The 48,165-nt window shown below is 38.5% G+C and carries 38 protein-coding genes and 2 pseudogenes (1 of these 40 cut by a window edge); 25 read left to right on the top strand and 15 right to left on the bottom strand.

What is annotated here, in order from left to right; genetic code table 11:
• From FTU29_RS12580 to FTU29_RS12565, 4 genes and pseudogenes are all read right to left on the bottom strand, one after another.
• Window positions 1-3,789: calcium-binding protein (locus FTU29_RS12580; protein ID WP_306423178.1), on the bottom strand; the 3,789-nt coding region annotated here is incomplete at its 3' end.
• A 48-nt stretch (window positions 3,790-3,837) separates the two neighbouring features.
• Complete coding sequence (locus FTU29_RS12575) at window positions 3,838-4,221, bottom strand: hypothetical protein (RefSeq protein WP_180122180.1); 384 nt, start codon at window positions 4,219-4,221, stop codon at window positions 3,838-3,840.
• A 34-nt stretch (window positions 4,222-4,255) separates the two neighbouring features.
• Entirely contained in the window at window positions 4,256-5,029 is a 774-nt protein-coding gene (locus FTU29_RS12570) for a hypothetical protein (RefSeq protein ID WP_180122186.1), read from the bottom strand.
• Between the two features lie 592 nt (window positions 5,030-5,621).
• A pseudogene (locus FTU29_RS12565) lies at window positions 5,622-5,886 on the bottom strand (hypothetical protein).
• A 195-nt stretch (window positions 5,887-6,081) separates the two neighbouring features.
• Here FTU29_RS12565 and FTU29_RS12560 point away from each other — a divergent pair.
• From FTU29_RS12560 to FTU29_RS12550, 3 genes are read left to right on the top strand one after another with little or no spacing between them, the layout of a single operon-like run.
• A complete protein-coding gene (locus tag FTU29_RS12560; protein ID WP_180122178.1) occupies window positions 6,082-6,753 on the top strand; it encodes a hypothetical protein in 672 nt (223 codons plus the stop codon).
• Window positions 6,753-9,080: a hypothetical protein gene (locus FTU29_RS12555; protein WP_180122176.1), complete on the top strand. Its 2,328-nt coding sequence runs from the start codon at window positions 6,753-6,755 to the stop codon at window positions 9,078-9,080. The genes FTU29_RS12560 and FTU29_RS12555 overlap by 1 nt, the downstream gene beginning before the upstream one ends.
• Window positions 9,064-12,252, top strand: coding sequence for a tyrosine-type recombinase/integrase (locus FTU29_RS12550; RefSeq protein WP_180122174.1), 3,189 nt, complete (start codon window positions 9,064-9,066; stop codon window positions 12,250-12,252). The genes FTU29_RS12555 and FTU29_RS12550 overlap by 17 nt, the downstream gene beginning before the upstream one ends.
• Window positions 12,253-12,680: 428 nt before the next feature.
• On the opposite strand, the gene FTU29_RS12545 is transcribed toward FTU29_RS12550, so the two are convergent.
• On the bottom strand, window positions 12,681-13,199 hold the full coding sequence (locus tag FTU29_RS12545; RefSeq protein WP_180122172.1) for a hypothetical protein: 519 nt from the start codon (window positions 13,197-13,199) through the stop codon (window positions 12,681-12,683).
• Between the two features lie 86 nt (window positions 13,200-13,285).
• Window positions 13,286-13,933: a hypothetical protein gene (locus tag FTU29_RS12540; protein WP_180122170.1), complete on the bottom strand. Its 648-nt coding sequence runs from the start codon at window positions 13,931-13,933 to the stop codon at window positions 13,286-13,288.
• A 143-nt stretch (window positions 13,934-14,076) separates the two neighbouring features.
• On the opposite strand from FTU29_RS12540, the gene FTU29_RS12535 reads away from it, so the two are divergent.
• Both FTU29_RS12535 and FTU29_RS12530 read left to right on the top strand, forming a co-directional pair.
• The gene (locus FTU29_RS12535) at window positions 14,077-14,334 is read left to right on the top strand and encodes a helix-turn-helix domain-containing protein (protein ID WP_180122168.1); all 258 of its coding nucleotides are present in this window, start codon (window positions 14,077-14,079) and stop codon (window positions 14,332-14,334) included.
• A 224-nt stretch (window positions 14,335-14,558) separates the two neighbouring features.
• On the top strand, window positions 14,559-14,897 hold the full coding sequence (locus FTU29_RS12530; RefSeq protein ID WP_180122166.1) for an antitoxin Xre-like helix-turn-helix domain-containing protein: 339 nt from the start codon (window positions 14,559-14,561) through the stop codon (window positions 14,895-14,897).
• Window positions 14,898-15,108: 211 nt separating this feature from the next.
• On the opposite strand, the gene FTU29_RS12525 is transcribed toward FTU29_RS12530, so the two are convergent.
• From FTU29_RS12525 to FTU29_RS12515, 3 genes are read right to left on the bottom strand one after another with little or no spacing between them, the layout of a single operon-like run.
• Entirely contained in the window at window positions 15,109-16,002 is an 894-nt protein-coding gene (locus FTU29_RS12525) for a hypothetical protein (RefSeq protein ID WP_180122164.1), read from the bottom strand.
• Between the two features lie 2 nt (window positions 16,003-16,004).
• Window positions 16,005-17,138 carry a DUF3696 domain-containing protein gene (locus FTU29_RS12520; protein WP_180122162.1) on the bottom strand — a complete coding sequence of 378 codons (1,134 nt, stop codon included), beginning with the start codon at window positions 17,136-17,138 and terminating at the stop codon, window positions 16,005-16,007.
• A complete protein-coding gene (locus FTU29_RS12515) occupies window positions 17,135-18,310 on the bottom strand; it encodes a DUF262 domain-containing protein (RefSeq protein WP_180122160.1) in 1,176 nt (391 codons plus the stop codon). The genes FTU29_RS12520 and FTU29_RS12515 overlap by 4 nt, the downstream gene beginning before the upstream one ends.
• Window positions 18,311-18,505: 195 nt before the next feature.
• Between FTU29_RS12515 and FTU29_RS12510 the strand changes: the two are divergent.
• The 8 genes and pseudogenes from FTU29_RS12510 to FTU29_RS12475 all read left to right on the top strand — a co-directional run bounded on the left by FTU29_RS12510 (window position 18,506) and on the right by FTU29_RS12475 (window position 27,419).
• Window positions 18,506-19,374, top strand: a pseudogene (locus FTU29_RS12510) (IS982 family transposase).
• 475 nt (window positions 19,375-19,849) lie between these two features.
• Window positions 19,850-20,110 (top strand): helix-turn-helix domain-containing protein, encoded by a 261-nt coding sequence (locus FTU29_RS12505; RefSeq protein WP_180122158.1) that lies wholly within the window; start codon window positions 19,850-19,852, stop codon window positions 20,108-20,110.
• A gap of 795 nt (window positions 20,111-20,905) precedes the next feature.
• The gene (locus tag FTU29_RS12500; protein ID WP_180122156.1) at window positions 20,906-22,132 is read left to right on the top strand and encodes an SfnB family sulfur acquisition oxidoreductase; all 1,227 of its coding nucleotides are present in this window, start codon (window positions 20,906-20,908) and stop codon (window positions 22,130-22,132) included.
• Window positions 22,133-22,143: 11 nt separating this feature from the next.
• Window positions 22,144-23,367: an SfnB family sulfur acquisition oxidoreductase gene (locus FTU29_RS12495; RefSeq protein ID WP_180122154.1), complete on the top strand. Its 1,224-nt coding sequence runs from the start codon at window positions 22,144-22,146 to the stop codon at window positions 23,365-23,367.
• Window positions 23,367-24,803 carry an LLM class flavin-dependent oxidoreductase gene (locus FTU29_RS12490; protein ID WP_180122152.1) on the top strand — a complete coding sequence of 479 codons (1,437 nt, stop codon included), beginning with the start codon at window positions 23,367-23,369 and terminating at the stop codon, window positions 24,801-24,803. The genes FTU29_RS12495 and FTU29_RS12490 overlap by 1 nt, the downstream gene beginning before the upstream one ends.
• A gap of 64 nt (window positions 24,804-24,867) precedes the next feature.
• Window positions 24,868-25,698 (top strand): MetQ/NlpA family ABC transporter substrate-binding protein, encoded by an 831-nt coding sequence (locus tag FTU29_RS12485; RefSeq protein ID WP_180122150.1) that lies wholly within the window; start codon window positions 24,868-24,870, stop codon window positions 25,696-25,698.
• 10 nt (window positions 25,699-25,708) lie between these two features.
• On the top strand, window positions 25,709-26,779 hold the full coding sequence (locus FTU29_RS12480; protein WP_180122148.1) for a methionine ABC transporter ATP-binding protein: 1,071 nt from the start codon (window positions 25,709-25,711) through the stop codon (window positions 26,777-26,779).
• The gene (locus tag FTU29_RS12475) at window positions 26,760-27,419 is read left to right on the top strand and encodes a methionine ABC transporter permease (protein ID WP_078191524.1); all 660 of its coding nucleotides are present in this window, start codon (window positions 26,760-26,762) and stop codon (window positions 27,417-27,419) included. Before FTU29_RS12480 ends, FTU29_RS12475 begins: the two co-directional genes overlap by 20 nt.
• Before the next feature lie 139 nt (window positions 27,420-27,558).
• Here the strand turns inward: FTU29_RS12475 and FTU29_RS12470 are convergent, their stop codons facing one another.
• Window positions 27,559-29,259 (bottom strand): NAD-dependent malic enzyme, encoded by a 1,701-nt coding sequence (locus FTU29_RS12470; protein ID WP_180122146.1) that lies wholly within the window; start codon window positions 29,257-29,259, stop codon window positions 27,559-27,561.
• Window positions 29,260-29,659: 400 nt separating this feature from the next.
• Between FTU29_RS12470 and FTU29_RS12465 the strand changes: the two genes are divergently transcribed.
• Together FTU29_RS12465 and FTU29_RS12460 are read left to right on the top strand one after the other, a co-directional pair.
• Entirely contained in the window at window positions 29,660-30,871 is a 1,212-nt protein-coding gene (locus FTU29_RS12465; protein WP_180122144.1) for an iron-containing alcohol dehydrogenase, read from the top strand.
• 245 nt (window positions 30,872-31,116) lie between these two features.
• Window positions 31,117-32,079: an alpha/beta hydrolase gene (locus FTU29_RS12460; RefSeq protein WP_180122136.1), complete on the top strand. Its 963-nt coding sequence runs from the start codon at window positions 31,117-31,119 to the stop codon at window positions 32,077-32,079.
• A gap of 21 nt (window positions 32,080-32,100) precedes the next feature.
• Here the strand turns inward: FTU29_RS12460 and FTU29_RS12455 are convergent, their stop codons facing one another.
• Complete coding sequence (locus FTU29_RS12455; RefSeq protein WP_078194070.1) at window positions 32,101-33,282, bottom strand: transcriptional regulator; 1,182 nt, start codon at window positions 33,280-33,282, stop codon at window positions 32,101-32,103.
• A 221-nt stretch (window positions 33,283-33,503) separates the two neighbouring features.
• Here FTU29_RS12455 and FTU29_RS12450 point away from each other — a divergent pair, with 221 nt between their 5' ends.
• Together FTU29_RS12450 and FTU29_RS12445 are read left to right on the top strand one after the other, a co-directional pair.
• The gene (locus tag FTU29_RS12450; protein ID WP_180122134.1) at window positions 33,504-35,015 is read left to right on the top strand and encodes an aldehyde dehydrogenase family protein; all 1,512 of its coding nucleotides are present in this window, start codon (window positions 33,504-33,506) and stop codon (window positions 35,013-35,015) included.
• A 242-nt stretch (window positions 35,016-35,257) separates the two neighbouring features.
• Window positions 35,258-35,749, top strand: a complete 492-nt coding sequence (locus FTU29_RS12445) for a hypothetical protein (protein WP_180024783.1) — start codon at window positions 35,258-35,260, stop codon at window positions 35,747-35,749.
• Window positions 35,750-35,940: 191 nt separating this feature from the next.
• On the opposite strand, the gene FTU29_RS12440 is transcribed toward FTU29_RS12445, so the two are convergent.
• Window positions 35,941-36,546 (bottom strand): 2-hydroxychromene-2-carboxylate isomerase, encoded by a 606-nt coding sequence (locus FTU29_RS12440; RefSeq protein WP_180122132.1) that lies wholly within the window; start codon window positions 36,544-36,546, stop codon window positions 35,941-35,943.
• Window positions 36,547-36,594: 48 nt separating this feature from the next.
• Entirely contained in the window at window positions 36,595-37,338 is a 744-nt protein-coding gene (locus FTU29_RS12435) for an SDR family oxidoreductase (protein ID WP_180122130.1), read from the bottom strand.
• Window positions 37,339-37,491: 153 nt separating this feature from the next.
• Here FTU29_RS12435 and FTU29_RS12430 point away from each other — a divergent pair, with 153 nt between their 5' ends.
• From FTU29_RS12430 to glmS, 8 genes are all read left to right on the top strand, one after another.
• Window positions 37,492-38,064 (top strand): TetR/AcrR family transcriptional regulator, encoded by a 573-nt coding sequence (locus FTU29_RS12430; RefSeq protein WP_180122129.1) that lies wholly within the window; start codon window positions 37,492-37,494, stop codon window positions 38,062-38,064.
• Between the two features lie 314 nt (window positions 38,065-38,378).
• Window positions 38,379-39,500, top strand: coding sequence for a bifunctional 3,4-dihydroxy-2-butanone-4-phosphate synthase/GTP cyclohydrolase II (gene ribBA, locus FTU29_RS12425; RefSeq protein WP_078191533.1), 1,122 nt, complete (start codon window positions 38,379-38,381; stop codon window positions 39,498-39,500).
• A gap of 11 nt (window positions 39,501-39,511) precedes the next feature.
• Entirely contained in the window at window positions 39,512-39,982 is a 471-nt protein-coding gene (gene ribE / locus FTU29_RS12420) for a 6,7-dimethyl-8-ribityllumazine synthase (protein ID WP_111885509.1), read from the top strand.
• A 4-nt stretch (window positions 39,983-39,986) separates the two neighbouring features.
• A complete protein-coding gene (nusB, locus tag FTU29_RS12415) occupies window positions 39,987-40,436 on the top strand; it encodes a transcription antitermination factor NusB (protein ID WP_180024787.1) in 450 nt (149 codons plus the stop codon).
• A gap of 20 nt (window positions 40,437-40,456) precedes the next feature.
• A complete protein-coding gene (gene thiL / locus FTU29_RS12410) occupies window positions 40,457-41,374 on the top strand; it encodes a thiamine-phosphate kinase (RefSeq protein ID WP_180122127.1) in 918 nt (305 codons plus the stop codon).
• 22 nt (window positions 41,375-41,396) lie between these two features.
• Complete coding sequence (locus FTU29_RS12405; protein ID WP_078194116.1) at window positions 41,397-41,873, top strand: phosphatidylglycerophosphatase A; 477 nt, start codon at window positions 41,397-41,399, stop codon at window positions 41,871-41,873.
• A gap of 21 nt (window positions 41,874-41,894) precedes the next feature.
• Entirely contained in the window at window positions 41,895-43,259 is a 1,365-nt protein-coding gene (gene glmU / locus FTU29_RS12400) for a bifunctional UDP-N-acetylglucosamine diphosphorylase/glucosamine-1-phosphate N-acetyltransferase GlmU (protein WP_180122125.1), read from the top strand.
• 12 nt (window positions 43,260-43,271) lie between these two features.
• Window positions 43,272-45,110: a glutamine--fructose-6-phosphate transaminase (isomerizing) gene (gene glmS, locus FTU29_RS12395; RefSeq protein ID WP_180122123.1), complete on the top strand. Its 1,839-nt coding sequence runs from the start codon at window positions 43,272-43,274 to the stop codon at window positions 45,108-45,110.
• A 69-nt stretch (window positions 45,111-45,179) separates the two neighbouring features.
• Here glmS and FTU29_RS12390 read toward each other — a convergent pair whose 3' ends face one another.
• Both FTU29_RS12390 and FTU29_RS12385 read right to left on the bottom strand, forming a co-directional pair.
• Entirely contained in the window at window positions 45,180-47,054 is a 1,875-nt protein-coding gene (locus FTU29_RS12390) for a nucleoside-diphosphate sugar epimerase/dehydratase (RefSeq protein ID WP_180122121.1), read from the bottom strand.
• Between the two features lie 127 nt (window positions 47,055-47,181).
• Window positions 47,182-48,165, bottom strand: the 3' portion of a protein-coding gene (locus FTU29_RS12385; RefSeq protein WP_180122119.1) for a DegT/DnrJ/EryC1/StrS aminotransferase family protein. Its footprint extends 186 nt past the window's final position; 984 of the gene's 1,170 nt are visible here — the last part of the coding sequence; its start codon lies beyond the right edge, outside the window; the stop codon is at window positions 47,182-47,184.

Raw genomic sequence — 48,165 nt, 5'->3', positions numbered from 1 at the left:
GAAGCTTTGTACTGTGACTTGGTCTTCTGCAGAGTATTTAATAATTAAATCATTGCCTGAACGCTTTAAGCTCACTTCTGCTGGCGCAATCCCATCAGCAAAGACAATCTGATCCAATTTATTTGCCACGCTGTCATAGCTGCTGATGATGTCATTACCATCTCCTAAACTGAAACGGTAAATATCATTACCAACTCCACCGTCTAAGGTATCATCACCAGTACCGCCTATTAACGTATCACTCCCATCACCACCATAAATTTTATCTTTCCCCCCATCTCCATAAATTACATCGTGGCCTTGTTCACCATATAAAGTGTCATGATCTGCACCTCCATAAACAATATCATCACCTAGACCTGCTTTAACAGTATCATTACCCGCCCAAGACCGAATAACATCATCTCCTTCTGTTCCAGAAAGGTTATCATCAAGCGAATAAATAGATTTAAATAATGCATCTTGTAATTGCGGGTCACTAATCTCTTTAGCTACTTCTTTTAACTGTGTAAAAAATTCATTATATAAAATATCATGATTTGGATCTAAACCACGTACGATAAGCATGAATTGTTCTATATCTGCTTGACCTAGTCCTTGATTTTTCAAGAATAAATCTATAAGGCTATTTATAGCCAAGTTGAAGTCTGCATGCCAAATGGTATCAATATGCTCCCAAGGCTTATTCCCTCCTACCTCAGATGGAGAAACTGCCGGAGGTTTACTATCGAAGGTTCTATATTGAATTGGAGATTTAGATAAACCATTTAGAACTTCCGCAGTTTCATAAATACGTTCTTCTTCAAAGATAACTAGATCTATTAAAGATTTTTTAGTTGTTTGAATTAATAACTGGCTATACGTATTTTCTAAAACTTTTTTATAAAAACCTTCTAGCTCTCGCGCCGCACTATCATGAGGAGGCCACCCGCTCCATTCGGACTCTTTACCCCAAATAGTTTTTAAAATTTCAAACTGTTGTTTACTCATCCCATTTGAAGAATAAGTTGATTCAGATGCAGAAATATCTTGATTATTCGTCCAATACAATAAAATTTGATGGGTTAATTCAAGTTGATCTTCAGAAGGAGTTGTCGCAAATTTTTCTACTAATTCTTTTAATTTACCAGTTGAGTCATTCGTCATCACCGTATGCAAAGATGCGACCGAACCATACCCGACCAAGTTAGGTAGTTCTAGGATATCAATATCAATATCCACTTCGTCTCCCAACCAAATCGTATTTGACGTGCTAATTTGGAATAATAAAGTTTCAGCAAGTCCAGTTTTTGTGATACTAACCCCATCTTGTATCACTTCTTGAGTAAATGAAGCTTGATTAGTATGAATCACATTATTTTCATCTGTGACATTAATAAGCTGCTGCTTAAGAGAAATAGATTTAATACCTAAATCTGAGAAGCCAAACAATTCATTTTGTTGAGATATACCATCTCCATTTGCATCTTTCCAAATTTTTAGACTTTGATAAATATCATCATTTTCATCAATAATTTTATCTTTATTATTATCGTACTGTGCTAATGCTTCAAACCCATCAACGGCCTTTTCACCATTTGCCAATAAAGTATCGGTTCCGAATAGCTCACCTCCATTATCTATCTCACCATTTTCATTTAAATCCAATACAACGAAACCATCTTGAGAAGCAACCCATGATGTTTTTTCAGCAAATCCATTACCATCTAAATCAAAATTTACACCTTGATTTAAATTTTTAGTATTAATTATTCCATCATGGTTTAAATCTAAAATTAATGGATCTGAACGCGTTGGTGGATTATTAGGTGGAATATTGATCGGTGGCTCTGGCTCACCATCTTTAGTTACAGTAACAATGAACCTGACACCTAAATCAGTATCTTTAAAATCTCGCGTGCTCAATCCTTCAGTGGTCAATTCTTTATATGTAAAATCAATTTTTCCTGTAAGAATGTAGCTGACTGATTTTTCTTTTCTTGTATTCGGAATTTCCACTAATTCTACAAAGTTTAAATCATTGAGCGTATAACCTTTTTCACTAAAATTTAAACTTGAAATAGGAGGGGGAGACAAATCATCAGATTCATGAGTAATACGTGTACCTGTTAACTCCTTATCATGGTAATAAATTTTACCTTTCCCATCCCCATCTCTATCATCAATTAAAGTTTCGCCAAAAGCGCGATATATATCGAATCCTTCGCCACCGACAAGAACATCATAACCAGCACCACCATAAATTGTATCGTCCCCATCTCCGCCATACAAAAAATTATTACCAGAATCTAAGGGATCGTATTTTGTTCTTCCAGCATATAAATCATCATTTCCCTCTCCACCATACAATCTATCATTGTCCTTACCTCCATATAACTTATCATCGCCTTTCTCTCCATGAAGGTAATCCGTCCCATCCCCTCCATATAAATAATCAACCCCATCACCACCTTTTAAAATATCTCGCCCATTATAACCCCAAGCAGAGTTTTCAGTATTTGCATCTATTTCAGCATTGCCATCTTCTGCTGTAAAAATAATATCATCACCATCACTGCCGTGTATGACATCATTTCCCGCACCGCCTTCGGCAAAGTTATTCCCTGTGTCAAGAGCTAGCTTACTTGTTGTACTATCATGCGCCAAATAAATTTGGTCGTCGCCATCTCCACCATATATTCGGTCTTCACCTGCTCCCCCATAAAGCGTGTCAATACCGGCCCCACCATATATATGATCATTTCCTCCTAAACCATATATTGTATTTTGTGTCCCCGCATCATTTTGGTCATTCTCTTCATCCCCTGCGTAGAGATCATCAGCGCCATTACCTCCAAATATTATGTCACTTCCCTTACCTCCATATGCCTTATTGCTATTATTATCAAGGTTATTGGCATTTACTTCTGTTGATTTACCGAATTCAAATTTACTTACGATAAGTACATCATCACCTTCACCACCATATAGCTCATCCTCTCCATGCCCCCCAACTAATACATCTTTTCCAGTTCCACCATACAAAAAGTCATTATCTGATCCTCCATCAATGTAATCATTAAATTTTCCACCTTTTAAAGTATCATTACCTATATGTCCCCATATATTATATTTCCTACCATCATCACCGATTATAGTATCATCAATATTCGAACCAGTTAGATCAATAGTAACTCCTGACCATGGATTCATATCATCCGGAAGATAACTTAATACAGTTGCACTTATTGGCGCTACAATATCTGTCCATTTGGAAGCAGCATCTAATACACTTCGACCAATATAATTTAAGATATCATCTCTATGAATAGTTTCATTGGATCCCACGGTATTAATTTGATTGCTGAGAGATGTAAGTACCATTGAGATTACATTTAAAACTACGCCTACAGGACTCACTTTAAGAAGACTAGCTGCAATTCCAAAAATAGCATTGAAGTCTGAAACTAGATCAATAACTAATGATTTCTGAATCAAACCTGTTGGGTTACTATTTACATCTAATTGATCTAATAAAGTTTCAGAATTTCTAAAAAATCTTCCAGCTAATTGACCTATTTGCCCTATTCCATTTACATTTTGTAATATCTTGCTTTTCGCTATTAAATCAACACCATCTTGAATAGCCAACAGAATTGAAGTTGTAGTTTCTAGATTATTACCGGATTGATTATTGTTTATTGAAGACCAAATATTGTTTAATGCACTCACTGTTGCACCTAAATCACCTAGCTCAGCTCTTTTATCTATCTCTAGATTATTATCAACAAAACTTCCAATTTTACTCATTTTTAACCACCCCATTATTGTATAAATATTAAAATATAATTAACTTAACTAATATTCTAAATCATAAATAAAACTCCGTTTAAAAAATAAAATATGAACTTTTACATAAGAAATCCTATAACAAGATTTATTATTACTAATTTCTTTTTTAAAATTATAATATTTTTTTGAAAATGGAAAATCCTTAACAACAACATCACTCAGCAAATATTGATCACCATCAATATTTATCTGAAACTTATCAATACCGTGTTTAGTTTGATATCTTTTCTCCAGAAATAAACATCCTACCTTTACTTTATTTTCTATTTTATATTTTCTTGCTTTTTCAATAAGAAAATAATCCTTAGCATAAAAAACAACAAGTACAACAAGAATTAAAATCAAACAAGAAATAATATAAAAATTAGAATGCTCTTCATTAGATTTCATAAAACACCACTATATAATTCCAACTTAGAATAAATTAATTATTTTCTTTATTTAAAATTAACAATTTTTGAGGTCTTGCCTTTTCCAATTCACTAAATAAAGAAAAAGTCTGATTCACATAATTCACCACACCAGAAATCTGTTCCATATACTGTAAAAGATCCGGTGTCTTTTCAGCTTGAACTAACTTCACTGTTCGTGATGGATCAAAACCATCAAACTGACAATAAAACAAAGGCTCTCCACGTTTTAAAATCAAGTCTTTCGAAGTATCATGCCATTCAAAAGCCCACATCAAAGGACGTGGCCAAATATGAATCGGAAAACGACCACCAAAAATCGTTCCAGGTAAAGGATGTTTTCTGTAATGCCCAAAAGCATCTAGCTGCGTGATATACACCACTTCATCAGCAATAAAACAGTAAGGAAGTTTTAATTGAAGGATAGGGACATTAGGCGTACGCCATTCATTTTCATTCACGAGCGTTAACAACTCACGCAACTTATTACTACGTATAGGTGAAGTATCTCCCAATACATTTATAAGCGCTGGCTTTCCTGCTTTGTCTCGTTCAAAACGTAAATGAAAATCAAAAGGGCAATTGATTATAAAATAGCGACTTTCAAGCTGAAGTACTGCTGGACAACGGCCGGCAGATTTTGCATGCTTTTGTTGAGACTGCGAACGCATGCGATATGGTGGTTCAAAAAGAATTGAAGCTTTGTCATCAACTAAGAACCATCCCACCTGTATAGGTCCCGTCTCTGTATGCTTTTGATCATCCGTTATTGTAAAATTCATGTGCATTTTATTATTCACAAATATTAAAATTGTTTAATTGTAATCGATTTAATTTTATTTTTTAAATAATAAATTCAACATATACCTTTGATTAAAAACATTATTTTATTTAAAAATGTGAGCTGGTTGTCATATTTTATTATTCGTTTAGTAAAAAATGCAGAGTGTTAGGTTATGTAATCTACATTTATTTTTATACCTGTTTTAGTCAAATCATCTTTCTTGTAATGCCTTTTTTTGCTTTATTAAATGGCCTCAATCAATAATTTAGTATTGTCTTTTCTTCAGTCCGCATATCAACGTTTGTAATTATCCCCACGGGCAATATTTTCACCCAAAACACTATGAATTTTAATTTTTACTTCATTAACATCTGCTTAGGTAGATGTAGCCATGAATGTGTATATTGGCAACTGTAAAAACACAAAAACATAGATCTATTTCTCAGAAAAATAAAATAATCCTCTCTCATGTACACACGAGATCAAAGCAACGTAAAATTTTCTGAATACCCTACCCATCATTAAAAATGGTAACTGCTAGATTAAATTGAGATCAGTATGTTCTGTGCTTCTAAGAATCTCTCATAATGATAGGTTCATTTTAGCCCAAACCCATCCAGATTTGAAGGGTCAAAATTTTTATCAAACATATACTTATCTGCTCGCTCTTTTTTTTAATATCGCCAAGGCATAAAAGAAACATTTCTCACATAACTGTAACTCATATCTTTCCCCATCATGCTTGGAGCCATACCCCCAATGTGCGGATAAATTTCCAAACTGCAGTTTCGTTGATTGGTTGCATACATCACATACAACATCTGTAACGACTTCTACCTGTTTCAGTTGTTTAATTTCCATATTAAGAACCTCTAAGTTTTAAAATAAATAGCATTGCTATAAGTTGTGACCCAGTTCTTAAAAATATAAAAAATCACAATATATTGTATATTAATTGTAAATAAACACAAAATATGGGGTAGATCAATCTTGTTTAATATTTCAAAAAATTATAAGAATCTTCACTTGATTATTTTTTAATAATTGTAAAGAACTATGGGAAAAGCTTTTGATTTCGATGAAGAATTTGGCGCACCTAAAAAATTGTTGTGCAAAAATTTCAATAAAATCCAAATCAGTATACATCCTGATTTTTCTGGAATTTATCTTTGCTATCAAGAGGCTTTCAAATCCTTAAAAGCTGATCTATCAATATTGACTTCTTACCCTGAAATCCGTGTCTGGAAAGACCCTAATAGATCTAGCTATACCATCGTAAATGCCTGTCAGTGGCACTTATATTGGTCTAAGAACACACCTAAGAATATCAACTTACTCATTCATTTTTTTCCTCAAGATGAGGACAAAATTGATCTATTAAAAAAAGAGGCAAGTTTGGAATTCATGAGATTTCTGGCCTCTTATCACCATGAACTGGATCGAATGAATCCTGCAAAAATGCAATCGCTGATCAATGCACATATTTCATATGAAGTTATCTTGGCTTTAAACAAAGAAAACTCTTTCAAACCTCACCGTACTATGAGCTTAGATCTGCTAGCAAAACTACTCTCATACACACGAAATCAGCTGAATTATCGCAATAAAGTTATAAATCGAAAAAGACAAAGTGTGCTTGATCAACTGGAACAAACCAGTGCAATTGTTAAACAGCTTGTAAATAACGTGGACTTCGTTCTCACGCCAGATCAGCTATGGAAGGCATAATGTCAGAATCCAACCTAAATCATCAAAATATTGCTGATATTCCGCGGGTATCATTAAAGCAGACACTGGAAAAGCTCTTTGGTGATGAGCAACTCCAACGTACGGAACATATTCAATATGTTGCTGATTTACTGACTTCACACCCAACTGATCAATGTCTGGAAGGACTGAATCTCGATCTATTAGATTTTGATATAGAAACCAATTCTGTTGTTGCTAGACCAATACCCTTGATCTCCTCTCGAGAACATACTGTTAGCACAACACCAGTTATTTGGTATATAAACTCAATCGCACAATTAGCAGAGTCTGAAGAAAATGCTTTAATCTGGAATATTCTAGTATTAAAGGCAGCGATATATTTAATTGCACTTCCAGACATTAAACCTGAACTGTTTAAAGAAAACCATACAGAACATTTCAATACTGTCAAACGCTTATTTCAACGCTTTCGTACAGCCAATCGGGTTTTGAACACTCATAAAACATATGAAAACACCCCTGAGTATATGCTTCTTTGGGAAAAGCATCTTCAAAACCCTAAACTATCTTTAGCAGAATTTGTTCAGTATCTGAATGATGTCATTAATAAAAATAGTGATAAAGAGCCATCTAATGATTTTATACAAAACCTACTAAAAGTTATTCGTATTACTTTTAGTTACGTTTTGGAAAATAAGGCAAAAATTGCCAAAGCGAGCATCGAGACTCAACTACAACATGATTTTTTAGACGAAGATCAACTGATTGTAGAAAGTTCAGAAATTAAAAAAGGGCAAAAGTCTAAAGCTCTCAATATAGAAAAACGACTAGATGACCAAGATACACGTCAAATATTTGTAGACCCAACTATAGTTACCCCTCTTGCTGCATATTCAGAATCCAACCAGAGCTATGTGCTGCCTCTGGTTGCCAAACATATTCAACGAAAAGAACATTTGCTGCCATACAGCAACCTCTTTCCTAATACCACAAGTATAAGAGCCCTAATTACTGAACTATATAAAAATTATATTGTTGAAATTAAAGAAGACTCTAAAGAGAAGGATAAAGAAATTAAAAAAAAGAAGGCATCCTTGATCCTGATGATGTCATTTCTAACCGGAAATAAAATCCAAGAGTGGCTACGTCTACAAAGTAAACGTGCTAAAAACTTGAATTCTCGGCAACAGATCAAGCAAAGCAATGGGCAATATCTTTTGAAGAGTAAATTTTCAATTTTTGAAAATAAGAATTTTGCTTATCCAGATAGCTTACTTAATCAAACAGTCTATCTGGATATCCCGATTCCAAATTCATTTATTGCTTCGCTACGAGATGGAAACATTATTACAGAAAAGGATCTTCAGCAATATTTAAAACAGTTGAGAACCGAACTTTATATTCCCAAATTATCATTGATAAAAATAAGCTCTCTTTTACATCAGACTATTTTGCAGCGCACAGGTAATAAACAGCTTGCCGATCTTCTCACAGGTATTGATGCCAATAAGTCTTCTTCTATTTCTTATTGCCATCAGAGTATTCAGACTTTACAGACTGAGTATGTCTCGATTTTAAAAGAGCTATGTGAGTCATTATCTAATGACTACCAGAACATCGAATATGCTAGAGAAAAAAACTTTGGTAGCCGTAAAGCACCTACCCCAAGCGTGATTAAAGATATCTTTACCATACTCAAATTTAGAATATTTTCACAAAAAGAAGATGATTGGATAGCAATTTTTAATCATTACAATATCTGGATGTGGCATTTTTTATTGCTTTTTACTGCTGCACGACCAGTCGCTGAATTTCCAGGTTTTTTAAACAGTTTTAACTTAAAACGACAAATATGCATGGTTTCTGATAAAGAGGTGGGTGGGCGTCAAGGCTATGGACGCTTAATTCCACTGAGTCACTTTGTTGTACAAGAGCTACAGAAATTCATAGATTTTCTACATTATTTTAAAACTCAAATTAGTTCTAGTCAGCCAGAAATTTCACAACATATTCAACAAATTTTAGAGAGTAAGCTCCCTCTGTTAAATATTATTCAAGACGATCAATGGCAACCTTTGAGGCCTTCCATTATAAAAAACTTTCATCCTGAGTTAGGTTTGGAACATGAAAACTGGCACCGACATAGTGCCCGTGCATTTCTCAGCCATAAAATTAGCGAAATTGAAATTTTAGCGTTATTCGGTCATGAACCGATGCAGCAAGAAGCTGCGCATCCTTATTCCAGCTTATCTATTTCACAATATTCAAGCATTGCTCATGTTCTTGAACAAATGAAAGATTATTTTAATATTACCGGTATTGAACTCGATGTCCTCATCCAATAAACGAACTAAGCCAGTTCAACCACTATATGCAGAAAAGCGTAGAAAACAAATTCGTCTTAATAAAGAAGAATTGCATCGGTCGGATGTAGAACAGGAGTTAATTCAATATTTCCAAGAACAAGAACTAGAACAAAAAGAGGATCTTGAATCTTTCTATCCAGCAATTTATGAGTTTATTAAACGCAAAGCTCCAAGCTTGGCCTGGAAAAAATACGCACATGAATTTTTCCGGGCATATATAAAGAAAATCAATCTAAATCGTCATCAAGCTTTACCTCTACCTAGCCTGACATTTGAAATGCAGCGCGATCAACCAGTTTTCACCATGAACTGGATTGAAAAGGGTCATCAGATTGATAAAATTATTGATAAGCTTTGGGACTATTGGATTCTAGTGAAAGATAGCCAAGCATTTTCTGATGATGAAATCATTGGGAATATTATTATTTCTGCCATGCTTTATTCAGGATTAAATCAAAAAGCTTCTTTAGAGGCTTTGCTTGAACATTTAAAAAATCCAGCAAAAATCAGAAATATCGAAGATCTAAACATTATATTTTTAGAACCGCTCTCACCCTCTTATGGCGATCTATTTATTGATGAAAAAACCATTCGTAAATCACGTAATTTTATTCCTGATCAAATTACACGATTATGGTTAATTCATTTCAATGGCAGAAATATTCGCAGAGTAAATCGGAAGATTGAATACTATCTTGAGCTTATTTTTAATAAAATTAAGCTATCATTTAATCCCCAAATTTATAAATTAATCCGTGATTATGCCAACTTTAATTGGATGCAACTCCCGAAGGTTGACATTGATCCTGCATTATCACAATGCCTCATTGAAAATACTGCAACCTGTGGCTTATCAGAAACAGAGTTTGAAAAATTCCTTCATCCAAAATTTAAATATCAGCAGGACAATCCTACTGATTTAAATGTAGAGAACTTACCATCTGTTGTGAGTCAGACCTACTCTAATGATGAGATTCAACAAGCCTTGGATGATGTTATAAAGATTCACAAAGATCTTTTACAATTGATTCGTACCCCACAAGCCAATCAAAGTATTGAGCTACTAATTATTAAATATTGTATTGAAAATGCTAATAAATTTAATGAGTACAGTAAACGTATCGCCTTATGGCTCATCAGCCTTTATAAACCCACACAGGATCAAATTAAGCTTCTAGCTGAACATTTTAATTTTTGTGAAAACCAATTTAAAAAAGCGTTTCAGCAGAATAATCCTTTAGCAGATAGTTCAATTTACACTTATTACTCCCGTATTGCTGAGCCCTGGCTTACTCATTCTTTACAATATCTAAATAGCGAAGAAGATCTAAATACGACTCTAGCGAAGATCTACCAACAAATCATTACGAACACTCGACTCGCAGATGAAGCAGGCCAACCTGAGTTTAAAAAATCCAAAGGTCAAACTAGCAGGATGTTGAAGCGCTTCCATAGCTTTCAACAAACGGTTTTTGAAGCTGAGCCTCTCGAATTAGAATCAATTGCCATACAAAACAGACCTAGAGCCCGTATTATTGGCCCTTTAACATATCAGGCTTTCATGAACAAATTAGATACATTATTTACAGGTTCTGATAATCAAGAAAATATTTATAAGACATTAAAAATCATCTATATCTTAGCTTACCGAACCGGTATGCGTATTAATGAAATTCTAGGCTTACGTGTGCGGGATATCGAGGGCTTAAGCTGTCTATCGGTATGGATTCAGCCCTACGGCTCAAAAAAGCAAGGGAACTTACATCAACTTAAAACAGATAGTGCTGAACGCAAAGTTCCTGTGTATTGCTTATTAAAAGCTGATGAATATCAGCTATTTCATAGCTATGTGGTCGAGCAGCGTCTACTCAATGAGAAAAATTTATACTTATTCCGCAATTGGAATCAAAATATCAAGCTGAACAAACATACGGTGACAACACCTTTTAGAATGATTATGAACGAGCTTTTTAAAACTCATGATTATTCTTTCCACTCATTTCGACACACAGCAGCGAATCACTTATCCGTTATTCTCAATTGTGCTTACGCTCCACTGGTCAAAAATCTGACGGATTATACCCAAGAAGAATATCAGTCCATTCGGACAGAGTTACTTCGAAATACGCATGGCCAAAATCATTGGTTTATGATTGCCCATTTACTGGGTCATATTGACCCTACGGAAACCTTTAAAAGCTATATTCATCTGAGCTACCTGATCGCTGGACATAAAATACTGCAATATCATCCAGACATCGATACTCAATTAGCAAAGAAGATGATGGGCTATCTACCCTCTTTTAAATTTTTAAACACAGTAAAAGATTCTTTTCCATTCAATTTTGAAAAGCATGCTATGCATTTAAGTCAACAGTTACTCAACGATCAAACTGACTGGTTAAAAAGTAACGTAGAAGACATTCTAGATGAGGTTTCATCTGACTCACAGCCTCATGATTTTTTTAAATATTTCGTAGGAACAAAAGAATCTAAAGTTTCATTTGCATGGTTTTTTAAGTGCCTAAATTTACTCGAAATTCATCATGATCCAGATCTAGTCTCAGAGGAAATGTGTTTACCTGTAGAACTGGTGAATTATTGGTATGAAAATGCCAAACAATTAGGCCAACTCAAGTCTCAAAAAAAGAACCCTAGATTATTTGATATCAATAACACAAATCATCTAAAGAATCCTCTGAAACCAGCCATGATCGATACTGTTGAAGAGCGTACTGCAAGAAATTATTTCTTTGAAAATATTCAAAATGAATTTGAAAAGAATCCAGACCAAATCAAAGCGGTGCTTGAGACATTTTTAAGTCGTGTTACAGTTTCTCATACAGGTATTCATTATCGTTGGAATAAAATCGATCAGTTGGAATCATTTTATTCCAAGATAAAAGACCTGTTTCCCCGTCAATTTTGGCATTTACTTGGACAAGATTTGGTAAAATTGTTAGATACCAAGAAGCAGCCTTTATTATTGAAACTGGCTAAATTGAACACAACAGAGCATCCAACGACTCAAGAAGATTATGTCCGTCTTCAACTTTATTCAACTAAAGAGCGTAAAGCACTTGCAGCCTTTAAGTTCTGTCTACATCTAGCCTGTATCGGCAGACCACGATCTATTGAACTTAAAGTCTAAGGATTAGAAAAGTCATAATCGAGCACATAACTTAACTATTTGAGGGGGAGCATTACCTTTCAGTCTGAATAAAAATGAAGATCGAATTAAATTTTGTTTCAAATGCAAAGATACTAACGCACTTAGTGACAGTCCAATTTGTCGAAGATGTTTTAAATTAAGTAAAGCTGTAATAAAAATCTTGGATTATGGGGCATATGATCGGATAAATGAGCTTTACGTTAAGTAGCTTCAATGTGATGTCTAGTCAACTCTATAAGAGAATAAGTGGTCAATTAATAGAGAATATGCATCGTACTTCATATTCAATTTCTTAAATTGTAGTTATTAATCATTACAATACTGAAAAAAAGCGAAAGTCATGGAAATAACTTTCGCTTGGAAATGATGGGACAGAACCCAAAGATCTGCTCAATCGCTTCTTCTCTTTATCCATTTATAATTGCGTTAAATCTTGCAATCCATGATTGGGCATCATGAGAGTTTGCCGCAAAAAACTTGAACATAGGCTGCTCAGCATTATTCGTATTCACAACGATAGAATAGTGATCTCGTGAGATCTCTCTACCGTCAGAACGCTGAATTGTATTTGTCTGTGTTTCCATATTCCAGCTGCGGATGTCGCTCAAATCAAAAATTATAATGTCTGTTATGGTTTGGGCTGTAAAAGCAATTTTCCGCTGCACAGTATCAATCACTACGCCTGTCGCTGAATGACTTTCATTAAAACCATCTGCCTTCAAATAGCTCAATTTTTGCTTATGCAGTCTTTTGGGCAATATATTGCTGATATATATCCTTCGAATCGGGTAATAAATTAAAAAAGAAATCACTAAATATAAAAAGCCCACAAAGTAAAATAAGATATCTGCCTTCATTCCAGCATATGCCTTGAAAGCAAATAGCGTAATCAGAAAAAATATAAAATAGCCAAGTAAACTCTGCATAGAAGACCAAGGCTGCTTCACTGAAACCGTTTTTATTACACAGGACATAACATAAAACTTTTAAAATAAATTATTAAAGAAGATTTTTATTGATTAGCTAAACCATCATAACCACTAAGATTTGGCACTTTTGTCAGCAATTTACAGCCTTGAAATGCCCCCTTATAATTCTTTATATATAAAGAAGCCAGAGAGAAACTTTCATTTCTTTCCTGAATATCTCCATATACGCCATAACTACATTTTTTATTGCCAATCCCTCTGTCCGTTATAATTACAGTGAGTTCATTGATATTTGGAACAGCAAAAACTTGTGCTCTTATGTCCTTTTCTTTGGATACTGTTTCAAGTAAAACTGACCAACTATCATCATTATCTCCTGGCGGTTCAGTGATCTCAGCAGGAGATTCTATATCAAAGAAACGTCCATCAAATGGAGACGCTTTAAATGCCTTAATAACTCTATCCCTGAAAAACTGATCATGAGCATATAGTTCACTAAATGAAAAATTACATCCTGAAGGAAGACTCATATCTCCATCATCACTAATAATTAAATTATCTAAACATTTCTTAGAAACCATTTTTTTCAAACTACTTGTCTTGTTTTTACTAGGCTTTACTTCAGGTGCTATGCCTGCATAAGCATTACCACTTACATGAAGTGCCAAAGTCATACTGGATAGCAACAGTAAATTTTTAACGCCCTGTTTCCCTTTATTAAATTTCCCCATTTCAGCCCTCTTTTTTTGATATATGAATTTATTTCCTTAAACAAAATTATCTGTATTAAGGATAAAAATTACATATTATTAATGTATTAGTGAAATTTGCACCCAAAACAGGTGCATCCTAACACGCACCTATTATAGGTGCAATGAATAATATTACTTTATCAATTCACTCAGATGAGCATGTTTGGCTGCGTAAGCTTTTCATTCAAAAGAGAAATGAACTCGGACTTTCCCAAAGGGCGCTGGCAGAGCGTTTAGGCATCATTTATTCATTTGTTGGGAAAGTGGAAACAGGTGATCGAAAATTAGATATTTTTGAATTTATTCATTATTGTGAAGCTTTAGAATTAGATGCGAATGAAATTGTCAGCCAACTCATTTTATTAAAAAATAAAAGCTAAAATTATTTCATTTTTTATATGGCCTCCTATAACTTGCCGTTAATCCTATAATTCTTAACACCCCCTGCACTCTCCCGACCTAATCATATATTCTTTTCAAACAAATTAAAAAATAGAGATTTGCAATTCAATTACAAATACCGCGTTCAAAATTTTTTACTACCGTCAGTACGAATTATGTAGTAGAACCTAAAGAGCGCTTTGTAATACGGATAATCGAACAAATGACTAATAGCGAAAAGGTCTTAGCTAAAGCTGTTTTAGCAACAGCCAAAAAAATGGGGCTAACATATGATCAGCTTGCCATGATTCTTGGTATAGATTTATCAAGAATCAATATAGATTACTGCAAACTGTCATCACTACAAAAAGAAATTGCTCTAAAACTTATACGTATAACAAATGCCCTAGATTCTCTTGTAGGTGGAGATATATCAATGATGCAACACTTCATGAAATCTCCAAATAAAATAACAAAAGGCACCCCATTGGATCAAATCCAGAATATTTCTGAGCTTGAGATTGTTTTACAATTTGTAGAAGGCCTCCAAGCTAAACCATAATATATGCAAGGCTTCATTACTTATAAACTTGAGTTATGGCCCGATCTAATTATTCAAGTGCAAGATATAAGAAACATCCTTTCTCAAGATAAGTATTCTAAAAGCGGTCATTTCAATTTTGGGCTTACAATTGAATTTCGTATAAGAGATTTTATGTTAAATATTCATACGAGCTTATATAGGTTACCTATTCTACTCTTGCCTCATATATCTAAATTCCCAATTTTTTGCCTATATACTTTATCTCAATATCTGTTCCTATCAGTTTATAATGAATTCGTCCAGCGATACCTCCTGTAAAGAACAAGTGTGCTTCGTATCCTTTATATCCAAGGTCACTTAATAATCTGGCCCTATTTTGATGTTCACCTTGTGCATTTTTTACCGAAAAAGTAATTGTACAATTTGTATTTTCAGATTTTACTAAGTCTAAATTAACTCTAGATAAAGTTTCATAAATAGCTGGATAATGATTTGGTATAGCTTTTAAATTATCTTTAGCCTCATCTAGAAGAGTGATCTTAGTAAGGAAAGCGGAAGGATTTTCAATAAAATCATGCATATCTGGAATTTTTTCAAAAACTGAAAACCAATCTTGATGAGCGTTGACATGTTCACTTATAGAAGCATGTCTTAAATTAATTATTTTATCATCACTATCTATTTCATTAATTACTACATTTATTTCAGATGAATCCCAAGGTAGTTTCTTTTTATTAAATGAAAGTACTATAGAATCTAATAAATATGTCCAAGTTAATGATTCATAGGGTGTGTCTAGGTAGCTAGCTTCAACTCCAAAGAATTGATCTAATTTATTTTCATTATCGAGACTGTATGGACTCTTTTGTAGATTTATCTTGATTGCCTGAATCTCTTCTTTCACTTGATGCTTTAATTCATTTGGAACATTTCTAAAAGGTATATTCTCAGAAATTTTTAAGTCAAAAATAGATGTACTTAGATTTATTTGTACATTAGGTCTTAACTTTTTAATTGAGTTTAAAACTTTATAAAGATCTTTAATATTGTGAATAAACCATTCAGGGATTTCTTCATCAGTAAGAGATGGTGTGCAATCGAAAAATATAATATTAGAATTCATAGTTAGCTTAGTAACTCATCTAGTGCTTTCTCCCATTCATCAAAAAAACCCTCCGGCCATTTTAAAAATCGACCATTTTTTTGAAGTGATGGATAAATAATTTCCGTAATGCCTGTTTCATAATTCCTTTCGAAGTAAAAAACCTCAACATTCTCAGAGTTTATTAATAAGTTTTTTGTAGCTAAACGGATACCGTTTAGAAGGTGATCACTATGAGTTTCCACAAAAATTTGTACTCCGTCTTGAGCACATAATGCCAACAGAATTCCTAATTTTAATTGACCTCTTGGATGTAAATGTGCCTCAGGATTTTCTAATAATAAAATAGATTTTGGTTTAGCTGTAAGACAGCTAGTTATAATTGGAAGAGAATATGTAAGGCCATACCCTACATTAGTAGGTCGTCTATCCGCACTTTTCCTCTTTGACAGACTATTATATTTAAAGGACAAAGTTGCCGAATCAATATTATCAAAATTTTGAGTGTAAATTTCTGCTCCAGGACTTATTTCTTGTATCCAAGCAGTTATTTGGTCTTTCAAAATTTTAGTGGCAACACTGTGTCTACGGGTAGGATCTAAAGATGAAAATTCATCTTTCATTACTCTCATATCTGATACTGTAAAATCTTCATTTTGATTTATATAATCAATTGTAAATTCACCATTACAACCCAACCAACCTAAATCACGATTAATAGTACTTGCTTGAGGATATAAGTTTTTAGGAGAAATTCGATCAGCCTGTATATACTGTAAATTATGTAAAGCTTCTTGTAGCTTTTTAATATCGCCAATTTTAGTACCTCGCAGTGAATCTTGTGCAACTGAAGGGCTAAAATCATAGGTCAATTCAACAGCATTATTATCTTCTGAATTGATTTTAAAGACTACATCTTCATTAGAAGCTTCTTCTGATAAAATGTCATTAGATTTACCAAGAGATACTAAATCTCCTGATAAAAATAATTTTTCCCCATTGGGACTATAATTTAATGATTGTTTAATCAAGGCTAAAACTTGTAAAACAGAGCTTTTTCCTGAGCCATTTAAGCCCGTTAGAACATTAAGACCCTTAAACTTAAACTCTTGATTAACAATAGATTTAAAATTTTTAACTTCTAAATTATTTATCATAGCACTCTACAAAAAAGTGAAAATATTTCTTCAAACTTGTTCTTACGAATATAGAAAGAGTTATCTGAGCCAGTATTACTACTAAGAGCTTCAGAAAATTTTCTATCTTTCTTCATTTCACGCTCTGTCATCTCAACTACTTCTTTATTACTCTCATAGAGTTTATTTATTTCAGATTCACTATAAATTCCAGAACCTAAAAGGTATACTTGTATCTCAAAAACTGTTTTATTGATTGGATTTTTAGAATCTTTTGAAAAATCTAACTTTCTGAAAGAATGCTCTCCAAAAATTCTAATTGTATTCTCGATTCCTTTGAAAAATTTATCCTCTTCAATATCCCATCTTTTTTCATCCCAATTCATAATAAAATTAATTAAAGAAAAATTTAAAAAATCATCCAAGATATTTTTTTCACAACGATCTCCATTAGTCGAGAAAAGAGAAAAAACTCTAAGAATCATCTGATGATCTATCAATCTTTTTTTAGATATTTTATTTTTGGTATAATTTAAGAATTTACTTCCATTTGATATATTAGATACACGATCTCGCCATATACCAGGATAGATTGCATTTCTTATTTCCTGACCATTAACTGCTAAACCACCTTGATTTAATCTTGCAAAAATATTGAATCTAACTAAATCGGGAGTAGCAGGTCTAATGATGGTCGATGTAATTTCTAGTTCATTAATAATACGTTTATAATTTCTAGGTATCTCTTCAAATTTTTTACCATTTAAATCAATTAGATATTGCATATCACTGAGAATTAAATCATCTATTTTGATTTTTAAAGATCTTGATAGTTCTTTACTATCAATAAATTGGAATATAGTACTTAAACGTTGTAATCCATCTACGACAGAATAGTTTCCATTGATATCCTCATTAAAATAAAATGATGGCAATGGAATTCTTAAAATAATAGATTCAATTAATCTAGATTTTCTTTTATTATCCCAAAGGTCACTTGCTCGCTGAAAATCGGGATTCAAAACCAATTCATCATTTTGTAGTCGATCTAAGAGCTTTGAAATAGTCATTGGTTTAACAATAATATCTATTTTTGCAGTATCAAAAGGCGTATATGAATCAGAAATTTGAGGCTCCTTATCTTCTAACTCAATTTCAACATCACTTTCGAATTCAATAGTTTCTTGCACCATACTAAACCAACTAAACTATATTTAAAAATTATTATATAGATCATCTACATGTTGAGGTAGTGTTCCTACATATATTTTATATATCATTACTTTTATTCATAAAAACCCGAATCTCGGATAAGCAATCGACTTAAAAAAGAGAAAGACTAGCGCTATCAGTTGAGTTACCACACAAAACTCACAACTCTAGTCCTTATGATTGATAGTACCCAATTATTCTGCGTAATTGATGATTTTTTTCTAAAATTTGAATCAATCTATTGGAATTTCTTAAAGCAGAACTTTCGATGCTCAAGAGTTCGCCCTGCTCAACTCAGTATTTCTGAAATTATCTTTATTGCAATTTGGTATAAGTGCTCTCATTTCAATAATTTCAAAGCATTCTTTACAGCGTTAAAATATCACAATAGCCATCTATTTTAAGCATCTGCCATGTTATCAACGCATGATTCATCTGATGAATACACATCAACTAGCTTTACATGCCCTATATTTTGCTTTGATGAAAGATCAGCACAGCAATTATTTATGGATTGATTCAACTGCATTACCTGTCTGTAAAAATCAGCGGATACAACGTCATAAGTCTTTATCAGCTATTGCAACACGTGGAAAAAGCTCCATGGGCTGGCTCTTTGGCTGTAAGCTGCATTTACTGATGAATCAATCAGGTGGAATAGTCAATACGGTTTTATCCAATGGACATACAGCAGATATCAAATGGTGGCGCAATTAGTCAAAGGAATGATAGCCAAACCCTATGCTGATCGTGGCTATATTAGTCATGAACTTAAGAGCAGACTTAAAGATCAAGGCATTGATTTGATGACCTATCATCGTAAAAACATGCAAACCATTAAATTATCAAAAGCTGATAACTACCATTTAAAAAACGCAATAAAATAGAAACATTATTTAGCTTGCTAAAAGGGACACACAACTTAGTCACGAGCAAAGCACGAAGTATTACTGGTTATTTGGCAGGCATTTATGCTTCTTTATGTGCCTGTCAACTTTGTCATCAAAACAAGCCGATGGTTCGTATTATGGAAACATTGGCTTAAACAGGATTCGGGTTAAGTAGTTTTCCTAAAATCAATATAATACCAATTATACGAAATTTTTTATTTTATTTAATATAAATCATAAACTTACACTCAACAACTCCAGAGTTCAGCGCACTGGAATGGTTTTTTTGTGATTATTCATGTTCCACGCTTGTTATTTGATCAATGTTCCGCAGTTTTGCGTAGCCTCAATTAACCCTACCTAAAGCAGAAAAAATGTCCAGATAAAACAAGAATAGATGTCCAAGTAATTATTGATTTTACATCAAGAGACAGGTTAGCCTAATTCTAAAAGTATTGAAAATGCTATACACATATGAGCTCTATTCAAATAGTTTAAGGCAAAATAGAACCTTATGAATTCAATAATATTCAAAAATCACTATAAAAAAGTTTGCTATATAGCGAATATTTGCCATAATTTATCAAAAGTTTGCTATATAGCGAACAAATTTCTAGAGTTAAAATTGATATGGCTACAAGAGAAGAAATAGGTAAAGAAATACGTTTGGCAAGAAAAGCTCTGGGCTATACACAGAAAAATCTTTCAGAAAAAACGACCGTCAATAAAACAACAATTTCAGAAATAGAAAATGGCCATTTTACAGGCTCATTTAGTATATTCGAAAGTGTACTTAATGCCGTAGGTCTACAATTTGAAGTGGATAAAAAGAAGTATAAATTTCCGCACTGGGATGAAATTGAAGCAATGTTTGCGGAAGATGATGAATAAAAGTTTAGTGATTTAGATTATCAGTCAAAGTACAACAAAGATTAACTTTTAGATAAGAAAGTAGAAAGGCTATATTTATACGTCTTACGCCAAAAGGCAAAATAGAAATCGTAATTCCAGATCGTATAGCCTCAACACAAAATTATACCAATCAGTAAAACCCCCTTAGATTCAGTATGTATATGTCGGTTACTATTGTTGATTATCACAATAATTTTAGTGACCAAGAACCAAAGTACCTCACCCTACTTTAAGTTACACCACACAGAATAAAGACCATATATACATGTTATATATAGAATTTATTAAAATACAATTTGTGTAATTCTAGGTATTTTATGTCGGTGACTATTGCCAAGGTTGGGGTCGGGAGTTCGAGTCTCCTTTCCCGCTCCAAATTCAAAAAGCCCCCATCAAAAGATGGGGGCTTTTTTATTGCAGATTGAAAAACATTTGAATCAATTTATAGCCCTTTTTTAATCTTTGCATAGCTCTATGATATTGAGCATGTATTGGAGTTCAAGCTGATTGATCACCATTAATAAAAAGTATTAAAAAAAACAGCTAAGCCCCTGTCTTAGATATATTATTTTTAAAGTTGAATATCTACAAAGTTGCTAACACCAGATTTTCATCATCAATCCTCTTGTTGTTTTTCCCACATCTATTGTTTTAAATCAAACACTTATTTTATCAAATTTGCATATTTTTTATGCAGATTAAATGCTAAACAGACATTTTGCTAAGTTAAGAATAATCCATCATTTAAAGAATCACGGATTTACGAGTAGCGTTTTGATATCTATTAAAGGTGTCATTATGTCTCATTTAATCTCTGAAAATATTCATGTTATTGAAAATGACTTAGAAGCGATTCATGCAGCGTATCACGTTGCAGATTTTGCTTTGGAAGGTCGAAATGAACGTGATCAGAACCGCCTACTCCCATTTGCAGAAATCGACTTATTCAGTCAAAAAGGTTTAGGTGGCATTCGTATTCCCAAAAAATTTGGCGGTGCCTACGTGTCCAACAAGACACTGGCGCAGGTTTTTCGCATTATCAATAAAGCAGATTCTAGCGTGGGCCAAATTCCACAAAACCAAATTGCCTTGCTGTATATGATTGACCTCATGGGAACGGATGAGCAAAAAGCCTTTATTTTTAATGAAATTTTACAGGGAAAACGTTTAGCTAATGGTGGGCCAGAGCGCAACACCAAAGACACTAAAACCTTAAACACAACGCTGCGCATTGAAAATGGAAAGTATGTTGTTAATGGTGAAAAGTTCTATTCAACCGGCAGTAGTTTTGCAGATTGGTTGGCGATTAAAGCCGTTCACCCTGAAGGTCATGTTGTCCTGACCATCATTGATCGACATGCTACAGGCGTAGAAGTGATTGATAATTGGAATGGTTTTGGTCAGCGCACAACGTCTAGTGGCACCGTCAAACTGAACCATGTCGTGGTAGACCCCCTATTAATTTTTGATGAACGTAAGCTTTCTGCAGGGCCAACGTATCGAGGCGCCTTTTCACAATTGATGCAAGTCGCGATCGATGTCGGGATTGCGGAAGCTGCCTTTGCAGACACCCTTTCTGCGGTACAAAAAGCCCGTCCGATTGTGGATGCACAAGTTGAGAAAGCCAGTTTTGAGCCCTACACCCTACAAGAGGTGGGTAAATCTGCAGTTTTATTGGATGCTGCGATTTTACTTTTAGATGAAGCCGCAGATTATCTCGATGAATTAGATCAGCTTGATCAGGTGAGTGAACAACAAGCTGCTCTAGCTTCGATTCGTGTCGCAGAAGCCAAAATCTATGCCAATGATGCAGCCTTACAGATCTCTGAAAAACTCCTTGAGTTAGGCGGCAGCCGTGCAAGTTTGAGTGCCCATAACCTTGATCAACACTGGCGCAATGCCAGAGTACACACCTTACATGATCCTGTGCGCTGGAAGCTGCATACCTTAGGCGACTATTACTTAAATCATAAATTACCTGCACGCCATGCGTGGATTTAAGGAGAATTCTGATGACCTCATTTCCAAATATTAATTCGCTACAGGCCGCATCAACAACACCTGCGCATATTATTCAGTCCGATGCAGAAGCACTTGAAATTGCAAAACAATTAGCCGAAAAATTTAGAAAAAATGCCGTGCAACGTGATGCCGAACGCATACTGCCGTTTGATGAAATCGAGGCCTATAGTCAATCTGGTCTCTGGGCAATCACAGTTCCCAAGGCATTTGGCGGTGCCGAAGTTTCAAGTTATACCGTGGCGCAAGTGATTGCGCTTATGAGTGGTGTAGATGGCTCAATTGGGCAAATTCCACAAAACCATTTTTATGCATTGGAAGTATTACGAAACACCGGCACAACTGAACAAAAGCAAAAGCTTTATGCCGAAGTGCTTGCTGGCGCTCGTTTTGGCAATGCCTTAGCCGAGTTTAAAACCAAAACCGCTGCGCAAAAACAAACGTCGATTCGCCCTCATGACAATGGTTTTGTGGTGAATGGTGAAAAGTTTTATTGCACCGGCAGTTTATTTGCACATCGTATTCCCACATTGGTCAAAGACCAAGATGGTCGTGAATATTTAGCCTTTATTGCACGTGAAAGTACAGGTTTAGAGCTGATCGATGATTGGACAGGGTTTGGACAGCGCACCACGGGTAGCGGCTCTGTAAAATTTCACCAAGTTGCAGTTCCTGCCATAGATGTCATTCCCTTTGATCGGGCATTTACGGAGCCGACATTGGTTGGGCCATTTGCGCAAATTATGCATGCTGCGATTGAAGTCGGTATAGCCCGCGCAGCCTTTGAAGAAAGTTTAAGCCGCGTACACCAAGCTCGACCATGGATTGATTCAGGTCTTGATCTTGCAAGCGAAGATCCTTTAACCAAATACGAACTCGGTCGTATTGCCGCAGATGTCCGCGCCAGTGAGGTCTTGCTGAAACAAGCTGCTCGCTCCATCGATACTGCTCGCCCACAGCCCAATGCCGAAAACATCGCAAAAGCTTCTCTAGATGTCGCGAAAGTGCGTGCGCATAGTACTGAAACCGCACTTAAAGCTGCATCAAAATTGATTGAGCTTGCAGGCAGCCGTGGCAGTCAGCGTGAAGATGGTCTAGATCGTTTTTGGCGTAATGCACGTGTTCATACCTTGCATGATGCAGGGCGTTGGAAATATTTCTTCATTGCCAATTACCTCCTGAATGGCGTATTGCCCCCACGTCGAGGGACCTTGTAATGAGCCAAATTACGACGGCAGATACCCAATCACATCCAGCCAAGAAAATTTTACTGAATGCCTTCGACATGAACTGTGTCGGGCATATCAATCATGGCTTATGGACCCATCCCCGCGATGAGTCACACCGCTTTAATGAACTGAGCTATTGGACCGATCTTGCCAAAACCTTGGAGCAAGGGCTGTTTGACGGGCTATTTATTGCGGATATCACCGGGGTCTATGATGTTTATGAAGGCAATATTGATCTCACACTTAAAGAGTCGATCCAACTGCCGAGCCATGACCCCAGCACCCTAATTTCTGCAATGGCTGCGGTCACTGAAAACTTAGGTTTTGGTGTAACAGTCAATTTGAGCTATGAAACGCCTTATCAATTTGCACGTCGATTTGCCAGCCTAGACCACCTGACCCAAGGTCGAATCGGCTGGAATATCGTGACTGGATATTTAGATAGTGCAGAACGCCTCATTGGGCAAAAAGGCTTGAAAAATCATGACCTACGCTATGAACAAGCCGAAGAGTTTTTGCAGCTTTGCTATAAGTTTTGGGAAGGCTCGTGGGAAAATGATGCGGTTCAAAAAGATAAAGCTCATCGCATCTTTAGCGACCCCAAAAAAGTACATGCCATTCAACACCAAGGCAAGTTCTATCAAAGCCAAGGGGTATTTCAAGTTTCCCCTTCAATACAGCGCACCCCTGTGTTGTATCAGGCCGGTGCTTCACCACGTGGCTTAGCTTTTGCCACACAACATGCAGAAGGCATGTTTATCGGTGCAGACAGCGCAGAAAAAGTTAAAAATCAGGTACAAAAAATTCGCAGCCAAACCGCAGCGCAAGGGCGTGACCCACAAGCCATCAAACTCTTTGTAGGCATTACGGTAGTGACTGCAGAGACCGATGAGCTCGCCCAAGAGAAATTGGCTGAATACATTCGCTATGCCAACCCTGAAGCGGGACTGGCACACTTTTCCAGCTCGATTGGTATGAACCTCGCCAACTTTGCAGAAGATGAAGCCATTCCATATCAGCAGACCAATAGCATCGCATCGGTCAATCAAAAATTTAAAGAGCAAAAAATCACTCGCCAAGATTTGCGTGCTCAGCACGTTCTAGGTGGGCGTTATCCGCTCTTTGTTGGGAGTGGTGCCAACGTTGCAGAACAGTTGATTGATTATTTGGATGAAACTGGCATCGATGGATTTAATCTGACTCGCACCGTTGCACCTGAGTCATATCAAGATTTTATCCGTTTGGTCATTCCAGAATTACAGCAACGTGGTCGCTATAAAACTGCATATGACACCGGTAGTCTACGGCAAAAACTGTTTCAACAAGGTGACCATTTAGCAATGACACATCCCGCTCATCGCTACCGATGTCGCACTTCCGACACATCATCTCAGGCAGCACTTAAAAACGTTGAGACAGCATAAGCTGCAATTAAAAAACAATATTTTAGACAAAAAATTTAATTATTTCGAAATATAGAGGTGTGCCATGGCACAAACAGCAAAATCTAAATTCACACTGATTGGTGTGATCGTAGCCATCTTGGTGATTGGCTTAGTTATTTGGAATCAACAAAAGAAAAGTCATCAAAGTGAATTGGTGATTGGGATTAGCCCATCTTTTGCTAAACCCTTAAAAGTTGCCGCAGATGAAGCCAAGCAGCAAGGGCTGAACGTGAAATTGGTGGAATTTTCGGACTGGAATACCCCGAATATCACCCTAAACCACGGCGATATTGACGCGAACTTTTTCCAACATCAGCCGTTTCTAGACAATGCAAAAAAAGAAACGGATTTTAAAATCAAAGCCTTTGATGTCGGTGCTGCAACCCATGTCGGACTGTATTCAATTAAGTATAAAAACTTTGCTGATTTACCCCATAAAGCCAAAGTGGTGATTCCGAATGATCCGGTCAATCAGGGCCGTGCCTTACAACTGTTACAGCAAGCCAAGCTCATTGAACTGAAACAGCCAGATAACTTTTTATCGACTTTAAATGACATTGCTGCGAATCCTAAACAGCTTCAATTTATTGAGGTGGAAGGCCCTCAAACGGCACGTGCAATTGATGATGTCGATCTGGCTTTTGGCTATCCACATTATTTACGTTTAGCAAAAACTGCCGATCCTGAAAATGCATTGTTTTTTGACTCCAATACCGACAAGCGTTTTGCCATCTTATTTGCCGTACGTGATGACTATGTCGATCGTGACGATAAACTGCGTAAATTTGTCGATATTTATCAAAACTCACCTAAAGTTAAACAAGCATTAGACGCAGATTTTGGTGCAAAACTGTGGTTCCCTGGTTGGAAATAAGGAGTCACTCATGGTGAGTTTCGGTTCATCGGTTGAATTTGCCGTCCCGCATATCCAAATCAAAAATTTAAATAAATTTTATGATGTGCAAGGACAGCAGGTTCATGCCTTAAAAGATATCAATCTGAATATTCCACAAGGCAAAATATTCGGCATTATTGGGAAAAGTGGCGCGGGTAAATCCTCACTGATTCGAACGCTGAATGGCTTAGAACAAATCAGTGATGGCAGTATTCACATCCATCAACAGGAATTATCTCGCCTAAATCACGCAGAGTTGATTGCTCTGCGTCAGCGTATTGGGATGATTTTTCAGCATTTTAATTTGATGTCTGCCAAAACCGTGTATGACAATATCGCGCTGCCCCTTAAAATCGCTAATTTCAGTCAAGCCGATATCGCTCAGCGAGTGAATGAAGTGCTGAAGCTGGTAGGTCTTGAAAATAAAGCAGCGCACTACCCTTCTCAACTTTCGGGCGGGCAAAAACAACGTGTTGGGATTGCACGAGCGTTAGTTCATCATCCGGAAATTTTACTCTGTGATGAAGCGACTTCTGCACTCGATCCTGAAAGTACTTCTGTTGTGCTGTCTTTGCTTAAAGAAATTAATCAAAAGCTTGGTATCACCATTGTGTTGATTACCCATGAAATGCAGGTCATTCGCGAGATTTGCGATCAAGTTGTGGTGATCGATCAAGGCGAAATTGTAGAAGCAGGACAGGTTTGGAACGTGTTTTCTACGCCTCAGCAGCAGATCACACAAGAGTTACTCAACCTTGAACAACTTGATTTACCAAGCGACATTCAGCCACAACCGTCAGATTCAAATGATCAAATCATTTTAAAATTACGATATGAATCGACACTACAACAGTCGCCTGACTTAAAGTTTATTTTTGATCAATTTCAGGCGCCAGTACATCTGTATCAAAGTCATATCGATAGTATTCAAGGGCATTTAATTGGCTCGTTGATTGTTGCTGTGGACCACAGCCATTTAGAGATCAACGCCTTATCTGAACAACTTAAACACCATATCGCACAGATTGAGGTACTTGGCTATGCACGATCAACTCATTGATTTACTGATTAGTGGAACCATTGATACTTTACTGATGGTCGGCGTTTCAGCTTTTGTGGCCTTTCTGATCGGCCTGCCTTTAGCAGTCGTCTTGGTGTGTAGTGCTGAACACGGGATTTATCCTTCAAAAAGCCTAAACCACACCCTAGGTTGGTTGGTCAATATTACCCGTTCGGTACCTTTTCTAATTTTAATGGTGGCGCTCATTCCGCTCACGCGCTTTATTGTGGGCACCAGTTATGGCGTTTGGGCTGCCGTCGTGCCTTTAACCCTTGCGGCCACGCCTTTTTTTGCACGCATTGCAGAAGTGAGTTTACGTGAAGTCGATCAAGGTCTGATTGAGGCCGCTCAAGCCATCGGCTGTAATCGCAAACAAATCATTTGGCATGTGCTGCTCCCTGAAGCGCTTCCTGGTATCGTAGCGGGCTTTACTGTGACCTTGGTGACCATGATTAATTCTTCTGCCATTGCAGGGGCTATCGGTGCAGGTGGTTTGGGGGATATTGCTTACCGTTACGGTTATCAACGCTTTGATATGCAAATCATGCTGGCAGTGATAGTGGTCTTGGTCGCGATCGTGATGCTGGTTCAAGCCTGTGGAGATCACATTTCCAACCAATTGGATAAACGCAAAATTTAAAACGACCCTCACAATTATTTTTCGTATTTCTTAGAAAAAAGCGTGCGGCTACACATAAAAAAATACCCTAATCTGGATTAGGGTATTTTTTCGATCCGATGCAAAATCGATTCTGTTCAATCAGCATCTTTAGACCAAATTAATAAGTCACACGGACATAATCACGATACTCAGGTTTCCAAAAATTCTCTTCAATCGCATGTTCGAGCACTTCAACGCTGACATTTGGCGCAACACCATCAGCAATCGCAGCCAATGCCACTTTCAATGCGATTTTCTTCGAAATATCCTGTAAATAATCCAAACTTGGCAATAAATCGGCATTTGGATCTGCCAATTTTGGTGAACAGTCTGCCAACGCCGTACTCGATGCCATCAGCATATTTTCCGTCACACGTTTCGCCCCAGATGCAATCACACCGAGACCAATCCCCGGGAAAATATAGGAGTTATTACACTGTGAAATCTGATGAATCTTGCCATGATAATTCACTGGTGCAAATGGACTGCCAGTCGCAATCAGGGCCTTACCTTTGGTCCACTCGATAATATCTGCAGGCACCGCTTCGACACGTGATGTTGGATTAGACAGTGGTAACACAATAGGCTGTTCACAATTCGCAGCCATCGTTTCAATGACCTCTTGGCTAAACAGTCCCGGTTGTCCCGAAACGCCAATCAATACAGTCGGTTTAGCATGTGTAACTACATCCAATAGCGAAATGACTGAATCTGCATTTGCCCAATGAGCAACGTTATCCGGTGCTTGCGCAAGTTTGCGTTGGAAATCTAAAAGATTCGGCTGATTTTCAGTAATTAAACCAAAGCGATCGACCATAAACACCCGCGCACGCGCTTGAGCATCGGTTAAACCTTCCGCCACCATTTGCTTGATGATCTGTTCTGCAATCCCGCAACCTGCTGAACCTGCCCCTAGGAATGTGACGATTTGATCTTTGAGCTGCTTGCCTGCTGCACGTGATGCCGCAATTAAACTTCCGACAGACACCGCTGCTGTTCCTTGAATATCATCATTAAAGCAGCAAATTTTATCGCGATATTTTTCCAATAAAGGCATCGCATTTTTTTGTGCAAAGTCTTCAAATTGAATCAGCGCTTTAGGCCAACGTTGTTGTATGGCTTTAATCACGTCATCGACAAATTGATAATATTCTTCACCACTGATGCGAGGCTGACTCCATCCCATATAAATCGGGTCATTCAACAGCTGTTGGTTATTGGTTCCGACATCTAAAGTAATCGGCAATGTATAAGCTGGACTGATCCCACCACATGCGGTGTACAGCGACAACTTACCAATCGGAATCCCCATCCCGCCAATGCCTTGGTCACCAAGTCCAAGAATACGTTCACCGTCCGTAATAACGATCACTTTCACGTTCTTTTTATTCACGTTATGAATAATTTGGTCAATATGATCACGGTCAGGATATGAAATAAAGATCCCACGATGACGACGATAAATGTCCGAGAAGCGCTGACAAGCCTCACCCACTGTTGGTGTATAGATGATCGGCATCATCTCACTGAGGTGGTTTTCAATTAAGTGATAGAACAGCGTCTCGTTGGTGTCTTGAATATTACGCAGGTAAATATGCTTATTGATATCACTATTAAATGCACAATATTGCTGATAAGAACGCTGACTTTGCTCTTCAATGCTTTCTGTGACGTGTGGAATTAAACCGTGCAAATTAAAGCTCTTACGTTCATCTTCATTAAACGCAGAGCCTTTATTTAAAAGTGGGAGTTCTAAAAGTGTATTTCCGGCATAAGGAATATATAAAGGACGTTTCGTTTTCAAATTTTCACTAGGCATTATTTAACTCGTTTAATTAATCTTTTGTTTCGCACTGCAAAAAGCGAAATGTACAAAAGTGACTATCTCGTTATTTGTTATAGCCTATCCTGATTCGAGCGCTTTGGGGCATTTAGTAAATTGATAGTAGTTTTAGTTAGATTTTATAATCTGATAACTCGATCATGCATCCAATCATCGCAACGCCTATTTTGGCTTAAATGTATACGACTTTTAGCGAATCTTAGAAAATAACAAAAATAATTAATGATTAAATTTCAATCAATTAAATAAGTTCAATACAAAGCCCTAAATTTGGTAGGTCTTTGGTAGGTGTGAATTTAAAACATCCCTCGCAATACTCAGTTTAGGTGAGTATCACCCATAACAAATGACAATGAATGGTAGAAGGAATCGCACCATGGCTTTTAAAAATATTGCAGATCAAACAAACGGTTTTTACATCCCTTGTGTTTCACTTTTTGGTCCCGGCTGCGCTAAAGAAATTGGCGCAAAGGCGCAAAATCTTGGCGCTAAAAAAGCGCTCATTGTGACCGATGCCGGTCTATACAAATTTGGTGTGGCAGACACCATTGCCGGGTATTTAACTGAAGCTGGCGTAGAAAGTCACATCTTCCCGGGCGCAGAACCCAACCCAACTGACACCAACGTACATAGCGGTGTAGATGCCTACAATGACAATGGATGTGACTTTATTGTCTCTCTCGGCGGCGGCTCTTCTCATGACTGTGCCAAAGGCATTGGCTTAGTGACTGCGGGTGGTGGCCATATTCGTGACTATGAAGGCATCGATAAAAGTACAGTGCCAATGACTCCCCTGATTGCGATTAATACCACCGCAGGTACGGCATCAGAAATGACCCGTTTCTGTATCATTACCAATACCGACACCCACGTTAAAATGGCGATTGTCGATTGGCGTTGTACGCCTCTTATCGCCATTGATGACCCGAAACTAATGATTGCAAAACCTGCGGCGCTCACTGCAGCAACCGGTATGGATGCATTAACGCATGCGGTCGAAGCTTATGTTTCTACAGCAGCTAATCCCATTACCGATGCTTGTGCTGAAAAGGCCATTGCAATGATCAGTGAATGGCTCAGCCCTGCCGTCGCCAATGGCGAAAACCTAGAAGCACGTGATGCGATGAGCTATGCACAGTACTTAGCAGGGATGGCATTTAACAATGCATCTTTAGGTTATGTCCACGCGATGGCTCACCAACTTGGCGGCTTCTACAACTTGCCACATGGCGTATGTAATGCCGTGCTGCTACCACACGTTTGCGAATTTAACCTGATTGCCTGCCCTGACCGATATGCACGTATCGCACAGCTCATGGGTGTGCCAACCGACGGTTTAACGGTGACTGAAGCGGCTTATGCAGCGATTGCAGCAATCCGTGAACTCTCTGCTTCGATTGGCATTCCATCGAGCCTTTCTGAACTTGGTGTGAAAGAACAAGACCTCAGCATCATGTCTGAAAATGCGCAAAAAGATGCCTGCATGCTAACCAATCCACGTAAAGCGACTCATGCTCAAGTGGTTGATATTTTCAAGGCAGCGCTTAAAGCCAATACCTCTGTGGTCGACTTCAAAGCGGCCGTTTAATTTAAGCCCTTAAAGGTCTTCATGTTTAAGTGACCTAAGTGCCTACATTACCCTTTGAGTTTAGTGATGTAGGTCAACTGAATCCATTTCACTTTTTATTTCAGGGAAGCGACTATAGATTGGTCGCTTTCATACTGAGGTCACTCTTTTTTAGTCCGCATATCAGCATCGATTATTCATTTGACAAAAGCTCATAGCTCATCAAGGATAAAGCATAATGTCCAATAATATTAATGAGTATAATAATGAGCCATTTACCAATTCAGTATCAGCCTGATATTTTGGGCGCAGGTTATGAACAAGCCACGCTGACCTTCCCTGATGATTATGAAGGCCCTGTGGTTGCCACACTGGTTCGCAAAAAAGCAGCGGCTCCAACCTCCAAAGCGGTGCTCTATATCCATGGTTTTATCGATTATTTTTTCCAAACCGAAATGGCGGAACGCTTCAATCAGCACGGTTTCGACTTTTATGCCTTAGATTTAAGAAAGTATGGCCGCTCAATCCGCCCGCATCAAAAATACTATAATGTGCATGCACTGTCTGAATACGATGCCGAAATAGATCAAGCCCTAACGATCATTGCTGATGAAGGTCATGATGCCTTGCTGCTCTGTGGTCATTCTACCGGTGGCTTAACCACCACTTTGTATGCGGCGCATCATCAAAATCATCCTTTAATTCAAGCCCTTTGGGTTAACAGCCCATTTTATGATTTCAACATGAATCCAGTGAAACGCGCACTGGGTATTCCACAGCTGAGTAAATTGGCAAAGACTTTTCCAAATCTAAAATTCCCAAGTGAACTAAATAAATGGTACACCGCCAGCTTACACCGTGAACTCAAGGGTGAATGGAGCTTCAATTTAGACTGGAAAAAGACCCGCTATCCAATGGTGTATTTAAGTTTTGTACGGGCAATTTATGAGGCTCAAAAGGAAATTCATCAAGGTGTGACGATTGATGTACCGGTATTAGTGATGCATTCACATCAAACTAAAAATCCCAAAAAATGGGGTAAAGCAGCGCAGACCAGTGATGTGATTTTGGGTGTAAAAGATATCCAAAAATATGCCAAAAAAATTCAAGGCGATGTCACCATTCAAAGTATCCAAAATGGTTTACATGACTTAGTCCTTTCTGAGAAATCAGCACGCGAACAAGTCTATACCCAGCTCTTTCAATGGCTGGCCAATAAAGGCCTTTAATAGCCTGTATGACATTGCAACTTACTGTTTTAATTTCAACAAGGTCTGATGTACGGGATGTGATCTCGGCATCAGCTCAATCAGGCGTTCAACCGCATCGATAGCTTCAGGGAAACGCGCGACATGTTTGAGTAGAACATCCGTTTCTTTGGCATTAAAAATCGCTTGGCTCAATCGTGACTCAAGACAATCACGCCATGCCCCTAAAAATGGGCTTTCAGTTTTAGCCAAGAAAACCCCTGAACACAGTTTTAAGGCCGAATCGATATAACCTGCATCTAAAGCTTGCTCGGCTTGCAAAAAATCGGCTTCGACTTGTGCCAATAAACGATAGGGACGTGAGCCTAGCATGCCGCCCAAAATATCGCGTAGCTGCGACATTTCCGCTTTTAAAGTCCCAACACTCACCTTGCGTTCACCATATAAGGCTTGATGCAAAGTATCTAAGGTCATGCCTTGCGGACATAGCGCCAAGATGGTCAAAATTTCTATTTGCCGCGGGGTCAGCACCATCACTTTGCCATTAAATAACACTTGCGGCACAGCAAAGGCCCGAATATACAAATGCTGTTTTTGAAAATCGAGTAAAGCCGATTGAATAATCGAAGCGCAGCGTTCGGCCGCAAGTAGCCCTAAACTATTGTGGTTTTTCCACACGGTGGATAAATCAACCACGCCCAAAATTTGCTGCGTATGTGGATCGATAATCGGTGCTGCATAGCAGACCCATTCATGTACTGATGGCATGTAATGTTCATTTGAAAACACACAACTCGACTGTTGGGTTTTTAAAGACAACGCTAATGCATTGGTGCCGACCAATTCTTCTCGCCATTGCCCACCTGCAATAAAATGCACACTTTCCGCAGCACTTTGCATTTGCCGACTCGACGCACTCCAAATAATCGTGCTACCTACATCGCCCACGGCAAGTACCATCGACGACTGTTCGGCAATGTGTTTTAAATCTTCGGCACAATGTTGCAACGCATGATGCAATGCCGACTGTTGTTGACTTTGAGGGCTTAAATTTACCAAAGGCGCAGCACTCCGATTTTCCGGAATTTCCGCCTGCGCCGATCGCTGCCAAGAGCTCGCAATGCTCTCATTCAATTGCGAGGTTTGCTGCTTTGACAGACTCATGCCCTGCCTTAACCGTTCGACATTCTGTCGTTTTTCAGATAAATCCTTCTGTATCATCATTCATTATTCTCACAACAATTCATGACTAAAAATCCGTTTCCCGGCTTTTGTTTTTAAGACTGAAAAAAAATATTGTAAACCTTCTTGTCTCCAACCTTTTTCCAACCTTATACAGGCTATGCTAATCAAATAATGTACAAAAGTACCTTATACCAAAGCTGTAGATTGCCACAGATGGGCAGCCCAACAAGATCATAATAAACAAGCAAAGGAAAATTCATATGCGTTATGTCGATCCTAATCAACCCGGTTCAAAAGTTCAGTTTAAAGCTCAGTATGAAAACCTGATTGGTGGCCAATGGGTCGCGCCAGTGAAAGGTGAATACTTTGAAAATATCTCCCCTGTAGACGGTAAAGTTTTTACCAAAGTGCCACGTTCTTCTGCTGAAGATATTGAATTGGCTTTGGATGCAGCGCATAAAGCCAAAGCCCAATGGAACGCCTCTTCCCCAACCACACGCTCAAATATTTTATTAAAAATTGCCGATCGACTTGAAGAAAACCTAGAGCTCCTTGCGGTCGCAGAAACCTGGGACAACGGTAAACCGATTCGTGAAACCTTAGCCGCTGATATTCCACTGTGTATTGATCATTTCCGTTATTTTGCCGGCTGTATCCGTGCCCAAGAAGGCGGCATTTCTGAAATTGATGAAAATACTATTGCTTACCATTTCCATGAACCACTTGGTGTGGTCGGTCAAATTATTCCGTGGAATTTCCCAATCTTGATGGCGGCTTGGAAACTTGCTCCAGCATTGGCTGCGGGAAACTGCATCGTGTTGAAACCTGCGGAGCAAACGCCTGTCAGCATCTTGGTCTTGGCTGAACTCATTCAAGACCTACTCCCACCGGGCGTGCTGAATATTGTGAATGGTTATGGTGTTGAAGTCGGTCGCCCATTGGCGACCAATCCACGCATCTCAAAAATCGCCTTCACAGGTTCAACCGCTGTCGGTCAAATGATCATGCAATATGCGACTGAAAATATCATTCCTGTGACTTTAGAACTTGGTGGAAAATCACCAAATATCTTCTTTGAAGACATCATGGACAAAGACGATGAGTTCTTAGATAAAACACTCGAAGGTTTTGCCATGTTTGCGCTGAACCAAGGTGAAATTTGCACATGTCCATCACGTGCATTGGTACAAGAAAGCATTGCAGATCGATTCTTGGAAATGGCAGTAGAACGTGTGAAACGTATTAAGACGGGTCATCCACTCGATACCGATACCATGATTGGTGCACAGGCATCGCAAGAGCAGCAAGACAAAATTTTAGGTTGTATCGCTACAGGTAAAAATGAAGGTGCACAGCTCATTACTGGTGGTGATCCACGCAATGAAGTCGGTACAGGTTTCTATATTGAACCAACCATTTTCAAAGGCACCAATGACATGAAGATTTTCCAAGAAGAAATCTTCGGCCCTGTGCTTTCAGTTACCACCTTTAAAGACTTCGACGATGCCATCAAAATTGCCAATGACACGATTTATGGTCTCGGTGCAGGTGTTTGGTCACGTTCAGCGCATACTTCTTACCGTGCAGGCCGTGCGATTCAGGCGGGCCGTGTTTGGACTAACTGCTACCACATCTATCCTGCACACGCAGCATTCGGTGGCTACAAAAAATCAGGGATCGGCCGGGAAAACCACAAAATGATGCTTGATCATTATCAACAAACCAAAAACCTCTTGGTGAGCTATGACACCAAACCAATGGGCTTCTTCTAAGCAGCATTGAACAATACATGAGATAAAAAGCGAACTTCGGTTCGCTTTTTTGTTAGAAGCCTCTTCAAAGAATTCATTAAAATTTCTTTTAAAAAGCTGCAAATTTTCTTATGCTTGCTAAACAAATAACTTTATTAATTAAAAATATTTAAATAGCTATGAAATATTGTGTCTCCTGTGGAGAAAAAGCATTAGTACAACATCACTTTTGTAGTGCCTGTGGTCATTCATTTGGTGATCAAGTGTCAGACAAACCTAAGCAAGCACGTTATCCCGCATTTGTGCCCAACCAAGATGATATTTCGACCTATGAACATCATCTCAAATACTTAAACAAATTAAGCTCTTTCCAAAGCAAAGTATTCTATCTTTTCTTCTTTGGTGCTTTCGCGGTCATGTTTTTTACTTTCACAAGTGTATTTTCAGGTTGGGCGTCTGTTTCCAAAGCATTTGAATCTATATGGCTATTTCCTTTTTGTATCATCAGTTGTATTGCCATAAAATTTACAAGTTTGGACTATTGGCTTGCTAAACAAATTTATGGTCGAAATTATCGTTATAAAGACAATGGATTAAGACTCGTTTACCAAGAGCTACCAAGCGCTAAAAATCATAAAGATGAATTTATCTGTATCTTTTGCGGCAATAAACGATTCTTTCGTAAAGGTATTTATGCAAGCGATTCATGCACCGTAAATTGCACCAAATGTCAGCATTATTTATATACGGAATAAAGCTTAAGTTTTTTAAGTTAGTACCCCAAAAATAAGACTCAATACAAATGAAAGCTGAGTAAAAGTAGATGTAAGTAAGACAATCAGCCATGATCCATTCTATAATTCCACTTACATCTACAATGACTTCTGCATTCCCGCCCTAAAACTGGTGCTCATATTCAGTAGCATTCACTCAAGTATTCGTCCAATTAGGCTGATCGTGATGAAGCCTGTAAAGCCGCCTCAACAAAATGCAAATGATCGACACCCCAATACAATTCATCATCGACAAACCAACTTGGCGCCCCAAACACACCATGTTCAATAGCTTCTTCGGTAATAACTTTAAGCTCAGACTTTACTTTTTCATCTTCAAGCCATGATTTAACTTGCTCTACATCCAATCCAAGCTCTTGCATCAATTGAATTAATTCATTGAGATCATTTAAATTGCGTGGCTGACCAAACATCGCGTTAAAAATACCCGTCAGTACATTGAGAAATGCTTCAGGCTGAAATAACTGGACTGCGGTTATCAAACGCATCAACTGCAAAGTATTGATTGGAAAATACGGATTCATTTGCAGGGGAATCTGCCATAGATCTGACCAGCGCTTAAGATCCCGCATGGAATAGCGTGCCTTGGCAGGCACAGCCATCGGACTACTGTTGCCAGTAGCTTTAAACACTCCACCCAATAACATCGGTTTCCAGATAATCTCTGCCTGATATTGCTCAGCAATGTGCTGAATACGGTGAAATCCGATGTAGCTATATGGACTGCCAACATCAAAATAAAACTCGATTAATTTCATTTTTTTCGTCCTTTTTTGCTTATTTTCCTAATATTTTTAAATCAGTGCTTACCAATGTTCCATCCATGGTCGCAGATCTAATTCATGCGTCCATGCATCCCGTGGTTGCTGTGAGAGATGCCAATAATTTTCCGCAATATGTACTGGATTTAAAATACCATCTTGCTCTTTTTTAGCATAAAGATCAGGGAATGTATCTTTGATAAAATCGGTATCAATTGCACCATCAACCACCACATGCGCAACATGAATATTACGTGGACCTAGTTCCCGTGCCATACTTTGTGCCAATGCCCGCAGCGCATGTTTTGCCCCTGCAAATGCTGCAAAACCAGTAGCACCACGAATCCCTGCAGTCGCCCCCGTAAAAATAATCGTGCCAGATTCACGGCTCACCATGCGTTTTGCCACTTCCCGACCAGTTAAAAAAGCCGAGAAACATGCCATCTCCCATATTTTGAAATATTTACGCGCTGTTTCTTCCAAAATACTACATGACACATTGGCACCGATATTAAAAACCATGACCTCAATCGGGCCAATGTTTGATTCAATGTGCTCAATGAGTTCAATCACTTGCTCTTCTTTTCGAGCATCCGAACCAAAGCCAAAAGCAGTCCCTCCCTGTGCTTGAATTTCAGCAATTAAGGGCTGTAGTTTGTCGACATTACGCCGCGTCATACATGCGGTATAACCACCACGAGCAAAGCGTTTGGCAATTTCACCGCCAGTGGCATCTCCTGCACCAATCACTAAAGCGACTTTTGCTGAAGTCTTGTTGATTTGTTGCATAGTCTCACTCCATTGCTGTTTTATTTTTATTCCACACTCATTTTATTTACGCGTCGGTTTTAAACCACACTTTATTAAATAACGATCGTTACTATAACGAATACTATGTTATGATTAATTTATCGTCAATCATAATTTTTTAGGGTCATGCACATGCGCTATAAACCCGAATACAAACAACAAAAACGCCAAGAACTTTTAACCATCAGCGGACAAATTGCGAAAAAAGACGGCTTTGCCGCAACAGGTGTGGATGGATTCATGAAAGCCGCCGGCGTCACCAGTGGTGCCTTTTACTCACATTTTTCGTCTAAACAAGAGCTACTTAAAGCCTTAATTGAACATGAGTTACAACACAGTTTTGATATGTGGCAAAGCAACCCGCATCATAATGCAGCCGACTGGATTAATTTTGAATTAGACCGTTATTTAACCCCTTCCCACCTTGAACATCCTGAACAAGGCTGTGTTTTGCCGACACTTGCGACCGAAGTAGCTCGTGCAGATGACACGATTAAACAGGCCTATGAAAAGGAATTACTGCGCGGTCATGCTTTATTTAGCGCACATTTGGCGAGTGAGGAAAAAGCTTGGGCCATAATGTCCCAACTGGTCGGTGCGGTTTTAATTGCACGGGCAATGCATGATCCCGAATTACAAAAAAGCATTTTGCAGGCCAATAAAATGGTCATTCAAGATTATTTAGCTGCACACTCAGCTGCATAAGTGACGATTATTTTATGTGATCCTTCATGTAGTTATGCGATTAAACGCTTCCGATAAACTGCCAGCTCCCTATGGCTTAATTATCCAATATCCGTATAAGGTTGCCAATTTTTATGCTTTTCAATCGCTTAAAGATTGGGCATAAATGGCACAATTCAAATAAAGTCCTCTTTTCAAGGTTCTGACGACTGTGTATAACAATGAGCCATTAAAGGAAAATGATAAGCATAGGCAAAGAACGCAAAAAAACGTTAGACTATGCAACAATCAATGCAAGTAAATGTCATTCGAGACAAACAAAAAGGTGAAGATTGATGCCGCTCAATACTGTTGAAGAGCTCGTAGCTGATATTCGTGCAGGAAAAATGGTCATCCTGATGGATGATGAAGATCGTGAAAATGAAGGCGACCTTGTTATCGCTGCGACCCACGTACGCCCTGAAGATATCAACTTCATGATTACGCATGCGCGTGGTCTTGTGTGCTTAACGCTCAGCAAAGAGCGTTGCCAACAGTTAAATTTACCACTCATGGTTGATGCCAATGGTGCGCAGCACGGTACCAACTTTACCTTGTCTATTGAAGCAGCAAATGGCATTTCAACAGGCATCTCACCTGCTGAACGTGCGCACACCATTCAAACTGCTGTAGCAGCACATGCAAAACCCGCTGATATTGTGCAGCCAGGCCATATTTTCCCGCTGATGGCGCAGCCAGGTGGTGTACTACACCGTGCAGGTCATACTGAAGCAGGCTGTGACTTATCTCGTTTAGCCGGCCTAGAACCCGCATCTGTGATTTGTGAAATCATCAATGAAGACGGCACTATGGCGCGTCGCCCAGACCTTGAAGTGTTTGCTGAAAAGCATGGCTTAAAAATGGGGACGATTGCGGACTTAATTCACTACCGAATGACCAATGAACAAACTGTTGAGCGCATTGATCAACAAACCTTAGATACAGAATACGGTACATTTGAATTGTTCCGTTATCGTGAAATTGGTAATCCAGATATTCATTTAGCACTGGTTAAAGGCGAACCGAAACAAGGGGTAACCACAGTTCGTGTGCATGGTTTCAGCCCAGTTCGTGACTTATTAAAACTGAATAAACAAGATGGCGCTCCGGCGTGGAATCTCGATAAAGCACTCAAAGAAATCGCATCCAGCGATCGTGGTGTTTTAGTGTGGATTGGTCAGCGTCATTTACAGGACTTAGGCCCTGCTTTAGAAAATTTAACTGCACCGAAAAATGTTAAATCCAATGCAGCACTGTCACAGCAGTATCAAACCATTGGTGTCGGCGCACAAATTTTACGTGATTTAGGCGTGGAAAAAATGAAGCTTCTTAGCTCGCCATTACGCTTTAATGCATTATCAGGTTTTAACTTAGAAGTGGTGGAATACATCACCGCAAATCAAACATCAGAGAAATAATCGAGGTTGCTATGGCAGTTCGCCGTATTGAAGGTATGTTACATCTCGCGAACGAAGACCGTTATGCGATTTTAGTTGGTCGTTTTAATAGCTTTGTTGTTGAACATTTGCTAGAAGGTGCCGTTGATACATTGAAACGTCATGGCGTATCAGAGGATAATATCACTATTGTTCATGCACCGGGTGCTTGGGAACTTCCAGTGGTTGCAAAGAAACTTGCAGCTTCAGATCGTTTCGATGCCATCATCGCGCTTGGCGCAGTGATTCGTGGTAGCACGCCTCACTTCGATTTTGTTGCTGGCGAATGTGCCAAAGGTTTAGGCGTTGTTGGTCTAGACACTGGCTTACCAGTAATTAATGGTGTATTGACTACGGATAGTATTGAACAAGCGATTGAACGCTCGGGTACAAAAGCAGGTAATAAAGGTAGTGAAGCTGCCTTGACTGCTATTGAAATGGTTAACTTGTTAAAGGCTATTTAACGCTATGTCGCAAACACTTCAAGCAACTTATGCAGCAAAACGTAAAGCACGTCGCTTTGCTGTACAAGGAATTTATGAATGGCAAATGAGCCGCAATCCTGTGCATGAGATTGAAGCACGTACGCGTGTGGAAAATGCCATGCACAAGGTAGATCTCGGCTATTACCACGAGTTATTGACCGAGGTTGTTGCCAATCATGAAGCATTGGATGCGCTTTTAATCCCTGTACTCGATCGCGAAGTTGAAGCCTTAGATGGCGTTGAACTTGCAACCCTTCGTTTAGGCTCGTATGAACTCAAAGAACACCTTGAGATTCCTTACCGTGTCGTACTCGATGAAGCGATCGAGTTAGCTAAACATTTTGGCGGTGCAGACAGCCATAAGTACATCAATGGTGTATTGGATCGTTTAGCGACTACATTGCGTGCAGCAGAAAAGCAACAAGCTAATTAATTTATTAAGTAGTACGTTGTATGGCTGAGTTCTCTATCATTGATACCTATTTTAATCGTCACAGCAGTAGTGCTGTCGATTTAGGGGTCGGTGATGACTCAGCCTTGCTCACCCCTCCTCCACAGCAACAATTGGTCATCTGTGCCGATACTCTCGTTGCTGGACGTCACTTCCCTCTCGACACCAACCCACATGCTATTGGCTGGAAATCTGTTGCCGTCAATTTATCTGACATTGCTGCAATGGGTGCCAAACCGCATAGTATTTTACTGGCATTAAGCCTACCCCAAATTGATCATGAATGGCTCAAAGGCTTTAGTCAGGGTTTATATGATTGTTGCGATCAATTTGGTGTGAGTTTAATCGGTGGGGATACCACTCAAAGTCCACATCTGACGATTTCAGTCACAGCATTAGGCTGGGTCGATATAGGCAAAGCAGTAACCCGCTCAGGCGCTCAAGTTGGTGATTTCATTTGTGTCAGCGGTCAAGTTGGCGATGCTGCGTATGGATTACAGCATTTAGGACACCCACTGCAAAAGCGTTTAGATTATCCAACACCACGTTGCCAACTTGGTCAACAGCTCAAAGGCTTAGCTCATAGCATGATCGATGTCTCTGACGGCTTGGCTCAGGACTTAGGACATATTTTGCATGCCTCTAAAGTGGGTGCAGAAATCGAGTTAGATCAACTTCCTATCGACGACCATGTAAAACAATTACAACAAGAATCCCAATGGCAGTACGCACTCGCGGGTGGTGATGACTATGAGTTATGCTTTACAATAAGCCCGCAGAATTATCAAAAACTTCTGCAACTAAAATTAGATGTAAACATTAGTAAAATCGGTCAAATCACCCCAAATTTGGGAATCCGTTATAACAACCACGGTGTGGACCAAGTCATAAAATTTAAGGGATACCAGCATTTTGCATAAGCCAGCCATTAACTTTAAATCCATGTCTTGGTTTAACCGAGTCATCGCCTTTTGTGGCGTGGGATTTGGCTCGGGTCTTGCACCCAAAGCACCGGGCACCTTTGGCTCTGCTTTTGCTTTGTTGTTTATTCCAGGTTGGCTTGCAATCGGCTTTTTCAACTCCATTATAGTCATGATCATCATGTCGATTATTGGGATCTATATTTGCGGTCAAACCGCCAAAGTCATGGGTGTTCATGATGATGGCCGCATCGTATGGGACGAGTTTGCAGGTCAGTCCATTACCTTCCTCCCGATTTTATATCTTGGGCAAATGAGCTGGACTTGGGCATTGATTGGTTTTGCTTTATTCCGTTTATTTGATGTCTGGAAACCGTGGCCTATTCGTGTCATTGACCGTCAAGTCGGTGGTGGCTTTGGCATCATGTTCGACGACATTATTGCGGGCCTTTGGGCCGCGCTTTGCATCTGTATTTATTTTTATATTTTGTCTATGTAATAGAAACACCTAGGATTAAATATGTCTACTAGCGTTATTATTCTTGCTGCAGGTAAAGGGACACGTATGCGTTCTCGTTTACCCAAAGTATTACAACCACTCGCAGGACAACCTTTACTCGGCCATGTCATCAACACTGCAAAAAAACTACAAGCAGCAGAAATAATTACCATCTATGGGCATGGCGGTGAATTGGTTCAAAACGCGTTTGCCCATGAAAATGTGAAATGGGTTGAACAAGCAGAACAATTAGGTACAGGCCATGCAGTCAAAGTGACTCTGCCTGTTCTCGCAAAAACTGGGATTTCTTTGATTCTCTCGGGTGATGTGCCTTGCATCACTGAATCAACATTACAAAAACTATTAGATGCATCTGCTCAAACAGGTATTGGCTTAGTAACCCTAACGGTTAATGATGCGACAGGTTATGGTCGTGTTGTACGTGAAAATGGCAAAATTCAAGCCATTGTTGAACACAAAGATGCCTCTGAAGAACAACGTAAAATCAAAGAATTTAATACCGGTATTTATGCAGTAAGCAATGCTAAATTGCACGAATGGTTACCAAAATTAAGCAATAATAATGCGCAAGGTGAATATTACCTGACCGATATCGTTGCTATGGCAATTGCTGACGGTCTCGAAGTGGCATCTGTTGAGCCAGAACGTGCTTTCGAAGTGGAAGGTGTCAATGACCGTGTACAGTTAGCTGCACTTGAACGTGAATTTCAAGCATTCCAAGCTAAACAACTTATGCAACAAGGCGTTCACCTGATTGATCCTGCACGTTTCGACTTACGTGGTACATTGACTGTTGGTCAAGATGTCCGTATCGATATCAACGTGATTATTGAAGGTGTTGTTGAACTCGGTGACAACGTAGAAATTGGTGCAGGTTGTATCATTAAAAACACCAAGATTGCGGCAGGCACTAAAGTTCAACCATATAGCGTTTTTGACAGCGCCATTGTTGGTGAAGAAGCTCAAATCGGTCCATTTGCACGTTTACGCCCAGGCGCAAAATTAGCCAATGAAGTGCATATTGGAAACTTTGTTGAAGTTAAAAATTCAAGCATTGGTGTCGGCTCAAAAGCCAACCACTTTACCTATTTAGGTGATGCAGATGTCGGTGCTGGTTCAAACATTGGTGCAGGCACCATTACCTGCAACTATGATGGCGTCAACAAATTTAAAACCATTATCGGTGACTCAGCCTTCATCGGCTCAAATAGCTCATTAGTCGCTCCTGTCACTATTGGTCATGGTGCAACAGTGGGTGCTGGCTCAACCATTACACGTGACGTGGCAGACAATAGCCTTGCGGTAGAACGTTCGAAGCAATTTGCCAAAGAAAACTATCAACGTCCCCAAAAATTGAAGAAATAAGAGGATTAAATTATGTGCGGTATTGTCGGTGGCGTTGCAGAACGTAGTATTACCAATATTTTAATTGAAGGCTTAAAGCGTCTTGAATATCGTGGCTATGACTCTGCGGGTTTAGCGCTGATTAATAAAGGCCATGTTCTACGTGAACGTCGCGTAGGTAAAGTTGCAAATCTTGAACAAGCCGTTGAAGAAGCAGATATCGCAGGTTCGGTCGGTATTGCACATACACGCTGGGCAACCCATGGTAAACCAACTGAAAATAATGCCCATCCGCATATTTCAGGCAATGTGGCTGTTGTTCATAATGGTATTATTGAAAACTATCAAGAGCTTAAAGATGATCTTGAAGCGCTTGGTTATGTTTTTACCTCACAAACAGATACAGAAGTTGTTGCACATTTAGTCAATGACGCTTTAAAAAGCACCCCGAGTCTTTTAGAAGCGGTTAAAAGTGTGGTGCCTCAACTCAAAGGTGCTTATGCACTGGGTATCGTACATACCGACCATCCTGATGAATTAATCACGGTGCGTGAAGGTTCACCTCTCGTGATTGGTGTCGGTATTGGCGAGAACTTTATTAGCTCGGATCAATTGGCACTTTTACCAATTACCAACCGTTTTATCTACCTTGAAGAAGGTGATATTGCACGTTTAACTCGTAATACTATTGAAGTATTCGTCGATGGTAAATTGGTGAATCGTCCAATCAAAGAGCTTGATGCGACTGTCAGCAATGCTTCAAAAGGTGAATATAAACACTATATGCTCAAAGAAATTTATGAGCAGCCTGAAGCGATTAAGCAAACGATTTCACAAGCCTTAAATGGTAATGCGCTTCGTGATGATTTCCTTACCAATGCAGCTCAAGATTTCAGCCAAATTCAACAAGTGCAAATCATCGCTTGTGGTACCAGCTACCATGCCGGCATGATTGCCAAATATTGGTTTGAGCAACTCATTGACGTGCCTTGCCAAGTCGAAATTGCCAGTGAATTCCGTTATCGCTCGCCTGTGATTGTGAATAACACACTGTATGTTTGTATTTCTCAATCAGGTGAAACAGCCGATACTTTAGCTGCACTGCGTGATACGCAAAAACGTGCAGCAGCGAAAAGCTTGAATATCACCACCATGACCATTTGCAACGTGGCAACCTCGTCGATGGTACGTGAAACCAACTACAGTTTGTTAACACTCGCAGGCCCTGAAATTGGTGTTGCGTCGACTAAAGCCTTTACCACACAGCTTGCGGCATTGATGCTATTGGTATTGAAAATTGGTCAAATTAAGCAAAGCATTTCAAATGACCGTGTCTCTGAAATTATTGCAGCGCTTTGGCATACACCGAAAGTGATTTTAGATACTTTACAAAATAATGCTGAGATTCTACGTCTATCAGAATTATTTGTTGAAAAAAATCACTGCCTATTCTTGGGTCGTGGAACTGAGTTCCCTATCGCCCTTGAAGGTGCTTTAAAACTTAAAGAGATTTCATACATCCATGCAGAAGGCTACGCGGCTGGTGAATTAAAACATGGTCCATTGGCTTTAGTGGATAACGACATGCCTGTGGTGATTCTAGCTCCACAAGATGACATGTTGGACAAACTCAAATCGAATATGGAAGAAGTTCAAGCTCGTGGTGGTGAGTTATTTGTCTTTGCAGATGAAAATAGCGGGATCAAAGCGAAAGATCGTCAACACGTGGTTTATGTGCCAAGTGTGAATGAAATCTTGGCACCAATTGTGTATAGCATTCCAGTACAATTGCTCTCATACCATGTTGCAGTGCTGCGTGGAACAGATGTCGATCAGCCACGTAACTTGGCGAAGTCTGTGACGGTGGAATAATTTAAGGGTATTAAAAAGGGCGCTTAAGCGCCCTTTTTATTCAGTTTTATTTTTCAAAGAATAATGATATTAGTTCACTTTTATTTCTTTGCCACGGATATAACCATCAACATAGAACTCCAATTGCTCCAATGCCCAATTAACATCGGCTTCAATTGCAGTTAAGTTATAAATTCGCTCAAAAATAGGCAGTAATTCCTCAAGCGGATAATGCTTTTCAAATGAGCGAAGAATACGACTATGATCCGTCACTTGAGTATCTTCCTGATCAATCAATAACTCTTCATACAATTTCTCACCAGGCCGTAATCCAGAATAATGAATTGCTATATCACCGATATCCGTTCCGTCTTCACGAACTTTTAAACCGCTTAAAGCGATCATTTGACGTGCTAAATCCTGAATTCGAACAGGATCTCCCATATCTAACAAAAATACATCACCACCTGTGCCGAGAGCTCCAGCCTGAATAACCAATTGTGATGCTTCGGGTATTGTCATGAAGTAACGAGTGACATCAGGATGTGTAACGGTAATCGGGCCACCTTTGGCAATTTGCTGTTTAAATAAAGGTACGACCGAACCTGAAGAACCTAGAACATTACCAAAACGCACAATACTAATTTGTGTTTGATTTTGCGCCTCAGCCATTGCTTGGCAATATAGCTCTGCCATTCGCTTCGAAGCACCCATCACATTGGTTGGGCGGACTGCTTTATCAGTTGAAATCAATACAAAGGTTTCCACGCCTTTTTTAACAGCTGCATTTACACTAAAAGCTGTACCCACAGAGTTATTTTTTAATCCTGCTAAAGGATTACATTCAACTAAGGGGACATGTTTATAAGCTGCTGCATGATAAACGGTTTGCACGTGGTATTGTTCAATGACTCGCTCAAGTTTAGCTTCATCTAATACTGTTCCTAAAATTGGAATAATTTCAATATTACAATTCAGACGTAGCTCTTTATCAATGCTATATAGTGCAAACTCAGTGAGTTCAAATATTACTAATTTTTGCGGGTGGTTTTTAATAATTTGCCGACACAACTCCGACCCAATTGAGCCTCCTGCTCCTGTTACCATCACGACTTTATTCTGGATATTTTTCGCCAGTAATTCAGGAACTGGAGGTACAGGGTCACGACCCAATAAATCAATAATATCAATTTCACGAATATCTGAAATTTGGATATCACCATCTACAAGCTTAGTTAAGCCTGGAATTTCAGTAATTTTGATATGAGCAGGTTCTAAGAACTGTACTATTTCACTTTTACGTGTACGTCCAACTGAAGGAAGCGCAATTAATATCTCATCTATTTTTTCATTATTAAGATGTTTAAGTCCTTGATCAGCATTATAAACTTTTAATCCACCAATAATTTGCCCTGTAAGTGACTCATCATCATCGATAAAAAATAATGGAAAATGCTCATCAGAACGATTTAGCATCGCCGCAATTTGTTGACCTGCGTAACCTGCACCATAAATCACAATTTTTCTTTTGGGCATATTCGTTTGTAAACTCGCTCTCACGATAAAACGAATTGCGCTACGACTAAACCACACCCAAGCAAACATTAAAAAACCAAACATCAACGGAATTGAAGTGGGTATAAATGCATGACTACAATACGCTAAAGCATATAAACCTAAGATTGTTAATCCTGTAGCAATTGCTAAACGCGTAAAAAAAACTTCGTTAAATGTACGAACAATAAAATGATAAAGTCCACAAATGAGTGACATAGCTACAGCAAGAGTACTTACCCAAAGTGAGCCGTATGCGATATTAGGAACAACTTCAGCACCTAAATTAAATTCACGTAACGCATAACAAAACCAGATGAGAACTGGAAACGCTAAAAAATCTAAAATTACTAAAAATAATTGTTTGGCGTATCGAGGAGAATTCACCAAGGGCATAATGACTGATTTCACAGGATTAGTCTTCTCTATGCTATTTATATAATTGAACTAAAAATGTTTTTAGTCGATCTAGCATTTTTAAACAAATGTAAAAATGTAAGCGAGTTCAATTACTGAGACTCGCCACACAGAAAATGAATTAAATTTTTGAAAGTACACTTTGAATTGCGTGAATTGTTGTACTTAAACTACTTTCACTTAAGGTTGGATGCACAATAAACATCAGACTAGTTTCTCCAAGTTTTTGTGCATTTGGTAAACGCTGTTCAGGGCGCCAAGGCGTTCCATCAAAAGCATGTTCTAAATAAACCTCAGAGCATGAACCACTAAAGCATGGAACACCTTGTGCCGTGATTTCATTCATAATGCGATCACGTGACCAACCTTCAGGTAAATGCTCTGGATTCACTTGAACATAACATTTATATGCTGCATGTACATATTCCTCACTTGGCTGTGAGACAGTTATATATGGTGTTTCAGCAAAGGCTGCATAGATTTTCTGCATGTTTTCATTACGGACCTTGGTCCATTCAGCCATTTTTTTCAACTGAATACGCCCAATGACTGCTTGCATTTCCATCATGCGCCAGTTGGTGCCAAACGAATCATGTAACCAGCGGAAACCTGGCGGGTGCTGTTTGTTATAAATGCTGTCAAAGTTTTTACCATGGTCTTTGTATGACCACATTTTTTTCCATAAGGCTTCGTCATTAGTGGTAACCATGCCGCCTTCACCGCCAGTGGTCATGATCTTATCCTGACAGAAAGACCATGCACCAATATGACCAATAGAACCCGCTGATTTCCCTTTATATTTTGCACCATGCGCTTGAGCACAGTCTTCAATAACATAAATGCCTTTATCTTGTGCTAGCTGCATGATTGGATCCATATCACACATCCAACCCGCCAAATGTACACAGATAATTGCTTTAGTATTTGGTGTTAAAACAGCTTCGATTGTACGCGCAGATATATTTTGCGAATCTAACTCTACATCTGCAAATATAGGGTTTGCACCAGCGGTCACAATAGAGCTTGCAGATGCTAAGAACGTACGTGAAGTCACAATCACGTCATCCCCTGCTCCAATGCCCAAGGCTTTTAATGCAACATCAAG

It is taken from the genome of Acinetobacter sp. YH12086, from assembly GCF_013419345.1.
Classification (GTDB): domain Bacteria; phylum Pseudomonadota; class Gammaproteobacteria; order Pseudomonadales; family Moraxellaceae; genus Acinetobacter; species Acinetobacter amyesii.
This window is presented reverse-complemented; position numbering and strand designations above follow the sequence as displayed.

Coding starts and splice junctions, on each gene's coding strand:
- FTU29_RS12575 (WP_180122180.1), bottom strand. CDS start 4,221: ATGAAATCTAATGAAGAGCATTCTAATTTTTATATTATTTCTTGTTTG.
- FTU29_RS12570 (WP_180122186.1), bottom strand. CDS start 5,029: ATGCACATGAATTTTACAATAACGGATGATCAAAAGCATACAGAGACG.
- FTU29_RS12560 (WP_180122178.1), top strand. CDS start 6,082: ATGGGAAAAGCTTTTGATTTCGATGAAGAATTTGGCGCACCTAAAAAA.
- FTU29_RS12555 (WP_180122176.1), top strand. CDS start 6,753: ATGTCAGAATCCAACCTAAATCATCAAAATATTGCTGATATTCCGCGG.
- FTU29_RS12550 (WP_180122174.1), top strand. CDS start 9,064: ATGTCCTCATCCAATAAACGAACTAAGCCAGTTCAACCACTATATGCA.
- FTU29_RS12545 (WP_180122172.1), bottom strand. CDS start 13,199: ATGCAGAGTTTACTTGGCTATTTTATATTTTTTCTGATTACGCTATTT.
- FTU29_RS12540 (WP_180122170.1), bottom strand. CDS start 13,933: ATGGGGAAATTTAATAAAGGGAAACAGGGCGTTAAAAATTTACTGTTG.
- FTU29_RS12535 (WP_180122168.1), top strand. CDS start 14,077: ATGAATAATATTACTTTATCAATTCACTCAGATGAGCATGTTTGGCTG.
- FTU29_RS12530 (WP_180122166.1), top strand. CDS start 14,559: ATGACTAATAGCGAAAAGGTCTTAGCTAAAGCTGTTTTAGCAACAGCC.
- FTU29_RS12525 (WP_180122164.1), bottom strand. CDS start 16,002: ATGAATTCTAATATTATATTTTTCGATTGCACACCATCTCTTACTGAT.
- FTU29_RS12520 (WP_180122162.1), bottom strand. CDS start 17,138: ATGATAAATAATTTAGAAGTTAAAAATTTTAAATCTATTGTTAATCAA.
- FTU29_RS12515 (WP_180122160.1), bottom strand. CDS start 18,310: ATGGTGCAAGAAACTATTGAATTCGAAAGTGATGTTGAAATTGAGTTA.
- FTU29_RS12505 (WP_180122158.1), top strand. CDS start 19,850: ATGGCTACAAGAGAAGAAATAGGTAAAGAAATACGTTTGGCAAGAAAA.
- FTU29_RS12495 (WP_180122154.1), top strand. CDS start 22,144: ATGACCTCATTTCCAAATATTAATTCGCTACAGGCCGCATCAACAACA.
- FTU29_RS12490 (WP_180122152.1), top strand. CDS start 23,367: ATGAGCCAAATTACGACGGCAGATACCCAATCACATCCAGCCAAGAAA.
- FTU29_RS12485 (WP_180122150.1), top strand. CDS start 24,868: ATGGCACAAACAGCAAAATCTAAATTCACACTGATTGGTGTGATCGTA.
- FTU29_RS12480 (WP_180122148.1), top strand. CDS start 25,709: ATGGTGAGTTTCGGTTCATCGGTTGAATTTGCCGTCCCGCATATCCAA.
- FTU29_RS12475 (WP_078191524.1), top strand. CDS start 26,760: ATGCACGATCAACTCATTGATTTACTGATTAGTGGAACCATTGATACT.
- FTU29_RS12470 (WP_180122146.1), bottom strand. CDS start 29,259: ATGCCTAGTGAAAATTTGAAAACGAAACGTCCTTTATATATTCCTTAT.
- FTU29_RS12465 (WP_180122144.1), top strand. CDS start 29,660: ATGGCTTTTAAAAATATTGCAGATCAAACAAACGGTTTTTACATCCCT.
- FTU29_RS12460 (WP_180122136.1), top strand. CDS start 31,117: ATGAGCCATTTACCAATTCAGTATCAGCCTGATATTTTGGGCGCAGGT.
- FTU29_RS12455 (WP_078194070.1), bottom strand. CDS start 33,282: ATGATGATACAGAAGGATTTATCTGAAAAACGACAGAATGTCGAACGG.
- FTU29_RS12450 (WP_180122134.1), top strand. CDS start 33,504: ATGCGTTATGTCGATCCTAATCAACCCGGTTCAAAAGTTCAGTTTAAA.
- FTU29_RS12440 (WP_180122132.1), bottom strand. CDS start 36,546: ATGAAATTAATCGAGTTTTATTTTGATGTTGGCAGTCCATATAGCTAC.
- FTU29_RS12435 (WP_180122130.1), bottom strand. CDS start 37,338: ATGCAACAAATCAACAAGACTTCAGCAAAAGTCGCTTTAGTGATTGGT.
- FTU29_RS12430 (WP_180122129.1), top strand. CDS start 37,492: ATGCGCTATAAACCCGAATACAAACAACAAAAACGCCAAGAACTTTTA.
- ribBA (WP_078191533.1), top strand. CDS start 38,379: ATGCCGCTCAATACTGTTGAAGAGCTCGTAGCTGATATTCGTGCAGGA.
- ribE (WP_111885509.1), top strand. CDS start 39,512: ATGGCAGTTCGCCGTATTGAAGGTATGTTACATCTCGCGAACGAAGAC.
- nusB (WP_180024787.1), top strand. CDS start 39,987: ATGTCGCAAACACTTCAAGCAACTTATGCAGCAAAACGTAAAGCACGT.
- thiL (WP_180122127.1), top strand. CDS start 40,457: ATGGCTGAGTTCTCTATCATTGATACCTATTTTAATCGTCACAGCAGT.
- FTU29_RS12405 (WP_078194116.1), top strand. CDS start 41,397: ATGTCTTGGTTTAACCGAGTCATCGCCTTTTGTGGCGTGGGATTTGGC.
- glmU (WP_180122125.1), top strand. CDS start 41,895: ATGTCTACTAGCGTTATTATTCTTGCTGCAGGTAAAGGGACACGTATG.
- glmS (WP_180122123.1), top strand. CDS start 43,272: ATGTGCGGTATTGTCGGTGGCGTTGCAGAACGTAGTATTACCAATATT.